At 66.9% G+C, this 57,671-nt stretch carries 44 protein-coding genes (2 of these 44 only partly in view); 20 read left to right on the forward strand and 24 right to left on the reverse strand.

Annotation, left to right across the window (positions count from 1 at the left end; all coding sequences use genetic code 11):
* Together VD997_01185 and VD997_01190 are read right to left on the reverse strand one after the other, a co-directional pair.
* Positions 1–388 carry the start of an FAD-dependent oxidoreductase gene (locus VD997_01185; GenBank protein ID HYE60583.1) on the reverse strand. It extends 749 nt beyond the left edge of the window, so only the first 388 of its 1,137 coding nucleotides appear in the window; the start codon lies at positions 386–388; its stop codon lies beyond the left edge, outside the window.
* Positions 389–509: 121 nt separating this feature from the next.
* Positions 510–1,220 carry a methyltransferase domain-containing protein gene (locus VD997_01190; protein ID HYE60584.1) on the reverse strand — a complete coding sequence of 237 codons (711 nt, stop codon included), beginning with the start codon at positions 1,218–1,220 and terminating at the stop codon, positions 510–512.
* A gap of 95 nt (positions 1,221–1,315) precedes the next feature.
* Between VD997_01190 and panB the strand changes: the two genes are divergently transcribed.
* Both panB and VD997_01200 read left to right on the forward strand, forming a co-directional pair.
* Positions 1,316–2,269, forward strand: coding sequence for a 3-methyl-2-oxobutanoate hydroxymethyltransferase (gene panB, locus VD997_01195; GenBank protein ID HYE60585.1), 954 nt, complete (start codon positions 1,316–1,318; stop codon positions 2,267–2,269).
* A 33-nt stretch (positions 2,270–2,302) separates the two neighbouring features.
* A complete protein-coding gene (locus VD997_01200; GenBank protein ID HYE60586.1) occupies positions 2,303–3,718 on the forward strand; it encodes a trypsin-like peptidase domain-containing protein in 1,416 nt (471 codons plus the stop codon).
* Here VD997_01200 and VD997_01205 read toward each other — a convergent pair.
* From VD997_01205 to priA, 3 genes are all read right to left on the reverse strand, one after another.
* The gene (locus VD997_01205) at positions 3,695–4,681 is read right to left on the reverse strand and encodes a YdjY domain-containing protein (GenBank protein ID HYE60587.1); all 987 of its coding nucleotides are present in this window, start codon (positions 4,679–4,681) and stop codon (positions 3,695–3,697) included. The genes VD997_01200 and VD997_01205 overlap by 24 nt on opposite strands.
* Positions 4,678–6,006, reverse strand: a complete 1,329-nt coding sequence (murD, locus tag VD997_01210; protein ID HYE60588.1) for a UDP-N-acetylmuramoyl-L-alanine--D-glutamate ligase — start codon at positions 6,004–6,006, stop codon at positions 4,678–4,680. Before murD ends, VD997_01205 begins: the two co-directional genes overlap by 4 nt.
* A 129-nt stretch (positions 6,007–6,135) precedes the next feature.
* Complete coding sequence (gene priA / locus VD997_01215; GenBank protein HYE60589.1) at positions 6,136–8,514, reverse strand: primosomal protein N'; 2,379 nt, start codon at positions 8,512–8,514, stop codon at positions 6,136–6,138.
* Between the two features lie 36 nt (positions 8,515–8,550).
* Here priA and carA point away from each other — a divergent pair, with 36 nt between their 5' ends.
* Together carA and VD997_01225 are read left to right on the forward strand one after the other, a co-directional pair.
* Positions 8,551–9,771, forward strand: a complete 1,221-nt coding sequence (carA, locus tag VD997_01220; GenBank protein ID HYE60590.1) for a glutamine-hydrolyzing carbamoyl-phosphate synthase small subunit — start codon at positions 8,551–8,553, stop codon at positions 9,769–9,771.
* Positions 9,772–10,067: 296 nt separating this feature from the next.
* Positions 10,068–12,041 carry a hypothetical protein gene (locus VD997_01225; GenBank protein ID HYE60591.1) on the forward strand — a complete coding sequence of 658 codons (1,974 nt, stop codon included), beginning with the start codon at positions 10,068–10,070 and terminating at the stop codon, positions 12,039–12,041.
* 151 nt (positions 12,042–12,192) lie between these two features.
* On the opposite strand, the gene VD997_01230 is transcribed toward VD997_01225, so the two are convergent.
* The gene (locus VD997_01230; protein HYE60592.1) at positions 12,193–12,660 is read right to left on the reverse strand and encodes a hypothetical protein; all 468 of its coding nucleotides are present in this window, start codon (positions 12,658–12,660) and stop codon (positions 12,193–12,195) included.
* A 67-nt stretch (positions 12,661–12,727) separates the two neighbouring features.
* Positions 12,728–13,495: a queuosine precursor transporter gene (locus VD997_01235; protein HYE60593.1), complete on the reverse strand. Its 768-nt coding sequence runs from the start codon at positions 13,493–13,495 to the stop codon at positions 12,728–12,730.
* 278 nt (positions 13,496–13,773) lie between these two features.
* On the opposite strand from VD997_01235, the gene VD997_01240 reads away from it, so the two are divergent.
* On the forward strand, positions 13,774–14,982 hold the full coding sequence (locus tag VD997_01240) for a cobalamin-dependent protein (GenBank protein HYE60594.1): 1,209 nt from the start codon (positions 13,774–13,776) through the stop codon (positions 14,980–14,982).
* Positions 14,983–15,472: 490 nt separating this feature from the next.
* Here the strand turns inward: VD997_01240 and VD997_01245 are convergent, their stop codons facing one another.
* The 7 genes from VD997_01245 to VD997_01275 all read right to left on the reverse strand — a co-directional run bounded on the left by VD997_01245 (position 15,473) and on the right by VD997_01275 (position 26,569).
* Entirely contained in the window at positions 15,473–15,679 is a 207-nt protein-coding gene (locus tag VD997_01245; protein ID HYE60595.1) for a hypothetical protein, read from the reverse strand.
* A gap of 85 nt (positions 15,680–15,764) precedes the next feature.
* Complete coding sequence (locus VD997_01250) at positions 15,765–16,043, reverse strand: hypothetical protein (GenBank protein HYE60596.1); 279 nt, start codon at positions 16,041–16,043, stop codon at positions 15,765–15,767.
* Complete coding sequence (locus VD997_01255) at positions 16,040–19,300, reverse strand: DEAD/DEAH box helicase family protein (protein ID HYE60597.1); 3,261 nt, start codon at positions 19,298–19,300, stop codon at positions 16,040–16,042. Before VD997_01255 ends, VD997_01250 begins: the two co-directional genes overlap by 4 nt.
* On the reverse strand, positions 19,300–21,201 hold the full coding sequence (locus VD997_01260; GenBank protein HYE60598.1) for a site-specific DNA-methyltransferase: 1,902 nt from the start codon (positions 21,199–21,201) through the stop codon (positions 19,300–19,302). Before VD997_01260 ends, VD997_01255 begins: the two co-directional genes overlap by 1 nt.
* Before the next feature lie 23 nt (positions 21,202–21,224).
* Positions 21,225–22,895, reverse strand: coding sequence for a DUF262 domain-containing HNH endonuclease family protein (locus tag VD997_01265; GenBank protein HYE60599.1), 1,671 nt, complete (start codon positions 22,893–22,895; stop codon positions 21,225–21,227).
* Between the two features lie 12 nt (positions 22,896–22,907).
* Entirely contained in the window at positions 22,908–23,675 is a 768-nt protein-coding gene (locus VD997_01270; GenBank protein ID HYE60600.1) for a DUF4391 domain-containing protein, read from the reverse strand.
* Positions 23,672–26,569, reverse strand: a complete 2,898-nt coding sequence (locus VD997_01275) for a DEAD/DEAH box helicase (protein HYE60601.1) — start codon at positions 26,567–26,569, stop codon at positions 23,672–23,674. Before VD997_01275 ends, VD997_01270 begins: the two co-directional genes overlap by 4 nt.
* 829 nt (positions 26,570–27,398) lie before the next feature.
* On the opposite strand from VD997_01275, the gene VD997_01280 reads away from it, so the two are divergent.
* The 8 genes from VD997_01280 to VD997_01315 all read left to right on the forward strand — a co-directional run bounded on the left by VD997_01280 (position 27,399) and on the right by VD997_01315 (position 35,198).
* The gene (locus VD997_01280; protein HYE60602.1) at positions 27,399–28,070 is read left to right on the forward strand and encodes a fibronectin type III domain-containing protein; all 672 of its coding nucleotides are present in this window, start codon (positions 27,399–27,401) and stop codon (positions 28,068–28,070) included.
* Between the two features lie 374 nt (positions 28,071–28,444).
* Positions 28,445–28,627 (forward strand): hypothetical protein, encoded by a 183-nt coding sequence (locus VD997_01285; protein ID HYE60603.1) that lies wholly within the window; start codon positions 28,445–28,447, stop codon positions 28,625–28,627.
* A 239-nt stretch (positions 28,628–28,866) separates the two neighbouring features.
* Positions 28,867–31,176 carry a DNA topoisomerase VI subunit B gene (locus tag VD997_01290; protein HYE60604.1) on the forward strand — a complete coding sequence of 770 codons (2,310 nt, stop codon included), beginning with the start codon at positions 28,867–28,869 and terminating at the stop codon, positions 31,174–31,176.
* A complete protein-coding gene (locus VD997_01295; protein HYE60605.1) occupies positions 31,176–31,478 on the forward strand; it encodes a nucleotidyltransferase domain-containing protein in 303 nt (100 codons plus the stop codon). Before VD997_01290 ends, VD997_01295 begins: the two co-directional genes overlap by 1 nt.
* 46 nt (positions 31,479–31,524) lie before the next feature.
* Positions 31,525–31,860 carry a HepT-like ribonuclease domain-containing protein gene (locus VD997_01300; protein ID HYE60606.1) on the forward strand — a complete coding sequence of 112 codons (336 nt, stop codon included), beginning with the start codon at positions 31,525–31,527 and terminating at the stop codon, positions 31,858–31,860.
* A complete protein-coding gene (locus VD997_01305) occupies positions 31,857–32,489 on the forward strand; it encodes a hypothetical protein (GenBank protein ID HYE60607.1) in 633 nt (210 codons plus the stop codon). Before VD997_01300 ends, VD997_01305 begins: the two co-directional genes overlap by 4 nt.
* 48 nt (positions 32,490–32,537) lie before the next feature.
* The gene (locus VD997_01310; protein ID HYE60608.1) at positions 32,538–33,683 is read left to right on the forward strand and encodes a DNA topoisomerase IV subunit A; all 1,146 of its coding nucleotides are present in this window, start codon (positions 32,538–32,540) and stop codon (positions 33,681–33,683) included.
* Between the two features lie 84 nt (positions 33,684–33,767).
* On the forward strand, positions 33,768–35,198 hold the full coding sequence (locus VD997_01315; protein ID HYE60609.1) for a PP2C family protein-serine/threonine phosphatase: 1,431 nt from the start codon (positions 33,768–33,770) through the stop codon (positions 35,196–35,198).
* Here VD997_01315 and VD997_01320 read toward each other — a convergent pair.
* From VD997_01320 to VD997_01330, 3 genes are read right to left on the reverse strand one after another with little or no spacing between them, the layout of a single operon-like run.
* A complete protein-coding gene (locus tag VD997_01320) occupies positions 35,195–36,400 on the reverse strand; it encodes a serine hydrolase domain-containing protein (GenBank protein HYE60610.1) in 1,206 nt (401 codons plus the stop codon). The genes VD997_01315 and VD997_01320 overlap by 4 nt on opposite strands.
* Positions 36,401–36,404: 4 nt before the next feature.
* Positions 36,405–36,965: a S41 family peptidase gene (locus VD997_01325; GenBank protein ID HYE60611.1), complete on the reverse strand. Its 561-nt coding sequence runs from the start codon at positions 36,963–36,965 to the stop codon at positions 36,405–36,407.
* Positions 36,911–37,768 (reverse strand): PDZ domain-containing protein, encoded by an 858-nt coding sequence (locus VD997_01330; protein ID HYE60612.1) that lies wholly within the window; start codon positions 37,766–37,768, stop codon positions 36,911–36,913. Before VD997_01330 ends, VD997_01325 begins: the two co-directional genes overlap by 55 nt.
* 17 nt (positions 37,769–37,785) lie before the next feature.
* Between VD997_01330 and VD997_01335 the strand changes: the two genes are divergently transcribed.
* On the forward strand, positions 37,786–38,898 hold the full coding sequence (locus VD997_01335) for a PCRF domain-containing protein (protein HYE60613.1): 1,113 nt from the start codon (positions 37,786–37,788) through the stop codon (positions 38,896–38,898).
* 48 nt (positions 38,899–38,946) lie between these two features.
* Positions 38,947–40,287, forward strand: coding sequence for an aminoacetone oxidase family FAD-binding enzyme (locus VD997_01340; protein HYE60614.1), 1,341 nt, complete (start codon positions 38,947–38,949; stop codon positions 40,285–40,287).
* Positions 40,288–40,411: 124 nt separating this feature from the next.
* Here the strand turns inward: VD997_01340 and VD997_01345 are convergent, their stop codons facing one another.
* Positions 40,412–41,068, reverse strand: a complete 657-nt coding sequence (locus VD997_01345; protein ID HYE60615.1) for a CoA transferase subunit B — start codon at positions 41,066–41,068, stop codon at positions 40,412–40,414.
* 263 nt (positions 41,069–41,331) lie between these two features.
* Here VD997_01345 and VD997_01350 point away from each other — a divergent pair, with 263 nt between their 5' ends.
* Entirely contained in the window at positions 41,332–41,757 is a 426-nt protein-coding gene (locus VD997_01350) for a hypothetical protein (GenBank protein HYE60616.1), read from the forward strand.
* Positions 41,758–41,946: 189 nt separating this feature from the next.
* Here the strand turns inward: VD997_01350 and VD997_01355 are convergent, their stop codons facing one another.
* Together VD997_01355 and VD997_01360 are read right to left on the reverse strand one after the other, a co-directional pair.
* Positions 41,947–50,028, reverse strand: a complete 8,082-nt coding sequence (locus tag VD997_01355; GenBank protein ID HYE60617.1) for a hypothetical protein — start codon at positions 50,026–50,028, stop codon at positions 41,947–41,949.
* A gap of 399 nt (positions 50,029–50,427) precedes the next feature.
* Entirely contained in the window at positions 50,428–51,120 is a 693-nt protein-coding gene (locus tag VD997_01360; protein HYE60618.1) for an amino acid racemase, read from the reverse strand.
* 141 nt (positions 51,121–51,261) lie between these two features.
* Here VD997_01360 and VD997_01365 point away from each other — a divergent pair, with 141 nt between their 5' ends.
* Positions 51,262–51,807: an iron-sulfur cluster co-chaperone HscB C-terminal domain-containing protein gene (locus VD997_01365; GenBank protein HYE60619.1), complete on the forward strand. Its 546-nt coding sequence runs from the start codon at positions 51,262–51,264 to the stop codon at positions 51,805–51,807.
* A gap of 28 nt (positions 51,808–51,835) precedes the next feature.
* Here VD997_01365 and VD997_01370 read toward each other — a convergent pair whose 3' ends face one another.
* Positions 51,836–52,198, reverse strand: a complete 363-nt coding sequence (locus tag VD997_01370; GenBank protein HYE60620.1) for a hypothetical protein — start codon at positions 52,196–52,198, stop codon at positions 51,836–51,838.
* A gap of 91 nt (positions 52,199–52,289) precedes the next feature.
* Between VD997_01370 and VD997_01375 the strand changes: the two genes are divergently transcribed.
* Together VD997_01375 and VD997_01380 are read left to right on the forward strand one after the other, a co-directional pair.
* The gene (locus tag VD997_01375) at positions 52,290–52,862 is read left to right on the forward strand and encodes a thioredoxin family protein (protein ID HYE60621.1); all 573 of its coding nucleotides are present in this window, start codon (positions 52,290–52,292) and stop codon (positions 52,860–52,862) included.
* Positions 52,863–53,109: 247 nt separating this feature from the next.
* Positions 53,110–53,763 (forward strand): hypothetical protein, encoded by a 654-nt coding sequence (locus VD997_01380; GenBank protein HYE60622.1) that lies wholly within the window; start codon positions 53,110–53,112, stop codon positions 53,761–53,763.
* A gap of 57 nt (positions 53,764–53,820) precedes the next feature.
* Here the strand turns inward: VD997_01380 and VD997_01385 are convergent, their stop codons facing one another.
* The 3 genes from VD997_01385 to VD997_01395 are packed head-to-tail and all read right to left on the reverse strand — an operon-like array spanning position 53,821 to position 57,207.
* Entirely contained in the window at positions 53,821–54,426 is a 606-nt protein-coding gene (locus VD997_01385; protein ID HYE60623.1) for a peptide chain release factor-like protein, read from the reverse strand.
* Positions 54,427–54,436: 10 nt separating this feature from the next.
* A complete protein-coding gene (gene tsaD, locus VD997_01390; GenBank protein ID HYE60624.1) occupies positions 54,437–55,501 on the reverse strand; it encodes a tRNA (adenosine(37)-N6)-threonylcarbamoyltransferase complex transferase subunit TsaD in 1,065 nt (354 codons plus the stop codon).
* A complete protein-coding gene (locus tag VD997_01395; GenBank protein HYE60625.1) occupies positions 55,501–57,207 on the reverse strand; it encodes a S41 family peptidase in 1,707 nt (568 codons plus the stop codon). Before VD997_01395 ends, tsaD begins: the two co-directional genes overlap by 1 nt.
* A gap of 155 nt (positions 57,208–57,362) precedes the next feature.
* Here VD997_01395 and VD997_01400 point away from each other — a divergent pair, with 155 nt between their 5' ends.
* On the forward strand, positions 57,363–57,671 hold the 5' end (the start) of the coding sequence (locus VD997_01400; protein ID HYE60626.1) for a DUF1015 domain-containing protein. Its footprint extends 1,032 nt past the window's final position; the window shows 309 of its 1,341 coding nt (coding positions 1–309); its start codon is at positions 57,363–57,365; its stop codon lies off the right edge, out of view.

Consider the following 57,671-nt stretch of genomic DNA (forward strand, 5'->3'; position numbering starts at 1 on the left):
CGTCGGCGAAGGTGACGCGCCGGGCGGTGGCGGGCTGGAGCACCTGTGCGCCCGCCTCGGTCGCTTTGCGGAGGAGCAGCGTGTCAAGGGCGGCGCGGCTGAGGGACCACGCGGGCGTGGGCTGCGTCCAGGTGCTGCGGTGGTCGCCGGCCTCGAGGACCATGCGGGTGATGCGGCGGGCGCCGGCGGCGGCGAGTTCGTGCGGGGGGATGAGGGACTCGAGGATGGAAGTGGCCGCGGGGCTGATGTACTCGCCGCAGACCTTCACGCGCGGGAAGGGACGGGACTCGAGGAGGGTGACACGGAGGCCGGCGCGGGCGAGGTGGGCAGCGGCGGTGGAGCCCGCGGGGCCGGCGCCGAGGACGGCGATGTGCGGGGCGGGGGGCATGGGTACCAAACACGCAGACAGGGGTACCAAACACTGAGACACGGAGGGGCACGGAGGGTCCGGGACAAGAAGGCGCGTGGAAGGGAGCCATCAAGGGTCGCCACGGCGACGCACCGAGGCATCAACGCTGGACGGGCTTCTCGCCGGCGATGGTGAAGCGGTGGGTGAGGGCGCGCCAGGTGTAGGTGGTGTAGGTGATGCCGGCGCGTTGTGCGAGTGACTCTGCTTCTTCGCGTGTGAAGCCCGCGGCAACAGAGACGCGGGCGTCGTGCTTGACGATGTGGGGCATGCCGAGGGTGAGCAGGCGGATCACGCGGGCGGAGGCGGTGGAGCGGACGAGGTCGTTCCAGATGAGGCCGCGACGGGCGATGGTGTTCATCTGTCGCAGGACGGTGATGATGTCCTCGTCGCTGAGGTGGTGGAGGAAGAGGCCGGCGTGAACGTAGTCGAAGGACGTGGGCTCGAAGGTGCGGTCGAGCGTGAGAGCGTCGGCGTGCCGGAGGTCGATTGCGGGGTGGTTCTGCGTGTGCTCACGCGCAAAGGCGAGCGTCTCGTGGTGCTTGTCGACGCCGGTGATGCGGAGGTCGTACCCGCGGCGCTCGGCCCAGCGGCGGGCGGCGAGGGGCAGGTCGGCGGAGCCGGTGGCGACGTCGAGCAGGGTGATGGGGCGGTCCTTGGGCCAGCGGCACGACCAGGCCTTGAGGTGGCGGAGGAGCGAGGACTCGCCGCCGAGGACGCGGTTGACGGCGCGGATGTAGCGGAGGGAGAGGGCGAGCTGGTCGCGCGGGACGTTGGGGTCGTCCATGAGCTCGGGGGTGAGCGTGCGGTGCATCGGGTGGATCGTACTTGCCGGTGTGCGGGATTGGTGCGGGATCAGGCGGAAACCAGCGATATGAGGACATCCCGACGGCACGGCTACGCTTGGGTGTGAAACAGCCCTCATCCGGCGAGGCGGTGACGATTCGGACCATCCGCAAGATGGCGCGGGACGGGCGGCCGTTCGCGTGCCTCACGTGTTACGACGCGACGACGGCGCGGTTTCTGGCCCGGGCCGGGGTGCACATCCTGCTGGTGGGCGACACGGCCGCGGAAGTCATCCTGGGGTACAGCCGGACGATCGATATGCCGCTGGAGGTGGCGATTGCCCTCACGGCGGCGGTGAAGCGGGGGGCGCCGGACCGGATGGTCATGGCGGACATGCCGTTCATGAGCTACCAGGCCGACGAGGGGGACGCGATCCGCAACGCGGGGCGGTTCCTGACGGAGGGGCTCGCGGACATCGTCAAGATCGAGGCGGACGCCAGCCATGCGCCGCTGCTGGAGCGGATGGCGCGCGCGGGCGTGCCGATCTGCGGGCATGTTGGGAGCCGGCCGCAGCTCGCGGGGCTTTCGGGGGGGTATACCGGGGCGGGGAGGACGCCGCGGGAGGCGGAGCAGATCGTGGCGGATGCGGTGGCGCTCGAGCGAGCGGGGTGCGTGATGCTGCTGATGGAGGCGGTGCCTGAGGACGTGGCACGCCGGGTGATCGAGGCGACGACGGTGCCGGTTATCGGTATCGGTGCGGGGGATGGGTGCCACGGGCAGGTGCTGGTGCTCCAGGACCTGCTGGGGATGACGGATTCGCCGCCGCGGTTTGCGGAGGCTGTGGCAGACTTGGGGCGGCAGATCGAAGCGGCGGGTGCGGAGTGGGTGCGGCGGGTGTCGGAGCGGCGGGTGACGCCCAAGGGCACTGGAACGCCCGGGAATCCGGCTGGTCCGCGGTCCAGCATCCGCGGGGCGGGCGGGGGCGAAAAGACCACGGAGCCTCATAGCGGCGGGGGCTCAGTGGAACCGGGTGCCTCAGAAGCGGGCCGGGTCACGCCGATACAAAGGAAGCAGTAGCCGCCGCGGCGGGCGGTTTGGAGGTTCACCAGCATGCGGCGATTCATGAGCTTCGGACCGGCCTTCGTGGTGCTGGTGACCTCGGCCGTGACGCTGGTGGTGGTGCCCGGGGCCATCCGCAACATCGGCGCGGCGGACACGCAGCGGACCGTGCGGCTGGCCCAGCAGGCGCTGGATCAGGATGACGTGCTGGAGCGGCTGAACCGCGCGACGCGGAACATCGCGGCGGCGGTGGAGCCCAGCGTGGTGCACCTGGACGTGACCGCCGGTCGCGGGCGGAGCGTGGTGCGGCGGGCGACGGGCTCGGGCTGGGTGTACGACAACCTCGGACATATCGTGACGAACGCTCACGTGGTGGGCTCGAGCGACACGGTGACGGTGCAGTTCTATGACGGACATGTGGCCAAGGGGCGTGTCGTCGGCACGGACACAATGAGCGACATCGCTGTGATCCGCGTTGAGGATGCGGAGAACCTGGTGCCGGCGCGGCGCGCGACGGGGCAGCGGGTGGAGCGCGGCGACCGCGTGTACGCCTTCGGTTCGCCGTTTGGGTTCAAGTTCTCGATGTCCGAGGGCATTGTGTCGGGGCTTGGTCGCTCGGCGCGGACGCTCATGGGGCAGTACGGGATCTCGAACTTCATCCAGACGGACGCGGCCGTGAATCCGGGCAACTCGGGCGGGCCGCTGGTGGACATCCGTGGGCAGGTCGTCGGCATGAACGTTGCGATCGCGACGGCCAGTGAGAACGGCGGCGGGTCGGCGGAGAGCAGCGGGCAGTCGGCGGGCATCAGCTTCGCGATCCCGCTCACGACGCTGGAGACGCGGGTGGAGCAACTGATCGCGGGCACGCCGATCGTGCCGGGGTACCTTGGGATCACGTACGCCGACCGGCCGCGGGTTGATGGGCAGGACCGGCGCGGGATTCCGGTGGAGAGTGTGGCTGAGGATGGCCCTGCGGCCAAGGCCGGCATGCAGGCGGGCGACGTCATCATCTCGTTCAACGGCCAGTCCACGGCCGAATGGGGTGTGCTGCGCTCGCTGATCACGACCAGCCGGCCGGGCGAGAAGGTGACCATCATCGTGCTGAGGGACGGGAAGGAAGTGTCGCTCGACGCGGTGCTGGGCGAGATGCCCGCGGCCGCGCGGCTGACGCAGTTGCGCCCGGCGCTGCTGGAGACCTTCGGCGTTGCTTTCACTGATCTTGACGAGGGCCCGACGGTGGCGTTCCTGATCGACGAGAGCCCGGCGAGCCGCGCGGGGCTGGCGCGCGGTCAGGTGGTGACCACCGTGGCGGGCGAGAAGGTCGAGGACGCAGACACGGTGGTGACGGCGCTGGAGAAGGCCGGGCTGTTCGCCGGCAAAAGCGTGAAGATCACCGTCATGGAGACGGGTGAGGACGGCACGTCGAGCACGCGGGAACTGACGCTACGGCTGAGCGGCGGGCGGTGAGGCCGTGGCCGCGGCGGGCTTGGGGTTGCCCGCGGGCCTGATGCGGACGGTGACTTTGGTGTTGTACGGCGGGAGCGTGGACGCGTTGGCGATCAAGCGCGGTTCTTCCACGCCGCTGTCGGGGTTGTACATACGGGGCCAGGCGAGGGTCTCGCCGCCAAAGGTGTGCAGGCCTATGAGCGTGCCGTCGGCGTCGGCGCGGTAGGTGCCTTGGGCCTGGCGGTCGATCATCTGCGAGCCCGCGAACAGCCAGGCGGCGCCGGGCTCGAGGTCGGCGAGCGTCTTCTGGGTGTTGACGTCGAGGACCCAGGCCGCGGGGTTGACGGTGGTGCGCCTGCCGTTGTGCTCGTAGGTCGCGGTGATTTTCACGGCCGGGCCGCTGGGCGGAATCGTCTCGAGCTTCTCGCCCTCCCAGTTCCAGCGGCCGGGAGCGCCGGGCTCGAGGCCGATCAGCAGCAGGGCCGCGTGCACGTGCGAGGGCTTGGCGCTCGTGAGCAGCAGCGCCTCGTGCTCCTTGGTGTCCGGCGGACAGGCGATGACCTCGAGGTACACGCGGGGCTTCTGCGGGTCGTGGGCGTTGATGGGGACGGTGGCGTCGAACTCGACTACCTTGGCGGAGGCGTCGACGCGGACGTGGGGGAAGACCTCGCGGAGGGACTGTTGGGTGGGAGATGCCTGCGCTAGGTTTGTGGGCGCAGGTGGTGTTGGCGGTGTGGGCGGCTGCGGGGGGGTGGGGGGCGTTGGCGGAGTTGGGGGCGCTGGAGGTGTGGGTTGCGCCGGCGGTGTTGGCGGGGTCTGGTGCTGCGGCGAGGCGACGTCGTGACGGCGGTGGGGCACGGCCTCGTGGGCGCGCTGGATGTCGCGGTTGGCGCAGGCGGGGAGGAGTGATCCCGCGGCGAGCAGGAGGAGTGAGGTGCGGGCTGAAAGCCCGCCTCCCCGGTTCGGTGTCGGGCAAGCGGTCATACGCGGGCTCCCATGGCGAGCTCGGCGAAGCGCTGGCCGCGTTGCTCGTAGTTCTCGAACTGGTCCCAGGAGGCGCAGCCGGGGCTGAGCAGGACGATTTCTCCGGGACGGGCACGGGCGTGGATGTGCTGCATGGCGACCTCCAGTGTGCCACAGGGGGTGGCGCGTGCGGCCGAAGCGGCCGCGATGGCGGGGCCGGTCACGCCGATGGTGTACAGCCCGGCGAGCTCGCGTGCCAGCTGGCCGATTGGGGAGAGGTCCGACTTCTTGTCGTAGCCGCCGGCGATCAGGTGGATGCGCTGCCGATGGTCGCCGAAGGCGTTCACCGCGAGCAGGCACGATTCGGGCGTGGTGCTCTTGCTGTCGTTGTAATAGCGGACGCCGTCAACCTCGCCCACGAGCTGAAGGCGGTGAGGCAGGCCCTGAAATGTGCGCACGGCCTCGATCGCCTGCTCGCGGGTGATTGTGAGGTCGAGCGTGGTGGCGGCCGCGATCGCCATCGTGGCATTGAGCTGGTTGTGGGGGCCGGGGATCGCGAGTGAGTGGGTGAGGGGGTGAGTGGGTGAGGGGGTGATCCGATTGACTCCGGTCGGCAGGGGCCAGGTGGCGACGCTCTCGCCGAGGATGGCGGTGTCGCCGGGCTGCATCTTGGAGACGAGTCGGCGCTTGCTGTTGGCGTAGTGCTCGAAGCTGCCGTGCCAGTCGATGTGGTTGGGGCTGACGTTGGTGACGACGCCCACGTGCGGTGAGAACCTGCAGTCGGGGCTGGCCTCGCCGAGCCAGTAGAGCATGGCATTGCTGAGTTCGAGGACCACGAAGGTATCTGGGGTGATGCGCGCGAGGTCAGATAGCAACGAGCCACCAATGTTGCCGCCCAGGACGGTGTCGCGCCCGGTGGTGGCGAGGATGTGATGGATCATCGCGGTGGTCGTGCTCTTGCCGGCGGAGCCGGTAATACCGACGACCTTCGCGCGGTTGGGAAGACGCTCGACCAGCAGGCGGATCTCGGTGGTGATCGGGATGCCCGCGGCCTGCGCCGCCCGCAGGAAGCGGTTGTCCCAGGGCTTGGGCACCGCCGGGTTGGCGATGACGAGGTCGCACGTGGTGAAGTCGCTGACGTTGTGCTCGCCGAGGCGCAGCTCGACCTGGCCAGCGTCGATGAGGTCCTGGATACCGGCGATGGAGGCCGCGAGCTTGTCGCCGGGCTCGATGTCGGTCAGAAGGACCTGAGCGCCCTGCGAGCAGAGCCAGCGGGTGACGCCCGCGCCGCCGCCGAAGCGGCCCAGGCCCATGACGGTGATCTTCCTTGAATCGAACTCTCCCATCTGGACTCCCTTCCCATCCATTCTTGGGTACCCCGCCGCTCCGCGGCGGTTCGGCGGGGCGCGAGTGATGCTGCTTTCTGTGTGAAACGAAGAGCCGCCGCGGAGCGGCGGGGTACCCTGGAACGACAATCACATCAAGGCTACTGGATCGACATCCACCGCGGTGTTGGCATCACTCTTCAGCAAGCCTTTGGCGCGGGCGGCGGCGAGGACCTGCTGGACGATCCCCGCCCGCGGGGCGAACACGTCAAGGGCGTAGCGGTACTGGTTGGCGATCCGCGAGACCGGGCAGGGGCCGGGACCACGCACCAGGGCCGAGTCGCCTGCGATTGAGCGCAGCACCTCGACCAGCTCGGCCGCGCGGTCGCGGGCCTTCTTGTCGTCCTCGTCGCGGCAGACGATGCGGGCCATGCGGGCCGCGGGAGGGAGACGTGAGCGCTGGCGGGTGGCGAGCTCCTCGCGCGCGAAGGTCACGTAGTCGTGCGCGGCCGCGAGGAGGATGGGCGGGGCGTCAGGGTTCATGGTCTGGATGATGACGCGCCCGGGCTTGTCGCCCCGGCCCGCGCGCCCCGCGACCTGGCTGACGAGCTGGAACGTGCGCTCGCTCGCGCGGAAGTCGGGGATGTTGAGCGAGGTGTCGGCATCGAGCACGCCGACGAGGCGGACGTTGGGGTAGTCCAGGCCCTTGGCGATCATCTGCGTGCCGATCAGCACGCGGGCCTCGCCCTTCGCGAACCTCGAGAGCGCGTCGTAGTAGTCGCGGGCGGAGCGCATGGAGTCGGAATCCAGCCGCAGCAGCGTCTCCCCGAGCTTGAGGCCCATGCTGGTGAACTTGCGGATGAGCTCATCCTCGGCACGCTGCGTGCCGCCGCCGAAGACGTTGAGCTTGGTGCCGCACTGGGGGCAGAGGCGGGGCACGAGCTGCTCGGCCAGGCAGTGGTGGCAGCGGACGAGCTCGCCCGCGGGCACGCCGGAGTGGCGGTGCAGCACGAGGTTGGCGTCGCAGTCGCTGCACGCGAGCGAGAAGCCGCAGGCGGCCTTGGGGCAGTTAATGTAGTGGGCGAAGCCGCGCCGGTTGAGCAGGAGGATGGCCTGGGCGCCGTCGGCGAGGGTGTGCTCGAGGGCCTGCTCGAGGGTGGGGCCGAGGAGGTGCAGGCGGCCGTCGTCACCCAGCGGCAGCTGGGCCCGGAGGCGTCGTTCTTCGCGCAGGTCGACGATCTCGACGTCGGGCAGGCGGGCGTTGCCGACGCGCTCGGTGAGTTCCCACAGCGACCACTTGGGGCTGCCGCTGGTGGCGTTGGCGTAGCTCTCAAGGGCAGGCGTGGCGGAGCCCAGCAGCACCGGGCACGGTTCGAGCTGCGCCCGCTTGATGGCGACGTCGCGGGCGTTGTAGCGTGGCAGGCGGTCCTGCTTGTAGCTGCTGTCGTGCTCCTCATCGACGACGATGAGCCCCAAGTTGGGCACGGGAGCGAACACCGCGGAGCGGGCGCCGACGACGACCTGGGCCTGGCCGGCGGCGGCGCGGGACCACTCACGGTTGCGCTGGGCGGCGGTGAGGCCCGAGTGCAGCACGGCGACGCGGGGCTTGCCGAAGCGGGCGGTGAAGCGGTCGGCGGTCTGGGGGGTGAGGGCGATCTCGGGGACGAGCACGATGGCGGATTGGCCGCGCTCCAGGACCTTGGCGATGAGGCGGAGGTACACCTCGGTCTTGCCAGAGCCGGTGACGCCGTGGAGGAGGTGGGCGTGGAACGCGCTGAGGGTGGGGGCGATGGCGTCGATGATCGCCTGCTGGGCGCGTGTGGGCGTGATGGCGGTGGTGGAGACGCCCAGGTCGCCCGAGAGGTTCTCGCGGGCGTGGACCTCTTCGGTGATGGAGGCGTGCAGGGCGCCGGCTGCGATCAAGGCCCGCAGCCGCTGCGGGGTCTTGAGGTTGAGCTTGGCGGCGAGGCTCGCGAGCGGCAGCGGGAACACGTCCGCGGGGAGGGCTCTCACCTGCTCCAGCAGCTTGCGCTGCGGCGGCTTGAGGTGCTCGAAGGCTCCGGGCAGGAGCGACACCTGTTCGACCTCGCGCCGGCCGATGCCCTGCTTCACGGCCGCGGGGATCATCGACGCTATGACCATCCCCAGCGGGCAGACGTAGTAGGTCGCCATCCACTCGGCGAGCTCGACCATGCGGGGCGGGAGCGCCGCCCCGGAACGGCGGGCCACGGGCTTGACCTTGGAGGGCGCGAGGCCGTCGAGCAGCTCGGGGCCGCCGACGGCGACGACGATGCCAGATGTCAGCTTTCCCACACCGGTGCCGCGCCCGAGCGGGACCTCGACGCGCTCGCCGATGGTGGGGGGCGTCGATGCGAGGGGGCCGTCGAGCCGGTAGGTGAGGCCTTCCGCGGTTTTCTCGGCGTTCCAGTCGATCTCGATGCCGCGCTCCACGGCCACGCGGACGTACACGGAGCCGGCCGCTGCGGCGGATTCCTGTACGGCAAAGAGACTTTCGCTGCCCGTGGCCACGCAAATCCCCGGTAGAGCGCGCTACACTCTGGCTCGATGCCCAACCACGACATCGACGCCGCTCACTCCTCCCACAACGTATCCAACCTTCCCCCGGGCCGGCTCGCCCTTGCCGACGGGTCGGTGTTCCACGGCCAGGCGTTCGGGGCGACCGGGCGGTCGCTGGCGGTTGCCGCGGAGGTGGTGTTCAACACCGCGATGTGCGGGTACCAGGAGTCGCTGACCGACCCCTCGTACACGGGGCAGATCCTCGTCCAGACGTTCCCCCTGATCGGGAACACAGGCGTGAACGATGAAGATGTCGAGTCGCGGAAGGTGCAGGTGTCGGGGTTCATCATCCGCGAACTGGCGCGCCGGCACAGCAACTTCCGGGCGACCGGCACGCTGAGCGAGTACCTGGCCAAGAACAACGTGCTGGGGCTGACGGGGATCGACACGCGGGCGCTGACCAAGAAACTGCGGACGGGCGGGTCGATGGCGGGCGTGCTGACGGACCGCACGGACCTGAGCGACGCGCAGCTGGTGGAGATGGCGCGGAACGCGCCGTCGATGGCGGGGCAGAACCTGGTGCCGCGGGTGGGGTGCAACAGCGGCAGCACGTGGAGCGAGACGCTGGGCGAGTGGGCGCCGCCGCATCACGATCCCTCGCGGAAGCTGCGGGTGCTGACGCTGGACTGCGGGGCGAAGGCGAACATTCTGCGGAACCTGGCGGAGCGCGGGTGCGAGGTGGTGGTGGTGCCGCATGACACCGGGGCGGAGGAGATCATCCGCCGCTATGAGCAGGGGGACATCGACGGGCTGTTTATCTCCAATGGCCCCGGCGACCCCGCGGCCGTGGAGCAGACCATCGCGACGCTCAAGGGCGTGCTGGGCAAGCCCGGCGAGCCGATTCCTACTTTCGGCATCTGCCTGGGGCACCAGCTGCTCGCCCTCGCGGCGGGGGCAAAGACTTTCAAGCTCAAGTTCGGTCACCGTGGCGCGAACCAGCCCGTGCTGAACGCGACCAACGGGCGCGTGGAGATCACAAGCCAGAACCACGGGTTCGCGGTTGATCCCAAAAGCCTGGAGGCGGTGGGCGGCACGGCCACGCACATCCACCTGAACGACGGCACGCTCGCGGGCTTTGCGATGAAGGACAAGCCGGTGTTCGCCGTGCAGTACCACCCCGAGGCGTCGCCTGGGCCGCACGACGCGAGCTACCTGTTCGATCAGTTCGTCGCGGCGATGGAGAAGCGCGCCCACGTGGGTGCGCGGTAGCCGCCAGTTTGCGCGCATATGCGCAGAACTATCCACAATCACTGACCTGCGTGAGGGAATCGCGTCCCCGCATCGAGGGGCGAGATGTGAGTTTTTGTTCACTTCACCCGGGCTCCGGGGTTGTGAACCGCGAATCGCCCGGTAGGTTGGCCCGCCCGCGTCGGCAGCGACGCGGCGGACGCGCCGGGACGAAGGGTGCACGCCGAGGAACGGATTCGCCGCCTACGTAGGCGACGCGGCGTGGAGAGGCCCTTCCGGCTCATGCGGCGGGACGGAGTCCCCCGAAGGCAGGCACCATGCACTACGGACGACTGATGGGCGCCGCGGCGCTCGTGGCGGCGATGACCACGATCCCGGCGGCGGCGCAGGATGTAACCCCCATCCCCAACGTTGACAAGAGCACGATCCCGCACATCTACGTGGACGCGTCGACCAAGCAGGTCCTGCCCTACGCACCACGGCTGGTGGTGCAGGACGTGTACGACTCGGACGCCAACGGCGAGTGCATCGGCACATTCGGGCACAACCACCTGATCGAGGACGTTCGGTTCAGCAACGGTCCGTGGAGCAGCTCGATCGACAAGCCGCTGATGGAGGTGCAGCTGCTGATCAGTAACAGCTTCGGGCAGATCAGCGACTACGACATCCTGGTGAAGGTGTGGCAGAACGCGAGCTTCACGAGCAACCCGATGGTGGCGGCGGGGGCGGTGCCGCTGACGACGCTGGGGCCGGTGGCGATCCGCAATGCTCCGGACCTGGCGTACCTGAACCTGATGAGCAACGGGCTTCCGCTGTGCTACATCAACGGTGATCACGCGTACGTGGAGGTGTTCGTGCTCGCGCCGGGAAGCAACCAGCTCGCCAGCGTCACGGGCGGGCTGGTCGTGACGCACCAGAACGACATGCCGGTAGGCTCGACGACCGACCCCTGGGGGCGAGACCGCAACGCCGACGGCGTGATGCAGGGCGGGCCGCTGGATGCGCCGATGCCCAACGAGCACGTGCGGAGCATCTTCGGTGGGGCGCCCTGCACCGGCAACGCGGTGATCGCGGACCTGGTGCTGCGGGGGATCGCGCCCGCAACCGAGCCGCCGGCGACGGAGATCACGCTGCAGGACAGCGGGCTGACCGTAACCGCCCCGCTCGGGCCGGGCGAGATCAAGTGGTACAAGTTCGAGGTGCCGGGCAACGTGACGGACGCGCGCCGGACGTTCCTGGACATCGACACCGAGGGCTCGCAGCTCGGGCCGGTGAACCAGCCGGTGCTGGCGCTGTTCGACGGCGTGGGGGTGCTGCTGGCCACCAACCGCGACAGCGGCAGCGACCTGCAGGCGCAGCTCAGCTTCGGCGTCGGGAACCGGCCGGCTTTCGGCAACGGCCTCGCGTTCGACGGCATGAACGGGGAGCTGACCTTCGCCTTCGGCCCGTACTACCTGGGCGTGGGCTCGTTCCCCGCCGCGCGGGTAGGAAACGGCTGGCTGCTGACCGGCGCGAGCGAGAACTCGGGCACGGTGCGGGTGAACTTCCGCACCAACGCGACGTTCGCGGGGCCGCTGGCGCCGTCGGCGGAGCCCAACTTCATCGAGATCAACAACGGGCAGACGGTCCTCGCGCCCGGGCTGACCGTGCCGCCGGTGAACCCTGGAGTGCCCGGGGCGCTGTGGTACAAGTTCACCACGTGCGGGGCGGACGGCTCCACGCCGGAGAGCTACCTCGACATTGACTTCACCGGCAGCGACTCGCCGCAGACCGCGGACCAGGTCGCGTTCGTCTTCAACAGCAGCGGCAACGTGGTGGCCTCGTCGAACGACGAGGGGCCCTGGGCGCTCCCGCAGTTCTCCTTCGGGGCGACGTGGGCCCGGCCGTCCCGCACCGGCAACCCCGCCGACCCGGTGTTCGCAGGGCAGAACGGCAGCCTGCCCGCGGGCACCTACTACCTTGCCAGCGGCTTCGCGCCGATGACGTCGCTATCAAACGCGGCGACTGACGGCCGCTGGCACGTACGCCCCCGCAGCGGCGATGACCTGAACATCCGCGTCGACTTCCTCACGGGGGTTGTGCAGTGCGGCCCCACCTGCGGCACGTCGGACTTCAACGGCGATGGCGATTCCGGCACCGACCAGGACATCGAGGCGTTCTTCACGTGCATCGGCGGGACGTGCTGCCCCACCTGCTACGCCGGCGGCTCGGACTTCAACGGCGACGGCGACGCGGGGACCGACCAGGACATCGAGGCGTTCTTCCGGGTGCTGGGCGGGCATCCTTGCTGAGCGGCTTCTGAAGCACAACTCCACGACGGTCCGAGCACGGTCGTGCCACCCGTCGGAAAAACAACAGAGCCCCGGGCCGTCTCGCGATCCCGGGGCTCCGTTGCTTTTTGGGGCTCGTAGCGCGGGGACCACCCCCCGTTTCTTCGGTAGCTCACAGGCGTGTGAGCTTGGCGTCGCGCACGACCAGCGTGCGCCCGGGGATCGGGCCGCCGTCGTTGAACTCTCTGATCTCGTCGATGCGCCCGCTGAGCATGACGAACTGGTTGACCTTGATGTCGGTGTCCTCGGGCACCACGGCCACGATCCACGCCGACCCGCGCAGGGTGCTCGGCTGGCTCACCTCGATCCGCAGGGCCTTGCCGCCGTCGGAGGACTTAGTGATCTCCTTGATCGCCACCTGCCAGCCGGGCTCCTTGATCCACTGCCCGACGTACATGTTGCCGCTCATGATCACGTCCAGCGGCGCCTTCTCCACGTCGACAAAGGTCGCCCCCGCGGGCGGGCCCGACGAAGCGGCCACCTTCGGGGCGCTCTGCTCCTGCTTCTTCTTCATCATGGTGATGCCCAGCATCACCGCGACCGCGACCAGGATCAGCGTGACAAGATGGATGGGCTTCATGCGTTGGCTTCCCCCTTGGACGGGGTGCAGCATAACCACGGGTGGGGGGGTGTTTGCAAGCCCACCGTCAGTCCTTGAGGGTGAAGGGTGTAAAGTTTGTGTGGGTATCGAAGTGGTCGACGCCCTCCTTGCGCTTGAGGAAACCCACGATGGCGTAGGTCAGGGGGGTCAGCACCACCTCCACCATCACCTTGAAGAGCCAGTTGAAGATCACGACCTGCACCAGCGTCTCGCTCTTCCAGATCCCGGCGAAGGCCACGGGGTAGAAGATCACGCTATCCAGCCCCTGGCCCACGATGGTGGACCCGATGGTCCGCGTCCACAGGAACCGGCCCCGGGTCAGCACCTTCATCTTTGCGAGCACATAGGAGTTGGCGAAGTCCCCAGCCCAGAAGGCGACGGCGGAGGCCGCGACGATCCGCCACGTCCCCCCGAACAGCGTCTCCAGGGCCGGCTGCATGCGCTCGTTGAAGGGCTCGCGCGGGTCCACCGGCAGGTGGATGACGACCTGGGCCATCAGGGTCGCAAACAGCATGGCCATGAACCCCGCCCAGATCACCCGCCGCGCCCGGGCATACCCGTACACCTCGGTCAGGATGTCCCCGAAGATGTAGGAGAAGGGGAAGAACAGGTTCCCCGCCCCGAACGCGAGCAGCGGGCCCCACAGCAGCGCCCCGTCCTTCCACTCGGGCACCACGTCGGCGTGCAGGTTGAAGAGGCAGGTCTTCCCCGGCCCGATCAGGTTTGAGCACAGCAGCACGGCGACGAAGCCGGCCATGACAAGATCGTAATAGCGGAAGCTCCTGCTTCCGGCGGGCGCGGGTTGGTCGCTCATGGCGGCAGTGTAATGAGGCGGGGTTCCAAACACGGAGGCACGGAGAGCACGGAGGGTTGGATTGGGAACGGGAAGGCCAAGGCACTACCGCGGAGTTTGCGGAGTGAGCGGAGTTGCGCGGACGGAAGGCATGGGTCAAGGCAGGAGACAATGCTCACCCCTCCCCCTGTTCCCGCCCCCGCGCACCTCCGCCCCCTCCGCGTTCCTCTTTCGGTAGCGCCTTTCTCCTTCCCCTCCGTGGCTCCGTGTTTGGTATTCCCGCCTTAGAATCCGCCCGAATGACCACCGCCCTCAACGTCCCCACTACCGAGTTCGAGAAGAAGGACCGCTGCGCCGACCTCCCGCACCGCCCTCGCGTGCTCCTGGGCAAGATGGGCCTGGACGGCCACGACCGCGGCGTCAAGGTCATCGCCCGCGCCCTCCGCGACTCGGGCGTGCACGTCATCTACTCCGGCCTCTGGCAGACGCCGCGCTCGCTCGCCATCTCCGCCCGCGACGAGGATTGCGACGTCATCTGCGCCTCCATGATGTCCAACTCGCACCTGGTACTGGGCCCGCGCCTGGTGGACGAGCTCAAGAAACTCGGCCGCCCCGACCTGCCCGTCTACATGGGCGGCATCCTCCCCCAGGAGGACCTCCCCAAGCTCATGGAGGCGGGCATCGGCAAGTGCTTCACCACCGGCGTGGGGCTGCTGGACATCGTCAACGCCGTGCACGGGGCGACGAAGGAGCGGATGCCGGATGTCGGAAGCCGGATGTCGGGCGGGAGTGGGGGCGGCAACGCCGTCACCGCCCAGCTCGCCCGTGACATCTCGCTGGTGCACGACGGCAAGCCCCTCCGCGCCGGGGCCAGACGCCGCCGCCCCCGCCGTGTCATCGGCGTGACCGGCTCCCCCGGCGCCGGCAAGTCCACCCTGGTCGCGTCCATGGCCGCGGAGTTCGTGCGGCGTGCCCAGGCCGGGGGCGCGGGCGAGCCCGGCTACTCCGGCCGCTGCGCCGTTATTGCCTTCGACCCCATGAGCCCCATCACCGGCGGCGCCCTGCTGGGCGACCGCCTGCGCGTGGACTTCAACACCCTGGACGACAAGGTCTACTACCGCTCGCTGGCCATCAGCGGCGAGGACTACGCCAGCCTGCCCGCGGTGATCGAGCTCATCGGCGGGGCCTTCGATGGGGACGCCGACGGCGGGCCCATCGACACCCTCTTTGTGGAGACCGTCGGCGCTGGACAGAACGAGACGAAGATCCGCAAGTTCGTGGACACCACCGCGGTGGTGCTCACGCCCGGCATGGGCGACGCCGTGCAGATGGACAAGGCCGGCATCCTCGAGATCGCCGACCTGTTCGTGTGCAACAAGGCCGACCACCCCGGCGAGAACGAGTTAGTAAGAGACCTCCGCGACGTCGCCGGCCGCCGCCCCATCCTCGAAACCGTCGCCACCCGCGGCCAGGGCATCACCGACCTGCTCGCCGCCCTCATCCGCTGACACCCGAAAACGCTCCCCGCCACGCCCAATAACCGATTGACCGCGTCGGACACCCCCGCCGCCACCCCCGCCGGCACGCCGCAAGCGTGGACCCGGTCTTTGATTCGGCAGCGCCAAGCCTTGAACCGGCAGCGCCAAGCCCCGAACCTGCCGCGCCAGGCCTTGAACCTGCCGCGCCAAGGCTTGAACCTGCCGCGCCAAGGCTTGGATCGGCAGCGCCAAGACCTGAACCACCACCATCACGTCCTGGTTCCCCACGGCCCAAGGCCAAAGCCTGAACGCGAAGCCCGCGAAGGGGAGCGCAGCCGCGAAGATGGAGATCCGAAAGCACCACCGCGGAGTCACGCGGAGTAGGCGGAGGTGCGCGGAGGGGGCAGGATGGGACGAGGAGTGGGGGGATGTGCGGATGCGCCGGACTGCTCCGTCACTTCGTCACTCCGCCACTCCGTCTCTCCGTCACTTTGCCACTTCGCCACTCTGCCACTTCCCCTCAGCAGCTGCCCCCGCCCAGCACGCGGAAGAACGCCTCGATGTCCGCGTCCGTGCCGATGTCGCCGTCGCCGTTGAAGTCGGCGCTCCCACACGGGGCCTCCACCAGCAGCGCCGTGGCCGGGCTCACCGTGTAGTCGCACGCGTTCGTCACCACCACCTCGTACACGCCCGTGTCCCCGCCCTGCACCGGATCGATCGTCAGCACCGGCCCGTTGCACCCGCTGATGCGCCCGCCGCACGCCAGGTTGATCCCGTTCCGCCGCCGCTGCTACGCGCCGCTGTCGTCGGTACTAGCAGACGGTGGGTCGTGGCAGCTTGTACCGGATGATGAGGTGTGCCGTATCCCTCTTGAGTTCGCCCGGCGAGACCTTCGTGTCCCCATGAGCAGCGTTCATGAGCTTCCGCATGACGCGGCAGCAGTTGGCCATACGGTGGCCTCGTCCCGGGTAGCCGCCGAGCTTTGTGTGCAGGTCGCAGCTTTCGACGTCGATTGAGGGCAGCCCGGCGGCTTCCGCAGCGGTGAAGAGGGCCCGCAACCCAGTCTCGAAGTCCTCCCCGCTCGGGATCATTGTGCACCCGCCGTGAGCGGCTCTTGGTGGTTCAGTACCTCATCGAGAGAGGTCGCACGAATGAACTTCGCAGAGTGGCCCGCCTCGCTGAGGGCCTTGAAGTGCTCCCGGCCGCAGGCGATCTTGCCCCCTTCCGTACCCCGGAGCACATCGTCGTACAGGGACGGCTTGGTTTCCACCACGAAGTACAGCCGCTCGCGGCCGTCCTCCTCGACGAGGACGGCCCAGTCCGGGTTGTAGTCGCCCAGGGGCGTGGGCACGCGGAACCAGCCGGGGAGCTTGGCGTACACCTTCACAGCCGTGTTGTTCTCGAGCTCGGTGGCGAACTTCTTCTCGATCGACTCTGAGTCGTACACCACCTGCTCGTACACGGCCTTGCGAGCGTCCATCATGCTCTTGAGGTACCCGGTCAGCTCCTCCTGCTCGAAGAGCTCCTGGGCGTAGACCTCGGTGTCGCCCAGCTTCTGGTACTTGATACCGTCCACGAGCACCATCCGCTTGCAGCGGTTGATAGCCTCGCCTGCGTGCTCGATGAACTGCTGGGGGTTTTTGCGGAAGTCGTCCAGCCGCCCGCTCTCGATGAGAACGCGGCAGATGGTGCGGCGGGTCAGGCGGGTGCGGTCCTGGAGCTCGGTCAGGATGTCGGGCAGCTCGATGTCGCTCTCGTCCAGCGTGATCGTGGGCGAGCTCTCGGTCTCGGTGGTGTCCACGCCGCCGCGGCCGATGGCCACGTCGGCCTTGCGCCACTGGAGCCGCGCCCGCGGGATGGGCGGGGCGTCCCTGAGCGCCTGGATGCACTTTTTGATCAGCTCCTCGTTGTCGAACTCGACGCGGTAGGTGGTCTTGTGCTTGATGCGGTCCCACAGGGCCTTGAAGTCATCGCCCGCGTAGACCTGCTTGTTGAGCTTGACGGGGCGGCGCTCGTCGGCGTTCTTGATCTCCAGGCGGCCCGACAGCTTCCGCAGCACCTCCGCCACCTGGTCCTTCTGAGCCTCAAACTCGGGCGGCAGGTCGAGGGTCTTCTCCTTGAGGGCGGTCTTGAGGGCGTCCTGCACCTTGCCCTGGGCGTTGACGTAGCCCTTGGCCCGGAGGTGCTCCCACAGCACCTTGGACTGCTCGTACCCCAGCGGCTTGCGCGTGCCCTGCCCGTCCACGGTGGCGATGCCCGCGAACTGGTGCTGCTCCACGATACCGAAGCGGATGCCGGTGTCCTGCTCGATCTCCTTCTGCAGCTTCTCGGCGAACTCCTCGTACCGCTCGGTCGCGATCACCGTCAGAGTGTTCACGTCGAAGCCGCGGACGCGCTCGCCCTTCTGGTTCACGCAGATGCGAAGTCCGCGCCCGATGGTCTGCCGCCGCTCCCGCTCGGTCTGGATGTCCCGCAGCGTGCAGATCTGGAACACGTTGGGGTTGTCCCAGCCCTCGCGCAGGGCCGAGTGGGAGAAGATGAACTTGAGCGGCGTGTCCAGGCTCAGCAGCTTCTCCTTCTCCTTCATGATCAGGTTGTACGCGCGCTCCGCGGCCTCGCGTCCGCCCTCGTTGCTCTCTGTGGTCTCGGTCCAGCGTTTGTTCTTGTCGATCGAGAAGTACCCGTTGTGGACCTCGGCGGCCTGCTTGCTGAGGTCCACCTCGTTGAACAGCGTCTTGTAGTCGGGGTGCCGGGCGAGGCGGGCGTACTCCTCCTCGAACACCCTGGCGTACTCGCCCTTCTCTGGATTGCCGTCCTTGTCGTACTTGCGGTACTTCTCCACCGAGTCGATGAAGAAGAGGCTGAGCACCTTGATCCCCAGCGGCCGCAGCCGCTTCTCCTTGTCCAGGTGCTCCTTGATGGTGCGGCGGATCATCTCACGCTGCACGCCCTCGGTGCTGACCCCGCCCCACACAGCACCCTTCTTGAGGAAGTGCTCGCCGTTGGGGACCTGGAGCTCGACGAACTCCTTGCCCTTGGCGACCCGGATCTCGCCGACGCGGATGTCCGCGTAGACGGCGCGGCGGGTCTCCTGCTCCAGCTTCTCGCCGCCGTAGACCACCCGCTCCTCGCGGCTGACGCCGTGGAGCCCCTGCACGTCGATCTCCAGCTTGGCGAACACCTGACCGCGCTTGTTCCCCATGTCCACGACGCGGACGTAGGGGCGGTTGTGGGCGTCCTCGATCGTGCCCGCCGCCACCTCGATCTGCTTGACAAGCTTTTCGGTGTAGGCGTCGACGGCGTCGAGTCTGTACACCATGTTGTGCTTGTCTGCGTGCGTCGCGGAGTAGCGCAGCGTGCAAAGCGGGTTCATGGCATCGAGCGCCGCCTTACCCCGCCCCTCGAGGCCACCGTCAACCGATTGCGGCTCGTCAACGATGATGATGGGGCGTGTGGCCTTGATCAGGTCCAGCGGCCGGTAGTCGTCGGTTTTCTCGCTCGGCTTGTAGAGGTTGTTGACGTCCTTCTTGTTGATCGCACCCACCGTGACCACCATCACCTGCAGGTGGTCACTCGTCGCAAACGTGCGTACGTCGCCCAAATCAGTCGAGTCGTACTGGAAGTAGTCGATCGGGACGCCTGCATACAGCGACCTGAAATGTTCCTCGGTGATCTGGAGGTTCTTGTAGACGCCCTCCTTGATGGCCACGGAAGGGACGACGATCACGAACTTGGTGAAGCCGTACCGCTTGTTCAGCTCGAAGATCGTGCGCAGGTAGACGTAGGTCTTGCCCGTGCCCGTTTCCATCTCGACAGTGAAGTCGCCAGATTCAAGGGTCCTTGAGGGCGCAAGTCCGTTTCGGAGCTGCACGTCGTTGAGGTTTTTCAGCAGCTCATCATCAAGGAGGGTGAGCTTGTTCCCGATTCCAAGCTCAGACTCGGCGAACCCGAGCCGCCCCTGCGTATTCCTGCTATTGGTCGTGACTGTGAACTCGGAGCGACAGACCTCCTGGCCGCGGAAGAGGTCGCACACGGCCTCGATAGCGGAGAGTTGGTAGGGCAGGTCGGGCTCGAAGTGCAGCTTCATCGCGGGGGTTCCGTCGGTCTCGTTGTGGGTGGGCGCGGCTACCGGTGCTTGCTTGGTCGGGACCGCCGTTGCAGGCTTGGCCGCGGTGCGGCGGGATGAGAGCGGCTTCGTGGTTTTCTTCCGGTGGGCATGCTTCGCCGCCGTCTTCTCCTTGGCCTTCGCCCGGGCCTTGGACCGTGCCGGGCTGCGGACAGCCTTGGACCGCTTCGCGGCCCGTTTGCCCGCCTTCCTGCTGGAGACCTTGCCACGGCGCTTCTGCATCACAGGCTCCGGATGTTCTTGAGGCCGTGCTGCTCGAGGATGGCGGTGACGTTGGTCTTGAGCACGTCGTCGGCGAAGGCGCTGTCACGGAAGATCACCACCGACTCGCCCGCGGGGTTCAGTTCCTTGTGCCACTTGACGATGCCGGTGGCGAGGTCCTCGCCGTCGCTGGCCTTGATCTTCTCGGCCAGGCAGGCGATGAGCGTGCCCGCGCCCACCGAGTGCACCTCCTTCCCTGCGATCTTCTTGGTCTCGATGGGGGTGCAGAGGTCGAGGCCGCGTTTGAGGAGGAGCTCGTAGAGGAGGTCTTGGGCGCTGCGATCCGCTCGCATGTGCTCGACATATTGCTCGATCGAGTCGGATAGCCGCACCGGATCAGGATCCCATCCAGTGACGTTGGAATGGTCCAACCGAAACACACGGAATCCGAGGTCGCCTTTGAATGCACGATTCTCGGTACGGAGCTTACGGCTGGCCCGCCTCAATCTCTCTTTCGTCAGTTCCGCGATGTTTGTAGGACGGTTGAGCTTCCGACAGAAGTCCGCCGCCGTCTTCTGATCGCGGTTGTCCGGGTCCAACGGCTCCGGGAGCTGCACGAGAATGAATCGCCTCGACAGCCCCTTTGCGGCATTTCTCGCCATGACAGCGTGACCAGTCGTCCCGGAGCCGGCAAAGAAATCTATCACAATGTCGTTTGGGCCTGCGCCTTGATCCAAGACGGCGGCAATCAACTCCACCGGCTTTGGGAAGCTGAAAACACGCGTTTCAAAGAGTGCGTCGATGTCGGCGGTGCCGTCGCGAGTGAAGAGCCCCTCACCGATGATCGACGAGACGCCTGTGAAATCAGAATCGAGCTCGCTCAGGAATGCCTTTCTGCGGGGGCGTCCTTCGCGCTCGGTGGGCCACAGAATGCGCCGTTCCGCGATTAGTTGGCTCATCGTGCTTCGCTCGTATCGCCACCCCATATCCGGACACCCGTAGTTGATTCGAGTTTCGGGGTCAACCAAATCGTAGTGGAGATTGGGTCGACGGTCGGCAGTTGCAATGCCAACCATGTTGGCGCTAGTCCACGGGCCTCGCTTGTCGTTGTCCGGGTTGGTGTATTGGGACAGATCCCGCTCGTCGCCCCGTACTCGATTCCCATAGCACAGCAGGTATTCGTGGTCGATCGAGGCACCGTTTACGCTGCGGTTGTCTTTGTTCTGACGGCTCTTCCATAAGAAGCAGGCAAGGAAGTTCTCCTCCCCAAACACTTCGTTTGCAGCGAGTCGAAGAGTCGACAGTTCGTTGTCGTCGATGCTAATGAAAAGGGCTCCGTCCTCTCGCAGCATGTCCCTCGCAGCCCGCAGTCGCGGGTAGATCATGTTGAGCCAGTTCGTATGAAATCTGCCGGAGGTTTCGAGGTTTGAGGTGAGCCTACGTCCATCCGAAGCGCGGTCCCCGACAAGCATCTGGTAATTCATGACCCCATTCGAAAAATCGTCCGGGTACACCAAGTCGCTGCCATGGTTGTACGGCGGGTCGATATAGATCAGCTTCACCTTCCCCGCGTAGCTCTTCTTGAGCAGCTTCAAAACCTCGAGGTTGTCGCCCTCGATCATGAGGTTCTTGGTGGTGTCCCAGTCCACGCTGTCCTCGGGGCAGGGGCGGAGGGTGCCGGTGCTGGGTTTCAAAGCGAGGGCGCGGGCCTGGCGCTTGCCGTGCCAGTTGAGGCCGAACTTCTCGTCGGCATCGGTGAGCGTGCGGTCACCCACGAGCTGCTTGAGGACATCGACGTTGATGGCCGCGCCGTCCTTGCCCTCGGTGACAATCTCGGGGAAGAGAGACTTGAGCTTGGCGATGTTCTCCGCGACCACGTCGGCGGACTGGACGAGGGGGTCGGAGGCTGTGATTTTCTGCATTGGACCGGTCTCGAGGGCTCGGCTCATGATGCCGCAACCAGGAGGTGCTTGAACTTCTCACGAATGAGGTCTTGACGAGCATCGACGAAGTCGTCGAAGCGATCGAGCTTCCAAAGTGCCTTGTCGGTAGGGATCAGGTGCAAGTCCAGATACGAAGCGGGCTTCCCGGCAAACCACGCTTCTGGCATGATGTTACTCTTGCCGCCGGCCCCGTTCTCCTCTTTGGTTAGAAGCATGCAGTTGGCGAGTTGATCCCGGACCGGCTTCTTGTACCTCATCAGGGTGCGTTTGCCGGTCTCAGGATTGATGTCCTTGATGTCCTGCAGAACGCTCTGAGGGAAGATGTGGTCAACTTGGGGGAGGTTGTTGTCGTACGCGGGTGTGTGGTTGAAGTCACGGTACCAAAGATTGAATAGGAGGTGGATGGTGTCGCTGCCGTAGCCCATTTGGAATAGGCGAGAATCCGTAAGTTCGAGCGAACGACCGTTCGAGCGGATCACCCCGAACGCCTCATTCAGATCGAACCGTTTGGAATGGCGAAACTCGCGTACGAGTGCGTCGATTATGGTATCGGGTTGACCACTGAACGCACCCGCTAAGAGACAGCGCAGCAAGTAGCTGTCCACGCCAGTAGCCTTGCGCCATTCGGCGGGAAAGTGGAAACGAAGGTACACCAGAGGGATGAGCACCAGGTACGAGGGGAGTGCTTTGTCGCATTGGATGTACGTTTTGCTTCGAACGAAATCGGCAACCTCCTGAATCGCCTCTGCCAGTTCGTCCCACTTGCTCTCAATCTCCTCGCGCACGCCGCTCTTCCGGAACTTCTCGACCTCGTACTTTGCACCTTGGTTGAGAACGACAAGGCAGGTCTTCAGGACGAAGTCCCGGTTGAAGGCAAACCCGTGCGAATTCACGGAAGCGAGCAGATCCTCCATCTTGTTGTCCGCGGTTTCCCAAGTCGCGTTCAGCAGCGAGAACAGAAGGTCGGACTTCCCGAGCCGGGTTCCGCCGGAGTTTGCCCGGATAAAGACCTCGACGACATCGTCCTCGGAGTAGAGCTCCGGATTGTCGATACTGTCGAGTTCTTGGTAGGTGACCGTCTCTTCGATCTTGAAGGTCTTGTCGATCAACTCGAGGTGGTCTTCCATCTTCTCGGTGTCTGCCTCACTCACGTCCTCACTGTTTTCGAACTCCGCGATCACCTCCCGCTTTCTCTTGTTGGTTTTTACGAGCTCTTTGAAGAGAACCCAAGGAAACTTCGCGGTCGACTTAGAGAGGAACGCGAACTTGTACTTGACGTCGTCAGGCGCGGCGACTTCGCCGCTGAGGATGTTGAAGTACAGCTCCTTCCCCTCATAGCTCCCCATCAGCCCGATGAAGAGGCTCTGGAGTCGCTGTTGCCCGTCGAGTACCAAGCACTTCTTCTTGTTGTCCTCGGGCACGTAGAAGTGGGATAGTTTGAGCGTTTCGCGCCAGTTGTCGATGAACTTGCGTCGCCGAATGCCGCTCGTCGTCTTCCAAACCAGCAGCGTGCTGATTGGGTACTGGCGGAGAATCGAGTCGAACAACCGGCAGATCTGGTCCTCACTCCAGACGAAGGGCCGCTGGATGTTGGGCAACCAGAAGCCTCCCTCGTTTTCGGGGTTGTTGAGGTAGTCGACAATCTTCCGGATCGTGAGTTTCTGGTTCTTCAAAGGTACTCCCAGTCACAGTTTCGCTATGGCTTCACGGTGCTGCGACTGGAGCAACTGCAACTCAAGGTTGAGTTCCACCAAGCGCGAGGTCTGCCGCTCCTTGGTGGCCAGGGAGCGCAGGGAGGCCATTCTACTTTCCAGCACGGAAACCGCCAGCAGCGCGGCGCGTCTTTCCGCGGCTTCTTCCGGGGTCGCGGGGACGCGGAAGTTGGTGGTGAGGCGGGCGGCGTCCACCGCCGTGAAGGCGTCCATCCAGCCGCGGTAGAGGGCGTAGAGGTGGGGCCGGGGGCGCGCGGTGAGGGCGAGGGCGGGGAGAAGCTGTTGGCAGAGGGCCGTGGGGAGCTCGCCAAGGCGCACCTCGTGCACGTCGCCATCAAGGACGGTCTTGCCGGATTCGCCTTGGGACCAGCGCTTGTCGACCAGGGAGAGGCGTGGGCCTGTCGGCATCCCCGAGGCGATGAGGAGCAGCGGGTATGGAATGGCACGGTGGACAAGCTCGGTGAGGCGCGCGGCCTTGGCGTCAGACGCCCCCGCGCGGAGGGTGAGCGTGAGCACGGCGACTTCGAGCACTTCGCGGGCGTCGTCGCGGTAGGCGGCAAGCCCGACGGTGGTGGGCTTGAGGGCGGCTGTCCAGTGGAGCTCGTCAACGAGGTCGTTGATGGACTTCTTGTCGGTGCCGGTCGCGGCCCCGTGCTCCACGAGCAGCTTCTTGGGGACGCGCTGCCCCACCAGGGCGCTGGAAGGGAGCCCGCAAGCCGCGATGACTTCGTCGGCCGTCACGCGATGCCGCTCGCCGGAGGCAGGATGACCAGGTACGCGAGTACTTCGAAGTCGTTGACACCCGCGAACTCGCCCTTGCGGGTGGTGGTGCCTCCGGGGGTGAAGAGGCTGGCGGCGGAACGCTCGTCGCTGCGGCTTTGGATGGCGGCGGTGGCGGCCGCGAGCAGCTTCTGGGCGTGCTGCATGTCGCGGCCGAAGTGGGTGGCCTTGTCGAAGCGGGCGCAGGCGGAGGCGTCGGGGAGGTCCTTGCCGATACAGAGGCGCTTGAGGCGGTCGAGGATCTGCTTGGCCTGGGTGTAGCCCAACAGCACGGCGCCGTCGTCGCCCACGTGCACGAGATAGTTGGGCGCGAGCGGGTACCCCGGTTCGGGCAGGACCTTCGGGGGCACGCCCTCTTCTTCCACGGCCTGCAGGCAGAAGATGATCCCGGGCGGGATGTCGTCGTCGGCGGAGGTGGTGACAGCGAAAGCGCCGAGCGGCAGGTTCTCGAGTTCCCCGGGGTGGGCGCGGGCGTACTCGGCGAGGTCGATGCGGAAGTCGGTGAGGGTGAGGTCGGCGATGGAGACGCCGGTGGAGAGGTCTTCGAGGTCGATCACGGCCTCCTGCAGCTTGAGCAGCTGAGCGCGGCGGTACTCCAGGTCGTTCATGGGGTCGCCCGACTGCGTCTCGATGATGTTCTCTTCGCCGGTGGCGGAGACGTCCAGCAGGACCATCTTGCCGCTGACGCGCTGCTCAAGGTTGATGTACTCCTCCAGCTCCATGTTGGGCCAGAAGTTGACAAGCTGCACGCGGGCGTTGGTGGAGCCGATGCGGTCAATGCGGCCGAACCGCTGGATGATGCGCACCGGGTTCCAATGGATGTCGTAGTTGACCAGCCAGTCGCAGTCCTGGAGGTTCTGGCCCTCGCTGATGCAGTCGGTGGCGATGAGCAGGTCGATCTCGCCCTCGGACGCGAGGTCCTCGGGCCGCTGCTTGGAGCGCGGGGAGAAGGCGCTGAGGATCGAGGCGTGGTCCTTGCGAAGGTTAGTGAGGGTGGTGTGGTTGCGGCCGTGACCCGTCATGACGGCGGACTCGACGCCAAGTGTTTTCTTCGCCCAGGGCGCGAGCTGCGAGTAGAGGTAGTCGGCGGTGTCCGCGAAGGCGGTGAACACGATCACCTTGCGGTTGCCGGGGTTGATGGGCTTCTCGCACTTCTTGAGGATTGCATCCTTGAGGAGCGCGAGCTTGTGGTCGCGGGCGGGTGTCACGAGCCGGGCGGCGGAGAGGAGGGTGCTGAGGCGGTTGCGGTCCTCGATCAGGTCCTGCCGCCAGCGGACCAGGTCCACGTCGCTCAGCAGCACCTTGACCTTGCGGCCGACAAGCAGCGGCTCGAACGCCGGGTCGTCGATATCTACGTCCTCGATGTTCACCTCTTCGAGCTCGGCCCCGCTGGAGTGGTCGTCGATGCGGGCGATCGTGGCCTCGACGTCCCGGAGCTGACGCTCCAGGGTGAGGGAGAACGAGTGGATGGAGCTCTCCATCCGCTTGAGCACGTTGACCCGGAGCAGGTGCACGAGGCTCTCTTCCCGGTCCACCTGCCGCCAGAAGCCCTTGCCACCCTTGACCTCGGTGCTGTACTTGCGGTCGTAGGCCTCCTGCTTGTGGCCGAGGATGTAGCGGAGCGGGGCGTAGGCGGCGAGGTTAAGGCGTCGGATCTCCTGGTTGATCTCGCGTATGGGACGGAACTCGCGTTCGATGTCCACGTCCGCCTTCACGTTGATTGGCTTGAGGCGGTCGGGGAACCTGCCTGTCTCCGCGGTGCCGTAATACTTCTCCACGTGCCGCCGTGAACGGGCGATAGTGAGGTGGTCGAGGAGCGCGAAGTAGTCGAAGCCGAGCATGTCCACGAGCTTCGTGGGGGTGCGTTCGTCCTCATCGAGCTCCAGCCAGCGGTTGAACTGCTTCTGGGCGAGCCGGGTGGTGCGGTCGATGCTCTCGATGCCGAACGGGGCAAGGGCCGTGTCGTCGCCCTCGGTTGCGAAGGCGATCTGGTTGCGCAGGTCCGCAAGACGGTTGTTGACCGGCGTCGCGGAGAGCATGAGCACGCGGGTCTTCACGCCCTCCTTGATGATCCGCCGCATGAGGCGGTCGTAGCGGGTTTCACCGTCCGCGCGCGGAGTCTTTTTGTTGCGGAAGTTGTGCGATTCGTCGATCACGACGAGGTCGTAGTTGCCCCAGTTGACGTGCGTGAGGTCGATGTCCCCCGACTGGCCGCCTTCGCGAGAGAGGTCGGTGTGGTTGAGCACGTCGTAGTTGAAGCGGTCGGCCGCGAGGATGTTGCGGCGGTCGTTCGAGGCGTACAGCGTCCAGTTGTCGCGGAGCCGTTTGGGGCAGAGGACGAGCACGCGGTCGTTGCGGAGCTCGTGGTACTTGATGACGGCGAGGGCCTCGAATGTCTTACCCAGGCCGACGCTATCGGCGATGATGCAGCCGCCGAAGCGGTTGAGCTTGTCGATCGCGCCAACGACACCATCGCGCTGGAACTTGTAGAGCTTTTTCCACACGACGGTCTCACGGATGCCGGTCGCCGCATTGACGACGCGGTCCTCGTCAAGGGCGTCGCCTCTGGAGCCGATCAGGTGGTGCAGGATCGCGGCATAAGCCGATCGTGGCCCGGAGTGCTCGATGAGCTTGGCCAGCGAGGCGATGAACGCATCACGGTGCTCGGGCGAAGAGGGGAGCGATGCCCATTGCGCGTCGAACCACTGCCCGAAAGTGGCGGCCTCCGATGGGCTTTCGGTCGCCTGCGTGATTGCGAGGGGGTTGCCCGGAAGCAGCCCAAGGCCCCCAGAATTCAAAGCGAAGCTGCCAACCGTCGCAAGGCGGGGCGACCGCTCCTGGTCGCGCAGGATCATGGTTCCTTGTGGCAGGTCCGATCGGGCCCGCCGAACTTCAACGGCCGCTCCCGCCCAGCCTTGCAGCTGCCGCGCGAGCCAACGGCTCCTCAGTTCATTACGTGCAGGCCTCTCCTGGGCGTCTCCTTGCAGGAGAATGTCGTGCTTCGGCCCGGGAAGGATCAGCCGTGTCGATTCAGCACTACAGAGAACCCTTTCGAGCCCCGCGAACCCAAACAGCGACATGCTCGGCGTAGCGATATCGAGCCGGAAGGGTGATGCGGCCGCCGCAGAGGCGAGAAGATCAGCGGCACGGTCTGTCCCGACGTTGGCAACAACTCGCATGAATCCTCCCGCCTGCAGCATACGGGCAAGCCGAGCGGTACTCAAAGAGGGGCCCGATAAGAGGAGCTTGAAGCGTGGGGGTCCGCAGCATCGTTGAGCCCGGGCGTGGTGTCCAGGGCGAACTTGAGGCGTCTGAGCCCCTTTGCACGCGCATCTCTCCTCTCAACGGACCCGATAAGACTGGACCGTAAGACTGCGGCAGGGGCGATCCGCACAAATCCGGCAGGACCTGGCCGCTGATGTTCGCATTTTGAAGACAAGTCACTGTTTTGTCCGGCTCCGATTCCCGATGAGGTTGTCACGCACCTGGCCGCGTGGGTTTGGGTGCGGTCGGCGGTTGGACCGGAAGCAACGATGGACAGGGTTCGCGGCGGGCCTTGATGAGCCCCAACCGCACAATGAAACCCCGTCCGGTGCGACCGCCGGCGATCGTGGGGTTTGTGTGTATCGCGGGGGGTGCCCGCGGCCCCGGTGTTCCAAGTGACTTTCAGAGAGGAGGCCAGCGATGGCAGTTCTCCCCAACGGCCGCAAGGCCAAGGTCCAGTTCTTCAAGGACCGCAAGAGCAAGCTGATCGCACAGGCGGCCAACGTGGGGCTCAGCCCCGCGGCGGTCACGGCCCTGTTTGCCAAGATCGACAAGGCGGAGACCGACGGCCAGGCCGCGGTGGACGCGCACAACACGGCCAAGAGCGCCACGCAGAAGTACTACGCCACCTCCGACGATGCCATCAGCGACGGGCGCGAGGTGATCCGCACGGTCAAGGCCTTCGCCGCGACGCAGGCGGACCCGGCGGCGGTGCTGGCCCTCGTCGACATCCCCGAGGACGCCCCGCCCAGCCCCGCGGTGGCCCCCTCGGTCCCCACGAACATCCGCGGCAGCATCAGCACCGACGGCATCCTCACCATCGCGTGGGACGCCAAGGAGAGCGGGCCCAGCGCCGGGATCGTGTTCATGATCCACCGCAAGCTGCAGGGCGAGGGCGAGTTCCGCCTGATCGGGGCCACCTTCACCAAGCAGTACATCGACACCGGCTTTGAGCCGAGCATGGGCGTCACCGCGTACAAGGTGCTGGCCCAGCGCGGCAGCCTCACCAGCCCCTGGAGCACCACCATGCAGGTGGACCTGGGCGTGGGCGGGAGCGGCTTCAGTATGCTGTCGTCCAAGATGGCGGCGTGAGGCATTCACCACAGAGGCACAGAGACACAGAGCCGGAAGGGCAGAGGCCTTGTGTGAGTGGTGAGGTGTGAGATCGATCAAGGCGCTCGGGCTCCAGGCCCGTGCGCCTTTTCTTTTTGCGCCCTTTCTGTTCTTCCCGTTTCTTGTTCTTGTTCTCTCCTGCCTTTTTTCACCCCCGCCTTTCTCTGTGTCTTTGTGGTTCAATCCTCCGGTCCTCCGGCCCCGGCGTTTCTCCGCGCAACTCCGCCCTTCCGCGCCACTCCGCGTACCGGCCTTCCTGTACCCGCCTTCCGCTTCGCGCCTTCGCTCCCCTTCGCGCCCTTCGCGTTCAACCCCTCCGGAGTTCGCCAGCGACAACGGGTAGACTGCCGGTCATGAAGTTCACCATCGCCGCGATTGTGCTGGTGGCCGCGGGGCTCGCGGTGGCGGTGGCACGCGAGGGGCACGCGTCGTGGGCGGACATCGCGATTTTGGGGGTGGCGGTCATTTCCGTGTGCGTCTTCGGGGCGCTGCCGGTGGTGGTGGGGCGGGTGAGGCCACCACGACGCCGGGATTGAGCCGCTCGGGGCGAAGTCGCGGATTGGCGGCCCCCCGGCGGGGGTATAAACCCCCGGCCAGCGGCGTCCCCGGGGCCGACCCGGGCGCAAGCGACAGGTGAACCGCAGCCGCGGCGTCTGCCGCTCACCCGATCGCGCGGGCTTTGCCGATACCGGCCTCCAGCGGCTACCCTGCCGCCGAAGTTGTTTCCAGAGAGAGGACACCCAAGCCAGGGAGGGCGTGGGCGATGACGGCACTGATGGCTTCCCCAGCACTGACCACGGACGACATGCCAAAGAGCACGACAGCGAACCGGACGGTGGAGCGGGCCGGCAAGGCCGCGGACTCCGCCAGAGAGCCCAAGCAGAAGGTGACGGCCGAGACCATGGCGGCCCGCCAGCGCGACATCAGCGTGAGCGAGTTCTTCGCCAAGAACCGCCACCTGCTGGGCTTTGACAACCCCCGCAAGGCCCTGCTGACCACGGTCAAGGAGGCCGTGGACAACTCGCTGGACGCCTGCGAGGAGGCGGGCATCCTGCCCGACATCACCGTGGTGATCGAGGACCTCCAGCCCGACCGCGGGCGCGAGGTGAAGAGCTCACGCTACCGCATCACCATCGTCGACAACGGCCCGGGCATCGTGCGGCACCAGGTCGAGCACATCTTCGGGCGGCTGCTCTACGGCTCCAAGTTCCACCGCCTCAAGATGAGCCGCGGGCAGCAGGGCATCGGCATTTCGGCCGCGGGCATGTACGGGCTGATCACCACCGGCAAGCCGATGCTGATCCAGACCCGCCCCAAGGCCAGCAAGCCGGCCCACCACATCGAGCTGGCGATCAACACCAAGACGAACCGTGCCGAGGTCACGCTCGACGAGGAGACGGAGGACTTCCCGCTGCAGCGGATCCGCGTGCTGACGCCCTCGACGCGCGAGCTCTCCGAGAAGAACGAGTTCCTCTCGCAGCGCGACTTCCCCACCGGCACCAGCGTCACCATCGAGCTGGAGGGCAAGTACCAGCGCGGGCGCGGCAGCGTGGACGAGTTCCTCGAGCTCACCGCCATCGCCAACCCCCACGCCAAGTTCACCTTCGTCCGCCCCACGCGCGAGAGCGCGGAGGAGGAAGAGCCGACGCTGCTGCGCGGCAAGAAGGCGGCGGAGGCGCTGAGAGCCGCAGCGGAGGCTGAGAAGAACGCCGCGGCCGCAGCGGCGACCAGTGCCGGAGGCAGCGAGCCCGCCAAGCCCAAGATCACCGAGGACTACGGCGACCTCGTCGTGTTCCCGCGGGCGGTGAACGAGCTGCCGCCGGAGACCAAGGAGATCCAGCCGCACCCCAAGGGCGTGGAGCTGGGCACGCTGCTGCAGATGCTCAAGGACTATGAGCAGGCCGAGAAGGGGGGCACGCTCTACAACTTCCTGCAGGAGAAGTTCTGCCGCGTCTCGCCCTCGACCGCCGGCGAGCTCTGCACCGCCGCGGGCAAGAAGGTGACTAGCCGCACCAAGGTGGCCGACATCGAGCCCGAGAACGCCGAGGCCCTGTACAAGGGCTTCCAGGAGGTGAAACTCCTGCCCCCGCCCACCGACTGCCTGGCCCCGATCGGCGTGCGGCAGCTGCTCGCGGGCATGCTCAAGGGCGTGCGGGCCGAGTTCTACGCGGCCTCCTCGCGCGAGGCCGCGATCTACCGCGGGCGGCCGTTCCTCATCGAGGCCGCGATCGCCTTCGGCGGCGAGCTGCCCGCGGACGACTCCGCCCGCGTCATCCGCTTCGCCAACCGCGTGCCGCTGCTGTTCCAGCAGTCCGCGTGCTCGTCGTTCAAGGCCGTGACCGAGACGAGCTGGAAGAACTACAACCTGCAGCAGCCCCGCGGCAGCCTGCCCGTGGGCCCGCTGGTGATCATGATCCACATGGCCAGCGTGTGGGTGCCCTTCACCAGCGAGAGCAAGGAAGCGATCGCGGACTACGACGAGATCCGCAAGGAGATGAAGCTGGCGCTGATGGAGTGCGGCCGCAAGCTGGGCACGTACCTCCGGAAGCGTCAGGCCATGCGCCGCCAGAGCGAGCGGCGCGACGTGTTCGAGCGGTACATCGGCGAGATCTCGCAGGCCGTGCAGGCGATCAACGGCACCGACGCCAAGAAGCTGTACGAGGCCCTGCTGGCGCAAGCCAAGAAGCACACCGCTATCGCCGACATGCAGCTGGACGAGGACGGCAGGGCAATCAAGGAAGACCCTGCTGACCAGGACGGCGTGATCATCGTCGAGGACGTCGCGGCGGGGGGCCCTGCGACTGCACGGGCCGACGAGCCGCCCACGGGCAAGCTGTCAAAGGCCGAGGCCGCGGCCCTCAAGGTCGCCTCGCTCGCCAAGGGTGATGATGAGGACCAGCCGAAACTGATGGACGTCGCCGAGCCCAAGCGGCTGGACCGCAAGGGCAAGGCTCCCGAGAAACCAGCCCGTAAGACGAAGCACGAGGGGAAGGGCGCGCCCAAGCAGCCGGAAGGTAAGGCCGCAAAGCCTAAAATGCGGCTGGTGAACGGGAAGCTGATACCTGCGGACGAACGGCTCTTCTGATGCAGTTGCACGGGATCAACTTCGACAATGACGCAATCGCCGCCTTCTGTCGGCGGCATGACGTACTGCGCTTCAGCTTGTTCGGGTCCATTGTTACTGACAAGTTCGGTTCAGGGAGCGACATCGATGTGCTAGTCGAGTTCCCGCCTCGCGGCGGCCCCGGGCTCTTGGGGTTCGCCGCGATGGAGATCGAGCTCTCCACGCTTTTCGGCCGGGAAGTTCACCTTCACACACCGGCGATGCTCGGGCCTCTTTATCGGCTCGAAGTGGAACCGAAAGCGATGGTTCAGTATGCCGCGTAAGGACCGTGCCCCAACCGGTCCGACCGATCGCGCGAGGATGCAGCACATGCTGCAGTCCACGATTGATATCGCCGAGTACTTGAACGGCCGTACGCGGGACGATCTCGAATCCGATTCGATGTTCCGGCGCGCGGTGATAAACGCGTTGCACGAGATCGGCGAGGCCGCCGTCCGGATGTCGGATGAGGGACGACAGCAACTTCCCGGAATCCCGTGGGAGCTGGTCTTTAGAATGAGGAACGTGCTGGTGCACGTGTACTGGGGTATCGACTTCGACCGCGTCTGGAAAGCCGCGATTGAGGATGCGCCGGTGCTCAGGGCCGCCATCGAGAGCTTCATTAGAAGCACCGGAGAGGATCAGATACCAGGGGGATCTCAATGACCACCGCCACCACACCGTCCACCGGCCGCAAACTCGCCTTCAACATCCAGCCCGGCGAGTCCTACACCATCCGCCGCAAGGTCTTCAAGATCTTCGGCGCCGCCTTCCACATCTACGACCCCAGTGGCAACCTCGCGGGGTACTGCAAGCAGAAGGCCTTCAAGATCAAGGAGGACATCCGGATCTACACCGACGAGTCCATGCAGCAGGAGCTCGTCTCGATCCGCGCCCGCCACGTGCTGGACTTCAGCACCACCTACGACGTCACGCTGCCCGACGGCTTCGCGATGGGCTCGCTGCGGCGCAAGGGGCTGTCGTCGACGTTCCTCCGCGACGAGTGGCTGATGTTCGACGACAAGAACCGCCAGGTCGCGGTGGTGAAGGAGGACAACGCCTTCGCCGCGTTCTGCCGCCGCTACCTCGACTTCGTCGCGTTCTTCTTCCCGCAGAAGTTCACGCTCACCAAGACCGACGGCACCCCGATCGCCAAGTTCCGCCAGCACTTCAACCCGCTGGTGTTCCGCATGAGCGTGGCCGTGCTGGCGGATGACCCCGAGATCAACGACCTGGTGATCCTCGCCACCGGCTGCCTGCTCACCGCGATCGAGGGCCGGCAATCCGGCGGCTGATCCACAACGAACCCAACAGACCACACGATTACGGCGACGGAGTGCCCGATGGCGAAGAAGAGTTCAGGGAAGCCCGAGACCAGCGCGAACAAGCGGCTCAAGGAGCGCGACGCGCGCACCCAGCAGAAGATCGTCGGCCTCGCCGACGAACTGGCCAAGCGCACCTTCTCGGGCAAGGAGCCCAAGATCGAGATCCCGCTGCGCACCAAGTCCAACACCATCTGGAACAAGAAGAAGGGCATCCTCCAGATGGGCGACGCCGCGGCCGAGCGCGAGCTGTTCAGCCTCAACCAGGCCAAGCAGTTCATGCAGACGATGCTGCACGCCAGCACCATCAAGGACCTGATCGCCGCGGGCAAGACCTCCAGCCTCCGTGGTGTGTTCTACAAGGCCAAGCACACCGTCGCGGGCACGAAGGAGAACACCTTTGACACCCAGGACGAGAGCGACCCCATCCTCGAGGACCTGGAGGTCTCGTTGGGCGCGCTCCGCGAAGAGCTCCACATCTTCGCCGACAACCGCGGCAGCATGGTGGGCAACATCACCATCATCGACAAGGGCGACGCGATCGACTGCCGCCGCATGGGCAGCGGCGGCTACGCCATCCCGAGCATCGTCGAGCCCGACGTCATCGAGTTCGGCAAGTGCGAGGCCAAGTTCGTCCTCCACGTCGAGAAGGGCACGGTCTGGAACCGATTCAACGAGGACCGCTTCTGGGAGGAGCACAACTGCATCCTCACCCACGGCGGCGGACAGCCGCCGCGCGGCTGCCGGCGGCTCCTCCAGCGCTTCAACCAGGAGCTCAAGCTCCCCATCATCTGCCTGCTCGACTGCGACCCCTGGGGGCACTACATCTACTCGGTGATCAAGCAGGGCTCGATTTCGCTCGCCTTCGAATCATCGCGCCTGGCGATCCCCGAGGCCAAGTTCCTGGGCATCCGCGCCAAGGACTACGTGCAGTGCGACCTCACCGAGGCGGTCAAGATCGACCTCAGCGACAACGACATCAAGCGGGCGAAGGAGATCGCCGCGTACCCGTGGTTCGCCGAGAACAAGCAGTGGCAGAAGGAAATCCAGAAGATGCTCGACAACGGCTTCAAGATGGAAGTCGAGTCGCTCATCAACAAGGACATCAGCTACGTCACCGAGACGTACGTTCCCGAGCGGCTGAAGGCCAAAGACTGGCTGGATTGATCGCATGTGCCACGACCGCTCTGACGGTCGTGCTCTTGCATCATGGTGGCGCCCGAGACCGCGACGTTCTGATACCCTCGCCCCGTGCCCCTCACGCCCCTGCTGAACGAGGTCGAGGTCCCGCAGGACTTCCGCTCCGAGTACGAGTCGGAGAGCCTGTCCCACTTCCGCAGCCGCTACATGATCCTCGCCGGGGTCGTCGCGGCAATGCTCTTCGCCATCGGCGTGCTCCAGCTGCACTTCAGCGCGGAGCTTGCAAGCCTGAGCCGCCCCGGGAGGCTGGGCGGACTCGCCGCTGCATTCGCCGGCTGCGGGGGCGTGCTGGTGCGCCTGCTCCAGGTTGCGTGGGCAAAGCGCCCGTTCACCCGAGAGCAGCTGCTCAACCGGGTTCGGCGCCTGATCATCGCCTTCACACTGCTGCAGATCCCCGCCGCCTTCGCCTTGTCCGCACTCATCAACCGGGCCATCGAGGAGAACGGCGGCACCTTCCATCTGGGTTTCGGGATCCCGCCGCTCCTCGCGAGCCTGCTGGTCCACTTCGTCGCGGCCCTTTTGATCCCGTGGACGGTGCGCGAGGCGATCCGCCCCATCCTGCCCTTTGTGCTCGTGTTCACGTTTATTTCCGTGCTGGCGCTTGTCACCGGCGATTCGGATCTTGCCGCCTTCCTCCTGCACATGCTCGTGACGGTGACCGTGGTGGTGCCCGGCCTCGTCATCTCCTGGTGGCGCAACAGCCGCTTCACCGAGGGCTTCATGAACCGGGCCGTCCGTGCCCGGTATGCCGAGCTCTCGGCCGAACTGTCCACCGCTCGCCGCATCCACGATCGTCTTTTCCCGCTGCCCATCCGCGACGGCAGTGTGCGCGTCGAGTTCGCCTACGAGCCCATGCGCCAGATCGGCGGCGACATCCTGTACGCACGGCGCAGCGACCGCGGCGTCATCGACCTCGTCGTCATTGACGTCACCGGCCACGGCATTGCCGCGGCCCTCGCCGTCAACCGCCTGCACGCCGAGCTCAGCCGCGTCTACGGCGTCAACCCCGCGGCCGCGCCCGAGCAGGTGATCGCCGCCCTCAACTCGTACGTTGGCCTCACCATGGCCTCGGACCGCATCTTCGCGACCGCGCTCTGCGTCCGCGTGGACCCCGTTTGCGGCACGGTGACGTACTCCAACGCCGGCCACCCGCCGGGCATGCTGTTCTCACGCCGCAGCGGCGCGGGCTGGCGCACGCTCGACGCAACCGCGACCATGCTCGGCGTGCTCGACGAGCCAGACTTCACGTCCGGCACGCAGTGCCTCCCGCTGCACGCGGGCGACGTGCTCTACTGCTACTCCGACGGCGCCATCGAGAGCCGCACGCCCGACGACCGCATGCTCGGTCTTGACGGCTTCCGCAGAATGCTGGAGAAAGTCCCGCCGCCCGAGAGCGTTGTCAGCGACGTGCGCACCTTCCGCGGCGGCCCACCCCAGGACGACACGCTGGTGGTCCGCGTCGAGCGCATCGACCAGGCTTAGCGCTCGCCCTTTGCCTCTGGTTGCGACGGCTCCGCTTCCGCCGGTTTCATGAACCGCTTGATCATCGCCCCCGCCGCCTGGTCGCAAGCTTTCGACGCGCTATCCCCCGCGACGTTCGTCGCCACCAGCACCGCCATATCGAGCTCCGGAGCCGCCCACACCACGCAGAACCACATCGTGTTGCTGCCCGCGTGCGTGAGCACCGTGCCGTCGCCGCCGGGGCCCTTGCCCCACGGCCGCCTCACGATCCCCCACCCAAATCCATAGTCGTTGCCAGGCCCCTCGTACGCCCGGTGGATGCGGGCGAACGTCTCAGGCTTGAGCAGCCACGTGCCCGCGGGCCGGTCCGCGCGGTGACCCCCCGTGTGCTGGGCGATGTACCTACCCCAGTCCGCCAGTGACGCGTGCACGGTGCCCGCGGGACCCATGGCCGCGGGGTTGTCGGTGCGCGTCGGTGAGCCGTCGCGGCGGTGCCCCCAGGGCTGGTCCACCTCGCGCTTCCTGCCCGGCGGCCCGAACCCCGCGGTACGCACGCCAAGCGGCTCGAATACCCGCTCGCGCATGAGGTCCTCCCAAGCCTCGTCGCACACCTTCTCCGCCATGGCGCCCGCGAGCACGTAACCGGCATTGGAGTAAAGGTACTTGGTCCCCGGCTCGTGCAGCGGCTCCTTCGCGAGCACCTCGCGTACCGCGGTCTGACGCTGCGCCCGCACGCCCTCCGCCGCGAGCCACTCGCCCGGGCGCGGCAGGTTCGCGACCACGCCCGCCCGGTGCGCCAGCAGTTGCTCCAGCGTCACACTCTTCCACCGCTCGTGCTTCTCAACGTCGGGAAAGACCTCGCCAAGGGTGGAATCCCACCGCAGCTTCCCTTCCTCCACCAGCACAGCGCACAGCGTCGCCGTCATCGACTTCGTGCACGACCCCAGGTGCCACCGGTCGTCCATCGTCGCCTTCGTCTCGTCACCGGCCTTTCGCACGCCCGTCACGCCCTGCGCGAGCACCTCCCGCCCGCGGGTGACGACCACCGCCAGCGCCGGCAGCTCGCCCGTTTCCCGCAACGGTTCGAGCACCTCCGACACATCGACGGGCGCCTCCAGGGCAACTTGCGCGGCCTTTCCGTCGGCCGCCGGAGCCCGCACCTGCGCATACCCCGGCACGCCCGCCGCAAGCACCGCCGCCACCCCCACAACACATACCCGCATGCCGCTACTCCTTCTGCTTTGTTGTCAGGTGCTCCAGCGCCGCGCGTATCTGCGGGTCCTTCCCGGTCGCGTACGGAAGGTCCCGCGCCACCGCAATATCCGGCTCCACGCCCACGCCCTCGAGCCGGTCGCCGTCCACGTGCACATCGGCTACCGCCACGTACAGCACGCTCCCATCGGCCAGCGGCCGCAGCGTCCCCGCCAGCACAGCCCCCGCGGTCCGCTCGCCAACCAGCGTACCCACCTTCGACTTCTTGAACCCGTACGCCAGGATCTCCTTGCCGCTCCGCGAGCCGCCGTCGATCAGCATCACCACCGGGTTCGTTCGGGGATTCCACGCCTGCCGCTGCTCGTGCGACTCGCCCTCGCGGCTGGTCATCACCATCCGCGGCACGGTGCTGTTGAATACCTCCAGGTACCGCGGCATCGCCCCGCCCCACCCCGCGCGCAGGTCCAGGATCAGCGGCAACCCATGGTGCTCGGTCCGCGCCAGGGCGAAGTGCGTTTCCATCACATCCCGCAGCGCATCCTGGTACGCCGGGCTCGCGTACGACCGGATCCGCACGTACGCCACCTTCCGCCGTTGTGCTCGATCAGCGACGCGCTGTCGCGGATGGACTCCGTGAACATCGCCTTCGGGCGGATCCTTTTCGGCGTGACAGTTACCTCGCGCGGCTCCTCGCCCTCGCGCCGGCGGATCGTGACCGTCACCTCCTCGCCCTCGCGTTCGCGGAAGGGCTCGATGTCCCCCCACGCCCCGCCGTCCACACCCAGCAGCTCGTCGCCCGCGAGGATTCCCGCCTTCTCGGCCGGCCCGCCGTCGTACACATCGAACGCGAACACCTTCCCACCGATGGTCTTCGTAGCCAGCCCGATGCCCACGTACTCCACCCGCCCCGGCTTGATCTTCGACCCCGGCCGACGCGGCACGCCATCGGGGAAGAACACATCGAGAATCTCGTAGTACTCACGCTGCCCCGGGTGGTAGTGGGCCGTGTGCGAGGCCTTCAGCCGCGCCAGTGCGTCGTTAATCACCACTGACAACTCGGCCGCGCTCTCGGCCCGCCGGGCCCGTGGCAGCAGCTCATCCTTCACCCCCTCCCAGTCCACGCCGTGCATCTTGGGGTCGTAGAACGCCGTGCGCGTCACCCGCCACGCCTCCAGGAACACCGCCTCGGTCGTCGCCTCCTCGGGCGCAGGCTCGGCATCGATGGGCCGCGGCGGCTCATCCGGAACATCCGATCCCTGGGCAAAGACCGGGGCGGTGAATGCCGGGGCCGTCCCCACCAGCAGCGCCAACAGCCAGACGAGCCTCCGCATGCGGTGCTTCCCTTCCACCCCAACGCCCCACTCGAAGCCAGTGTACATCGACCTACCCTCCCCTGATGTCCCAGGTCGCCTCGAAGCTTGCCCCGCACGTGCCCGCCCGCGTCTTCGAGAAGCTCCACGCCCTCTCCAAAAACGAGCAGGAGCTCGCGGCCATGCTCGAGGACCCCCAGGTCCTCACCGACCACAAACGCGTCCGCGACGCCTCCATCAAGCGGGCCGCGCTCACGCCGGTCGTCAGCGGCTACCGCGAGTTCGCCGCACTGGAGAAAGAGATCGCCGACCTCGAGCAGGCCGTCACCGAAAACAAGGACCCTGAATTCGTTGCCCTCGCCAAAGCGGAGCTCCCGGCCCTCAAGGGCCGGGCGGCCACGCTCATCCAGGAGGTCCTCTCGCGCCTGGTCACCACCGACGACCGGCGCGTGGGCTCGGTGATGCTCGAGGTCCGCGCCGGCACCGGCGGAGACGAGGCCTCGCTGTGGGCACGCGACCTCATCGACATGTACCAGCGCTACGCGAGCAAGCGCGGCTGGTCGTTCGAGCCCCTGGAGGTCACGCCCGAGGAGGGAGTGGGGGGAATTCGCTCGGCCGTGATCAACGTCAAGGGCGACGGCGTGTGGAGCGAGCTCGCGTTCGAGGCGGGCGTGCACAGCGTTAAGCGCGTGCCCGCCACCGAAGCCCAGGGCCGCATCCACACCAGCACGGCAACCGTCGCCACGCTGCCCGAGCCCGAGGAGGTCGACCTCAAGATCGACTGGGCCAACGACGTCGAGGAGTTCGCCACGCGCGCCCAGGGCCCCGGCGGGCAGAACGTCAACAAGGTCGAGACCGCCTGGCAGATCCACCACAAGCCCACCGGCATCATCATTAAGATGATGGAGGCCAAGAGCCAGCAGCAGAACCGCGAGCGTGCCCGCCGCCTCCTCATGGCCAAGCTCTACGAGGCCGAGCAGCGCCGCCAGCACGCCGAGCGCTCCGCGGCCCGCAAGGGCCAGATCGGCACCGGCGACCGCAGCGAGAAAATCCGCACCTACCGCTGGAAGGAGGGCATTGTCGCCGACGAACGCCTCCCCGGTCAGTACTCCCTCCGCGACCTGATGGCCGGCGACATGGACGACCTGTTCCGCGACCTGCTGACGCAGGAAACCCAGAAGCGGCTGGCGGAGCTCTGATGTGCCACGATCATGTCCTCATGATCGTGTTTGGCTGAGCATCGGCGCATGACCGGTCCCTGCGACATCGCCATCATCGGCGCCGGCGCCGCCGGCCTCTTCGCCGCCATCTGGGCCGGTCGCAAGGCCGCGCCCGGTACCCGCATCATCGCCCTCGACGGCGCTAAGAAACTCGGAGCCAAGATCCTCGTCGCCGGCGGCGGCCGCTGCAACGTCACGCACTACCAGGTTGACGAGCAGCAGTACGCCGGCTCCTCACCCAACGCGATCCGCAAGGTCCTCCGCAGCTTCGACGTGCCACAGACCGTCGCCTTCTTCGAAGAACTCGGCGTCACGCTCAAACGCGAAGAGACAGGCAAGCTCTTCCCCACCACGGACGACGCGAACACCATTCTGAACGCCCTTCACCGCGCCGCCAGCAACGCCCGCGTCGAGCTCATCAACCCCTGGCGGGTCGCGTCGATCAACCGCACGCAAGACGGCTTCGTCATCGAGCGCGATCAACACACTCAGCCTTCAACTCCGCGTACCTCCGCCCCCTACGCACACTCCGCGGTGGATGCATTCACCTGCATCACAGCCAGGCGCATCATCCTCGCCACCGGCGGCCGCGCCCTCCCCCTCACCGGCTCCGACGGCAAGGGCTACGAGTTCGCCCGCTCCCTCGGCCACACCACCACCGACCGCATCTTCCCCGCCCTCGTGCCGCTGACCATCCCTAAAGACCACCCGCTTACCACCCTCTCCGGCCTCACCCGCAACTGCACGCTCGAGCTGCGTGCCTCCACAGGCAAGAAGCTCAAGAGCTTTACAAACTCCACCCTGCTCACCCACTTTGGCCTCAGCGGCCCCAGCGTCCTGGACATCAGCCGCTATCACACGGCCGCGAAGATCGACGACCCCGGCGCCCAACTGGTGATCTCCTTCCTGCCCGGCGCGACTCACGATCAGCTCGACGCCGCCCTCGTCGCCGCCCGCACCAGCAGGCTCAGCCTCGCCCGCTGGCTCACCGAGCTGCCACTACTTGGCGACGAGCCACTCCCCGAGCGACTCGCCCGCGTGCTGTGCACGCTCGCAGGCGTCGACGCGGCGCAGCCCGTCTCGCAGCTGTCCAAGGACCACCGCCGCGCCCTCGTCACCGCGTGCGCGGCGCTCCCGCTGCCCATCACCGGCGACCGCGGCTACACCTACTGCGAGGTCACCGCCGGCGGCGTCCCGCTCTCCGAGGTCAACCTCGCCACCATGGAAAGCCGCGTCTGCCCGGGCCTGCACTTGTGCGGCGAGATCCTCGACGTCGACGGCCGCATCGGCGGCTTCAACTTCCAGTGGGCCTGGGCCAGCGGCTACCTCGCCGGACGCGGTACATCGGCTGCGCTGCAGGAAGCCTGACCGTCAGGGAGGGCATGGCCGCGTCCTCGCGGCCATACGGTGCACCTTGTGATTGCGTATTGCGGACGCGCCACGTATCGCCGCCAAGCGCGGAGATGCCCGCGCTCACGCTTGGGCTTCCTGCTCATACCTCGATCGTCTTGGGCTCCCGCACGATCAGCTCCGCCTCAGTCTTGCTCTTCACCTCATCCACGCTCACGCCGGGCGCGAGCTCCTTCAGGACAAAGCGGCGGGCGGCGGGGTCCATCTCCAGCACGCACAGCTCGGTGATCACCATGTCCACGCACCGGCGTCCCGTCAGCGGCAGCGAGCACTGCTTGACGAGCTTGGCCGCGCCCTTGGCGGTGTGCTCCATGGTGACGACGACGCGCTTGACGCCCGCAACCAGGTCCATCGCGCCGCCCATGCCCTTGACCATCTTGCCCGGCACCATCCAGTTCGCGAGATCGCCCTCTTGCGAGACCTGCATGGCCCCGAGGATGCACAGGTCGATGTGCCCGCCGCGGATCATGCCGAAGGACTCGGCCGACGAGAAGAACGACGCGCCCGTGCGGGCTGTCACCGTCTGCTTGCCGGCGTTGATGAGGTCCGCGTCGACCTCGGCCTCGGACGGGAACGGCCCGATGCCCAGCAGCCCGTTCTCCGATTGCAGCCACACGTCCATCCCCGCGGGCACGTAGTTCGCCACGAGCGTCGGCATCCCGATGCCCAGGTTAACGATGTAACCGTCCCTCAGCTCCTTCGCCGCACGCATGGTGATCTGATCACGGGTCAATGGCATGGGCGAAGGGTAGCTTGCGGGGGCATGGAACGCGAAGAGCGCGAAGGGAAGACCGAAGGCCCGAAGCTCGGAATCAGCGAGTCTTCTGCCCTCCTCTGCCCTCCTCTGCGATCCTCCCACCCATACGCAAACGACCTCCGGGGAGGCACTTGCGACACCGTGGTCGCCGCAGCCTGCACACCCCTGAAACGCAACCCATCCTCTGCCGTATCACTCTGTACGCTGTTAGCGATCACCAACCCAGCACCACTCCAGGAGAGCCCATGAACCCCACCGTCAAGTCCGTCCTGTCCCGCTCGATTGTGCTCGCGGTCGTTGCCTCCGCCGCGCTGCTTCCCGGCTGCATCATCGTCAGCCGGCACGAGGAGCCCGCCACCGTCGTCCTGCCCGAGGGCAAGTACACCGGCGCCATCCGCGCGGCCCAGGCCATCAGTTTCTCTGACGAGCGCACCGCGGCCCTCACCACCATCGCCCGCAAAGACGACCTTGAGGAGATCGACCAGCATCGCATCGTCTACCTGCTCCGTCGCGACGGCGGCTACAGCACCGACAAGACCAACGTCGCCATCGCCCTTGTGGAGAACCCCAACTGCACGGCGGCCACGAAGAACATGATCGGCTCTTACGCGAAGGACATCGCGTCGTTCTCCAGCGACCGCACCCGCCTCGCCGCGGCCCTGTCAAAGTAACCGGACCCGTGCCATGACCGTCCTCTGACGGTCGTGCTTCCGCTCACACGCATAGAGCGATCAACCGCCCCATCGAGCCCTCGCCCAGCTGCGAGGGCTTTTCATTGGTGCTGCCGCAACGCCGCACCAAATGAAACAGGCCCGGGCGGTGAGGCCCGGGCCTGAGGTGATGCTAGCTGTCGCCGCTGATCAGCTGATCTTGTTCAGCGGGGTGAGGATGCCGAAAGGCACGCCGATGGTCGACCAGCCGCCGTTGAGGTCCAGGTCGTAGTGCGTCATGCTGGCGACGAACGGCGAGTTGCTGGAGGCGTCGACGCCGAAGAACAGACGCTTGTTCTTCCCGATGATCTCCTCGAGCTCCTCGAGGCGGACCTCCAGGAAGCCGTTGGCGTTGACCGTCCGCGTGAGCGTCTCGACCGTGCCGTCGACGAACGCGATGCGGATGGTGATGTCGTTGTCGATGTTGCCGGGGTTGTAGAAGAAGAGCGACTCCTGCTGGCGGCCGGGGAAGCGGGCGTCGATGAAGGCGTCACCGAAGAAGATCTGGTTGGCCGCGACGGTGCTGGCGTTGGTGGAGTTCGCGTCGCCGTGCTGGTTCTCGACGCTCGAGGCAACGATCGGCACGTTGGAGGTGTAGGTGAGGCCCACGGGCTGGTCCGGCGTGAGGCCGAGCGTGTCGCCGGTCAGGCGGACGGTCGAACGGGCCGGGATCAGGATCGTGCGGTTGAAGGTGGGCAGGCCGGGGTTGCGGACATAGGTACCCGTCAGCGTCAGGGTCGCCGGCGAGTTGCCGGGGTTGTAGAAGTTGACCTCCGACTTCACGGCGTCGCCGTGCGAGATGTTGGTGATCACGCCAGCGGTCGAACCCGCCCCCGCTTCGCCCAGCAGGCCGATGGCGCTGGTCTCCACCAGGTTGTAGTGGCTGAGCGACGCGACGACGCCGATGAACGCCGCGTTGTTGGCGGGGTTCACGGGGGTGACCGTGAGGGTCGCCCCATAGACGCCCACCGGGAAGTCGGCGAGGCTGTTGATGGAGAAGCCGCCGCGACGGTTCGCCCCGAACTGGATCGTGACCGACTTGGACACGCCGTCCACGTTCGCGGTGAGCGTCGCGTTGACCGCGAAGTTGTTGGGGTTGTAGAAGACGATGAAGTCGCGGACGCCCGGGTCCTTCTCGACGCGGGCGAAGTTGAAGGTGGACGCGGTGGTCTCGGTGAAGCTGTCGCCCAGGCCGTTGCCGAAGTCGTAGTGCGCCAGCGTCGCGCCCAGTGGCTTGCTGGAGTTGATCACGATGGCGTACGGCACGTTGAAGCGCAGGCCGGGGACGACGTTGTTGGGGTCGATGATCGTGAGGCCGTCACGCGAGTTGGCGCGGATGGTGCGGGTCGCGACCACCGTCTCCAGCTCGCCGTACTCGTACCGCAGGACAATCGTGTAGGTCACATCCTCGTCGTTGGGGTTGACGATCGATACGAACTCACGGATGTTCTCGTTGGCGAAGCCCTCGGGGTACACGAGCTGGTTGACCAGCGGCTGTGTGTTCACCTTGACGGTGTACGAGCCCACGCTGTCGCCCAGGCCGTCGACCACGATGTAGTAGGTGCTGGTCGCCGCGCCTTCGAAGGTGAGGTACGCGATCGAGCCGGGTGCGCCGTCGGAGTCGAAGGCGACCTCGGACGAGACCTCCTCGTTAGCCGCGTTCAGCACGCGGATGGAGGCCCGCAGCAGCGAGCCGGTGTTGGCCTGCAGCTGCACGAACACCTTGCCCGCCGCGGTAGTTGTGAAGCGGAACAGGTCACGGTCGTTGATCACATCGATCACGTCCGAAGCCTGCCCGTCGCCCGTGCGCGGGTTGAGGTTGATCACGGTGGGGGCGTTGAAGTCGATGGCGTCGGGGGTGTTCCCGTTGCCGCCCGTGCTGGCCGGGCCCGAGACGCTGAGGCTGTACTCGCCGGTCTCGGTGGTCAGCGGCACGCCCGTGAGCGCGTCCGTCAGGATGTAGTACCTCGTCCCTGCGACGGCGCCGGGGATCGTCAGGGTGATCGTCTCCAGACGCCCGGCCGGGGCCGAGGTCAGGATCAGATTGCCCTGGGCATCAAAGACCTTCATCGACGGCGCGATGCGGCCCGCGGCCGTATCAAAGGGCGTCATCGTGATGGTCACGGTGCCGTTGCGGATGGTGGTGAAGGTGAAGAGGTCGGAGTCCCCGGCGTACTCGAACCGCGGGTTGAGCGGGTCGCCGCCGGCGGTGCCGCCGATCTGGCCCTTGCCGGTGCTGAAGCTCAGCGGGATGTTGGACGCAGCGTTCGCCAGGCTGAACTCGCCCTCGTTGGGGAAGTCGTCCACCGGCGGCGCGATCACGCTGACCGTGTAGTCGCCCGTGGTGGTCGTGTTCACGTTGGGGTTCAGCGGGTCCTCGAAGCCCTCGACCACTACGAAGTACGTGACGCCGCGGACCGCCGTGAACGTCGCGATGGCGGTGCCGGCGATGAGATCATCCGCGGCCAGCCCGCTGGTGATCACGTTCGCGTTGGCATCAAGGATGGTGACGCGGGTGCGGATGGTGGAGCCGTTCGGGCGAGACACGACGATCGAAGCCGAGCCGCCTGCCGGCGCGGTGAATACGAAGAGGTCGCTGTCGGTCGCCACTTCGATGCTGCCGGTCGCATTGCCCTGGCCCGTGCCGGAATCCAGCGCGATGCGGGTCGCAACATTGAACTCGCCGTTGTCAAACGTGCCGTCGAGGTCCGTATCGCCATCCGGGTGGTCGTCGGTGGGCGTGAAGGTGATGCCCAGCGTGTAACGGCCGAACCCGCCGACCGGGTCGGTGCCGCGCACCACGACGTAGTAGAAGGGGTACTCGCGGAGCACGTCGCCGTTCTGGTCCAGGATGCGGCGGTCGGGCGTGACCGGGAAGCGGACCGAGCCGCCGTCGCCGGTAGCCACACCGATGCGCATCAGCACCGGGTTGCCCGAGCCGTCCTCGCCGACCTCGTAGATGGTCACCTCGGGGTTCAATGTCGGGTCGAGCGAATCCACCGCAAGGGTGAAGGGCTCGAACCCGCTGACGCGGAACTTGAACGCGTCGCTGTCGCCAGGCGACTCGATGCGGCCGGAGGCGTTGCCCAGTCCCTGGAAGTCAAACAACTCGATCTCGGTGGCCTCGCCGAACTTGATGGCATCGGCGTGGTCATCGATCGCGGGCACGCCCGACACGTCCACGCGGTACGCGCCCTGGCTGCCGCCCTGGCCGAACACGCGGATGAGGAACTTCTCGCCCGCCGCGGCGTTGAGCGTGAAGGTCACGCCGCCGCCCGCACGCGGGGCGCCAACGCCCGCGGCCGCGTTGTCGATCCACCCGAAGCTGTTGTAGCGGAACACAGCGAACTGCGGGAGCAGCCCGTTGCCGGCGCCGGTGGGCACCACGTCGATCTTCATCGCGCCCGGGCCGGGAGCGATGACCATGAACTGGTCGATGTCGTTGGGGTTGAGCGGGGTGTTGCGAATCACGCCGGTGATCGACCCGCGCCCATTGGTGAGCGAGTCGGCCTGGTTGTCGCCCAGCAGGATCGGGGTGGCGAGCTGGTCGCTCCCCGTGCCGCCCGCGTTGGCGTGATCGTCAAGGACCTGCTGGCCGTTGACGATCTCCGCGTTCTGGTTGGGCATCTGGTTGATGATCAGGCGGTACGCGCCATGGTCCACCCGAGCCTCGCGCTCGCGGTCGATGACCTCGACGCGGGCGTCGGGGTCGTCCTCGCGCCCGTTCCGCCACTTCTGCCCGCTCTCCACCTGCACGAAGTAGAAGTTGCCGGCCACCACGGGGATGACCACGCGCGGGTCGCGCTGCGTGAACAGCGCGTACAAGCGGTCGGGGTCCGCCGGATCGCGGGTGTCGTTGGGCTCCTGGTCGTTGTTGGGCAGCACGCCGCCGATCGTCCCAACCGTCGTCCCGCCGCTGATGATCTTGTCCCCGTCAGCATTCAGGACAAAGTCGCCCGGGGCGTACATGTTGTCGTCGTTGTAGCCGACCTGCACGAAGTCGTTGCGGAAGACCCGCAGCGCCGCGTCCAGGTAGCTGGTGATGATCTTCTGCAGACCCTCGAAGTCCTGCGGGTGCGTGCCCTGGAGGCTGAACCCGAACTCATCCAGCAGGAACGCCGTGTCGATCCGGATCTCGACGAAACCGGTGAACTCGGCGCGGAAGCTGTAGATGTCCACGTCATCGCGGTCGTGGATGTTGCCGATGTCGTAACCCTCGGTCATCACGTCGTTGAGCGACGGGGTGACGTGGAAGGTCCGGTTCGCATTGCCGTTGGGGGGCGTGCCGGGCGGCACCGCGGCCGAGTTGCGGTAGTTCGTCCCGTCGCCGTTGATCAGGGTCGTGTTGATCGAGAAGTTGAACGCGTTGGAGAACTCGCCCTCGTCGGGCTCCTCGGCGTACTGCGAGTTGACGTCGTCCTGGACGCCGTCGCCATCGATGTCCGGCGCCGAAGCCGCGGAGGTCACGCTGAAGGAGTAGCGGCCGGTGCCCGTGCCGCTCACCTCGATGTAGTACGTCTCACCCGCCCAGACCTCGATGCCCTCCAGCTGGACGTTGAAGCCGCCGCCGGGCGCATCGGGCGGAGCCTGCAGCGCGCCGTTGATCATGCCCGACGGATCGGGGAACGGCGGCGCGATGGTCTCGCTGCCCGGGCGCGTGAAGTCGTAGACCAGGTTGAAGTTCGAGTCGAACACGCGCACCCGCGTGTTCAGGAACGAGGCGCCCTCGGGCTGCAGCACCAGCTGCAGCTTGGTGGAGCGGCGGTCGTGCCGGTCGTACTCGAAGGGGTTGCCGTCGTCGAACGACGCCAGCGCGAACACCGTCGGTGCCGGCGCGTTCTGGTCCAGGTTCCAGACGCCGGAGTTGACGCCCGGCAGACCGAATCGGGCCGTGATGTTCGGCTCGCCCGTGTTGAGCGGGGTGACCCACTCGAAGAAGTCGCCCTGGCCCAGGTTGTGGCCGGAGAACTGCGCAACGTGGAAGGCGTCCCACTCGTTGCCGTCGCCGTCGAACACGCTTTCGAAGTCGCCGCCGACGTACAGCACTTGCTGCGGCGTCTCGGCGATGGCCACGGAGATGTCCGGCGCCTGCTCGTCGGTCATGGCCACCACGGCGCGGACCACGCCCGAGGTGCCGCCGGACAGTGTCACCACCGGCACGTCAATGCCGTTGGTGATACCGAAGTTCCCGATGCTCTGCAGGTCGCCGCCGACCACGAGCAGCGGATCGATTTCGTTCCCGTTCAGGTTCGGCGGGTCCCACACCGTCATCGACAGAACGCTCTCGCCCGCCGCGCCCGCGAACAGCCCGAAGTTGCCGTGGATCAGGCGGGGGTTGTAGATGTCGGCCTGCGGGTCGATCGGCTCATCCGGGTCCGCCAGATCGAACGGCGCCACATAGCCGAACGCAACGAGGTTCGGGCCGATCGCCTGACCGTTCACCTGCGTGAACCGTCCGCCGATGTACAGCACGCCCTCCTGCACGGCCTCGAAGTCGGGCTCGCCCTCCGGCTGATCACCGTCCGGATCGCCCGAGTCGAACACCGCGAGCGAGAACACCGGCCCATTCAGATTGAACACAGGGGCCGTGCCGCCGAAGGGCGGCACGTTCGGAACGCCGTCGTCGTCCGGGTCGGGGTCGCCGGGGATCGCGCCAACGCGACCGGTGCCCAGGTTCTCCCAGTTCACGCCGTTCCACGCGGCGATGTTGCCCGCGGCCACGCCATCAGCATTGGAGAACTCGCCGCCCACAATCAGCGACAGAGGACGGTCCGGAGTATCCGCGACGAAGCGGATGTCCGGCGTCGGAGGCTCATTGTCCTGGAAGGCGCGCTCCGCGTTGGGATCGGCGAAGTCGTACGTGGTCAGCGCGTGCACGGTGCCGTTCACGCCGTTGCCCATCGGGTTCCAGCCGAAGTTCAGGTCGAAGAACGCGATGTTGTTCGCCGCGGTTCCGCCGCCGACCGACGTGAACGATCCGCCGATGAACAGCTGCGGCGCACCCTCGTCGTCGCCGGGAATCGCGTTGGGATCATCTTCCTCGCCGCCCGGCAGCGAGCCGTTGGAGTCGAACTCGCCGGGGTTGTACGAAGTGATCGCGCGGACCGGACCGTCGGTGTCGCCCAGGGTGAGCCAGCCGAAGTTGCCGGTGTTGGGGTCCTGGATCCAGATCGCAAGGTTCTTCACCGTGACGATCTGTCCCGTGGGATCGACGAACTTCAGGTCGAAGTCGCCGCCGACGACCAGCACATGGTCCGTCAGACCGTCCGCAGGCTCGCTCTCGGGGTCCAGGTCCCAGTCATACAGGGCGTAGATCTCAGCCCGGGCCGTGCCGGGTGTATCGGGGTTGTCCTGGAAGCCCAGAAGATCGGTGGGCGTCGCCTGCCGCTGATCGCCCACGGCGAACCAGTCGGCCGCATCCCAGATCGCGAGGTTGCGGCTGAAGGTCGGCCACGGGTTGGGAGCCTGCGCGAAGTCGAACGCGCCGCCGACGAACAGGGAGGTGCCCGCATCGTCGTTGTCGCCGTCGTAGTTGCCCAGCATGCTGACCTGCGGCACGAACTGGAAGATGTCCGTGTCGCCGGCGCCCTCGATGCGGCCCTGCCCGGTGGCCGTGGTGAGCAGCCCGTGATCGCGGACCACGTTGCCGAACTGGTCGAACACCGGCGTGGCGTCGCCCCAGATGAGCGCCGTCGCGAGCTGGAACGCGCGCCGTGTCGCGTTGTAGTTGGTGCCGTCACCCGTCGGCGGGGTATTCGGGTGATCATCCAACGGGATGTTGGTGTCGATCGTGTGGTTGCTCTCGACCGTCAGGTTGTAGGTGGTCCCGCTGTTGAGCTCGAACCCATCGACGATGAGGAAGTACCGCTTGCCGCCCTCGAGCACCGCGCTGATCTGCGGGTTCAGACCCGAGAAGTTGTTGTTGAAGGCGACGAGGTTGCCGGCGTTGTCATAGAGGCGCAGTGCGCCGTCGGTCAGCCGGCTCAGGCCGGCCGGTGTCAGGCTGATGATGGTCCGGCCGCTGCCGAGCGACGTGAACTCCCACGAGTGTGTCTGGAAACGCGGGTTGGGGATCTGCGGATTCGGGGCGGTGGACGGGTCGCCGAACCCGAGCATGGACCCGGTGAGATTGCCCACGCGCGTCACGCGGTCGATCGGAATCTCGTCCGTCAGCGCATCCACCACCAGGAAGAATGGCCCGGTAGCGAGATTGATGTTCGGGTTGCGGATCTCGTCGCTGCGGACGCGGATGTAGTACGTCTCGCCGGGGCGGGCCCGCAGCGTCGTGAACGCATCGTTGATGCGGCCCGCATCGTTGTCGCTGGCGACCAGCACGCCCTGCGAGTTGTAGACCTCGACGCGCGTATCGAGGCGGCGAGCCAGGTTCGGGTCGGTCGACTGCACGTTGACCGTGACGAAGTCGTTGTACTGCGAGCCGCTGGGGATGACCAGCTTGTAGACGATGCTGTCCTGCCGCAGACGCGACTCGACGGGCAGACCGGCGCCGCCCAGCTGCCCGAGGATGGGCGTGATCGGAATCGGCGGGACCACGCTGTCATCCGGCACCGGGCTGCCGAACTCACGGGCGACACCCTTCTCCGTGGCCAGCTCGGCGCCGATGTCCGTGGGGGTCGTCCGCGCGTCAATGCGGAGGGTGTACGTATTGTTCGCCGTCAGGTTGGGCTTGGGATTCGGGTAGTCGCTGCTGACCTTCACGCGGTATGACTGGCCCGCCGTGGCGATGAAGCTGGCAAAGCCGTCGCTGGCCGGTCCCGAGGTCACCGGCGCGGCGGTCGGCCCGTTGTTCGTCGTGCCGCTGGCTACCAGCAGCCCCGCCTCGTTGTAGACCTCCACCCGCGTGTTCAGGCTGCTCGATGGCGTCTCATTCGACGTGTCCGCCAGGATCGTCACGAAGTCGGTCGCCGGCGCAAGGAAGCTGTACCAGTCGTCGTCCGTCGACGAAACCGCGGGGTTGATCACGCCCGACCCGTTCGGGTTCTGGATCGAGTTCCCTCGCCCCTCGGCGTCAAAGGTGATGAACGCGAGCGGGCTGTTGATACTGCCTTCGAGGAGCTGCCGCTGCTCGAGGTTCTCAAATGCGGTCCGCGAGGCCTGCAGGTTCAGGCCCATCGCCCGCCCGACGCTCGACAGCAGTCGAGAGGTCGCGGACGCCTGCCGCGTGCTCGTACCCGTGAACTTCGAGAGGAGAGAACGGAAGTCCTTCCGATCCATACCGGGCTCCATAAGGATGACCCTGCGGACTGCCGTTCCAGCGGCAGTGGGGTGCAGGGCGCCGTGGGCGTGTCGCGTGGCTCGGAGCGTCGTTGCCCCGGGCTCCTGTGCGCGGCTGCCCTTTGGGGGGCAACTGCTGAGAACCGCGCCAGACAGTTGCCTGTCCGTCACGGTTCCTCATCGCGCCAGCTTCGCCAGTCTAACTGGAACGTCGTGGTTGTGTCCAGTCACAGGTTTGGGGAACGTTGGCGATCCGTCCTCCCACCTTCCGGCGGCTGCCAATGCCTACCCACAATGGGCGCGCAGAGACCGCCGTCGGCCAGTGAAGTTCGACCCCGATTTGACCACGGTTCCCGTGGGCCGTTAGCGGGCGCGCGATTTGTTGACGCCGGCGCGCCCTTACCGCCGGATCGACCGCCGAACGCTTGCCTCCGCCAGGATCTCGGCGGAGTCGTACACAGGCAGGGGGGAGTTCTCGGCCGTGACCAGAAGGGACGCCTCGCTGCTCGCCAGGATCACCCCTTCGCACCCCCTGCGGGCCAGGTCGCCGATGGACGACAGCACCGCAAGTCTGGATTCGGGACGGGTTTGGCCGTACACGAGCTCCTCGAAGATGATTCGGTCGATCCTGTCCGCCGTGTCCTCTTCAGGGGCCAGCACCTGCACCCCCCGCAAGCCAAGGTGAGTCTGGTAGGTGCTGCTGTACATCACCATCTTCGTCCCGATCAGCCCCACGGCCCGGCGGCTGTCCGCGGAGATCGCCTCCGCTACCAGTTCGGTCATTGTCAGCCAGGGGATCGGCGAGCCGACCTCCGCCAGTTGCACGCCGTGCTGCACCGCGTTGTCGGGGGTCAGGCAGAACTCCGCCCCACACCGTGCCAGCAGCTCCGCCGACCGCCGCAGCAGTTTCCCTACCAGATGCCAGTCGTCCTTGCGGATGGCCGCGATGTACGTCTCCAGCGGCTCATTGTGCAGCGACACCCTCGGCTGTTCCTCCGGTGGGAGAGCCTTGGCGGCGCGGCGCATGATCTGGCGGTAGAACAACGCCGCCCCCTCGGGGCTCACGCCGACGATGCCGATGTGGCTGCTCACTGGCTCACGCGTCCTTCCTGGGGTGGGGGCCCGGGCCGCTTCCCTCCTGTTTGGCTCCGGGTGGAGGATACATGAAGGAGCGGTCAATGTGTTGCAGGGGCGACTTACCCGATCGGCACACGCGCGGGGGTAGCATCAGGCGTGACAAGCCAGACGAGCGACCCCTTCACCCTCCTCGGCGTTCCCGCGCGCTACGACCTCGACCACGCCGCCGTTGAACGCGCGTACTTGTCCCGCGCCGCGCTGCTGCACCCGGATGTGGTGGGGGACGGATCAATTGCTGAGAGTGAAGCCGCTGTTCAACTCGCGCAGCTCAACCGTGCGAAGGCCACACTGCTCAACGACGAGCGCCGCGCCAACGCGCTCCTCGCGGCCCTCGGCGGCCCCTCCAAGGAGCAGGACAAGAGCCTGCCCGACGGCTTTCTCTTCAAGATCATGGAAACGCGCCAGGAGATCGAGGCCGCGATCGCCAGCGGCGACCAGCAGCAGCGGGGCCGCTGGCAGCAGTGGGCCCAGGCGCAGCGCGCCGAATACCGCGAGCGCGTCGCCAAACTCTTCACGGCCAGTGGCGAGGCCCGGGCGCTCCAGGCCGTCCGCACCGAGCTCAACGCCTGGCGCTACATCGAGCGGCTGATCGAGCAGCTCGACCCGCGGTACGACCCCGCATCCCGGGACTTCGCCGACTGATAACGCTCACAGAGGGCCAATCAGCCAATCACTCCCCGGGCTCTGCCGCCCCCGGCATCGTGCTGGACTCACGCCGCGCCCGCTTCTTCTGCCCATAGCTCCAGAACGCGTACGCACCGAAGGCCACCAGCGCCCCGATCAGCGCCGGCACTGCGAGAATCGACGCCACGAAGAACAGCGACGTCACCGTCAACGCCACCACCAACGCCCCCACCAGCAGGAAGGTGCTGCCCACCGCCGCCACCGGGTGCTCCGGCCGCTCCTTGCGGTCGCTCTCTTCGTCCTCCGCACACTGCCGGCGGATCGCGTCCTGCTCGTTGCGGTCACGGCCGTACCGCCGCTGCATGTCGTCATCAATGGCACGCCCGGTGTCCGAGAGCCGTCTCGTCACGATGCACCTCCTTGCATGCCCAAGTGTCCGGGTGGGATGGTGCAACTCCGCTAAGTTCCACCTGAACCGTGCCCCGCGGCTAGGGTTCTGCATGCTCACCCCCGCGTTTTTCAGGGCGAAGTTCGAGCAGGGTCTGCCCTATGAGAAGTATGTCGCGGGCGCCCGCCCCGACCAGCGGATGAACTGGGAGCGGCACCACGCCGCGGTCCGGTTGACCGACGCCCAGCGGGCGCTCCTGGACGGGTTCACCCGCCGCATGAACGTGCTCGTGACCTCGGGCCTCTGGTGCGGCGATTGTGCCGTGCAGGTTCCGATGCTCGCTCACATCGCGGGCGCGAACCCCGTTATTCAGCTCCGCATGCTCGATCGTGACGAGCACGCCGACCTGTCCGATCAGATCCGCATTTGCGGCGGCCTCCGCGTCCCCACCGCCGTGTTCCTCAATGAGGACTTCGAGTTCATGTCCATCCTGGGCGACAAGACCCTCACCCGCCTTCGGTCCCAGGGGGCCAGGCTGGGGATGGGGGCGTTCTGCGAGCTTCCGGGGGCCAGCGCCCCCACGGACATGGTGGGGGGCACGGTGGCCGATTGGCTCCAGGAGTTCGAGCGGGTGCAGCTGATGCTGAGGCTGAGCCCCAAGCTGCGGGATCGGCACGGCGATTAGCAGACCCGAACGGGTGCATAAAACACGGTTGTGCCAGCAAAGTGTCCGGAATCTCTTGACAAACTTTGCGCTTTCTGGGATATTCTCCCCAACCGAGTAAGGCGGGAGAGAGACAAGACACCTCCTCCTTGCTCAACGAGACAGGCAGGCCCGGGGCCCAGGATGGCCTCCGGGCTTTGTTCCTGTCGCCGCGCCCTCTGCTGGGGGAGCGGTTGACGAGGTGTGTTTTTTGAGGGAGGAGACGCAGATGAAGAATGTGCTGATGGTGCTGGCCCTCATGGGCGCAGCGGGTTCCGCGATGGCCTACGACGTCCCGGCGTCCCAGGTCCGCGGTGTTTCGTTGGATCAGCTCGTGGGCGGCGGCAGCTACGACGCCCGCGTCGCCCCGGTCTATTCCGGCATCCCGGGTCCCTACTCGGCCTTCGCGGCCGCCACCGGCGCTGCTGGTTTCGACGACTACACCTCCACCGTGACCGGCGGGGCCTTCACCATCGCCAGCCTGCGGTTCGTCGGTGGCGTGGCGCAGGCCAACGGCACGATGCGCATCAACTTCTACAACCCCGACGCGACGCTGGCGACCTTCGCCAACATCACGCTGCCCAGCGCCGGTGACTTCATCTGGACGATCACCTTTGGCACCCTGCCCGACGGCAGCGACTCCGCCTTCGTGGTCCCCTCCGCTGGCTTTATGGAGATGGTCGTCGGCGCCGGCTTTACCGGTCGCTGGTTCTTCACCACCACGGCCCCCACGGTCGGCTCCAACAACATCGCGGTCGGCACCGGCAGCACCCTCAACCCGCAGCGCCGCAGCGCGTTCGAGCTGAACGCGGTGCCCTCGCCCGCTTCGCTGGCCCTGCTTGGCGTTGGTGGCCTGATGGTCACCCGCCGCCGCCGCGCCTGATTCGATCGATCCAACTGAACCTTCGAGGAGCCGCGCCGAAAGGCGCGGCTCTTCCTTTTAGTGCAGCCTGTGCAGCCCCGCGGCGGCGCGGGCCTGGTTCAGCAGCACGAACGCCGGTGGGTGGTCCTTGACCAGCTTGAGCAGCTGGCTCTGCGTGGCGCACAGCCGCAGCGCCGCCTTGCCCACGTCCAGGCCGCTCGCCCAGATGACGTCCATCGCCTCGCCCAGGATCGCCGGGTAGTCCTTGTGCTCGGGGTTGCACGAAATCCTCCCCTTCCCGCTCTCCGGGCAACGCGAGCGCCACAACTCCGACCTCACCTCCCCGCTCGGCACCGGCGTCCGCACGCCCACCGCGAGCGCCAGCCGCAGCCGGAAGATCGCGACCCGCCGGTTTTCCACCGCGCTGCGGCGCTCCCCGGCGTGCGCCTCGATGTTCGTCGGCGTGTGCAGCACGGTCACACGGGACTCGACCTTGTTGCGGTTCTGCCCGCCCGGTCCGCCCGCGCGGTCCTTGCTGAAGTCGCACTGTGTGACGAGGTCCTCCTCCGCGAGCGTGGCCGGGTGAGGCGCGGCGAGCAGGATCGGCTCGGGGGGCGGCGGCCCCTTCGGCGCCGCGTTCTTTGCGGGCGTGGCGGGCTGGTTCTTGTAGCGGAACGGGTTCACGCTTCGCTCCCTAGCACGCGGTGGTCGGCGTCGCCTGAAGGTCCAGCCCCGAAACCTGCCCGGCCCTGATGAACTCGTGCGCGAGCCCCGCGATCATCGCCGCGTTGTCAACGGTGAACGCGCGGGCCGGAAGCCGGAGATCCACGCGATGCTTCGTGCTCCAGCGCTGCAGATCGGCGCGGAGGCGGCTGTTCGCGGTCACACCGCCGCCGGTCAGCAGCGCGACCGGCTCGGCCGAGCGCGGCAGGCGGTCGAGCGCGCGCGTGAGCTTCAGCAGGACCGCGTCGGCCGCGGCCTTCTGGAAGCTGGCCGCGAGGTCGGCGCGCCGGCGGTCATCCAGCGGCGGCACGGCCGTCTGCTCGGAGTGCCGGCCGGGCACGCCGCGGGCGGCGTACAGCACGGCGGTCTTGAGCCCCGAGAACGAGAAGTCCAGCGAGTCGGGGCTGATGCGGCTGATGGGCAGCTCGAAGGCGTCGGGGTTCGCGCCCGGCGTGCTCGCGAGCCGGTCGAGGTTGGGCCCGCCTGGGTACGGCAAACCCAGGATCGTCGCGGCCTTGTCGTACGCCTCGCCGATCGCGTCGTCGATCGTCGCGCCCAGTCGAGTCACGCCCGTCCACGAATCCAGCCTGTAGATCGACGTGTGGCCGCCGCTGACGACCAGCCCGAGCGCGGGGAAGCGCACCGGCGCGGGCGCCGAATCGTCGCCGGTGTGCAGCATGCCGGAATACAGGTGCGCGTGGACGTGATCGATGCCGACGAGCGGCTTGCCGAGGGACCACGCGAGCGCGCGGGCCGCGGCGACGCCGACCAGCAGCGAGCCGATCAGGCCGGGGCGGTTGCCCACGGCGATGGCGTCGATCATGCCGAGGCCGACGCCGGCGTGCTCGAGCGATTCGCGGATGACAGGGAGAATGCGCTCGACGTGGGCGCGGCTGGCGAGCTCGGGGACGACGCCGGCGTAATGCTCGTGGAGGTCGTGCTGGCTGGAGACGATACTGGAGAGCACGCGGGTTCCGTCCTGCACCACGCTGGCCGCGGTTTCGTCGCAGGAGGATTCGATGCCCAGTATCAGCATTACTTCTTGAATTCGGGTGCGTCGGGCTTCTTGACGTCGGCATCGAGCAGCCAGCGCTCGAGGTCGTTGCCGGTGATCTGGAGGGTGGCGACGACCTTGCCGTCCTTGTCCTTGATCTCCATCTGGCCGCCCTTGAGGTCGATGGTGTCGGCCCAGAGGTCGGGGCGCGGGGCGTTCTTCGCGGCGGGCACGGCGTCCTCGATAGCGATCATGCGCTTCTCGGTGCGGAGGAGCTCGCGCTCGAGGCGCTCGTGGTAGAGGCGGAGCTGGGTGAGCTCGGCGGAGGCGATCGCGCCGGTCTGCATGCCGCTCTGGCCGGTGGGCGACCAGTTGCCGGTCTCGAGTTTGCCCTGCACGGCCTTCACCGCGGCGGTGAGCTGCGGGTCCTTGAGCGTTGCGAGGATGGACTCTGGGTTGCTCCAGTCGGTCGGCGCGGTCTCCTCCTTTGGCGCAGACTTGGGAGTCGGCATGGACTTGTTCTTGCCGAGCACGTCCTTGTTGACGAGGGCTTCCTCGCGCCGGCGGACCTCGAACATGGCTTCGAGCTCGTCGTCGGTCACAGGGACATAGAAGCCTTCGGTGGGGTCCACGCCCCATGTCGCGGCGTCGTCCTTGCGGGTGATGCTGCGGCCGCTGGGGAGGAAGTAGCCCTGCTCGGTGAGCTTGAGCTCGCTGCCGTTGCCGCTGGGCAGCTCGAGGACGACCTGCACGCTGCCCTTGCCGTAGGTGCGGGAACCGACGGTGATGGCGCGGTGGTTCTCGACGAGCGCGCCGGCGAGGACCTCGCTGGCGGAGGCGCTCTGGCCGTTGATCAGCAGGGCGAGCGGGAAGTTGGCGAGGGTGCCGTCCTTTTTGGCGCGGGTGACCTTCTCCTGGAAGGCGCGCCCGCGGGTGGAGACGATGATGCCGTCCTCGAGGAAGAGGTCGGCGATGGACTCGGCCTCGCTGAGCAGGCCGCCGCCGTTGCCGCGCAGGTCGAGGACGAGGCCCTGGAGTCGGCCCTCGTGGGCGCCAAGGCTCTCGAGGGCGGTGAGGAGCTCCTCGCTGCACTTAGGGGTGAACTGCGTGAGGCGGATGTAGGCGATGCCGCGGGTGGGGTCGATCAGGTACTGCCAGGTGTTGGGGGCGTCGGGGTTGCGGTGGAAGCCCTTCACGCTCTTGGTCTTGATCTGGTCGCGGGTGACCTCGAGCGGGAAGCGCTCGCCCTCGCGCTCGACGGTGAGCTTGATGATGGTGCCGGGGTTGCCCATCAGCAGGTCGACGCACTTGTCAACCGAGAGGTTCTCGGTGGACTTGCCGTCGATCTCGATGATGCGATCGTTGGGCATCAGCCCGGCCTTGAAGGCGGGGGAGTCTTCGAGGGGCGAGACGATGGTGAGCCAGCCGGTGGCGGTATTGACGGTCGCGCCGATGCCGACGTACTCGCCGGTGAGGTCCTTGTTGAAGCTGGTCTTCTCGGCGGCGGGGACGTAGACGGTGTAGGGGTCGTTGAGGGCGTCGACCATGCCCTTGATGGCGCCCTCCTTGAGGGCCTTCTCGTCGGGGGTCTCGACGTAGCGGCTGGAGATAATGGACTTGATCTCGATCAGCTCGTCGAAGAAGCGGTAGTCGTTGTTGCGCTGGCTGATGGCGAGGGTGGAGCCGAGCACGGCCCCGCCGAGCACGAGGATGAGGGCTGACTCGAAGATGATCCGACTCTTGGCCACGCCAGGCTCCTTGCGCACCCCTGCGACAGTCTTCATTATAGGTTCGCGGGGTGGGGGCGCTCGGGTCTCGGGAAGTGGAGGAGAGGAGGAGAAGGGGGTGGAGGAGAGGGGGAGCGGGGTGACGGCTGGCGGATCGACCCTACGCTTTCGGCCCTATGCCGAACGTCTACCCCTTCCGTGCTGTGCAGTTTGCTCCGCGTCCTGACCTTTCGAGCTTCGTGGCCCCGCCGTACGACGTGCTGGACAAGAGCGCGAAGGAGCGGATGCTGGGGAAGAACGCGAAGAACATTGTGGCGATCGACCTGCCGCACACGCCGGCGAAGGAGCTGGGGCCGCCAGAGGCGTATGGGAAGGCCGCCGAGATGTACCAGGCGTGGCTCGCTGATGGCACGCTCAAACGCGGCGAGAAGCCTGCAATGTTCGCGTACCGGCAGACGACACGGACGCCGGACGGGAAGGTGAGC

This window comes from Phycisphaerales bacterium, assembly GCA_035627955.1.
Classification (GTDB): Bacteria; Planctomycetota; Phycisphaerae; order Phycisphaerales; family UBA1924; genus JAEYTB01.

Excerpts from the sequence above, each read along its gene's own strand:
- VD997_01190 (HYE60584.1), bottom strand. The coding sequence starts at position 1,220 with ATGCACCGCACGCTCACCCCCGAGCTCATGGACGACCCCAACGTCCCG.
- VD997_01200 (HYE60586.1), top strand. The coding sequence starts at position 2,303 with ATGCGGCGATTCATGAGCTTCGGACCGGCCTTCGTGGTGCTGGTGACC.
- VD997_01205 (HYE60587.1), bottom strand. The coding sequence starts at position 4,681 with ATGACCGCTTGCCCGACACCGAACCGGGGAGGCGGGCTTTCAGCCCGC.
- murD (HYE60588.1), bottom strand. The coding sequence starts at position 6,006 with ATGGGAGAGTTCGATTCAAGGAAGATCACCGTCATGGGCCTGGGCCGC.
- carA (HYE60590.1), top strand. The coding sequence starts at position 8,551 with ATGCCCAACCACGACATCGACGCCGCTCACTCCTCCCACAACGTATCC.
- VD997_01225 (HYE60591.1), top strand. The coding sequence starts at position 10,068 with ATGCACTACGGACGACTGATGGGCGCCGCGGCGCTCGTGGCGGCGATG.
- VD997_01230 (HYE60592.1), bottom strand. The coding sequence starts at position 12,660 with ATGAAGCCCATCCATCTTGTCACGCTGATCCTGGTCGCGGTCGCGGTG.
- VD997_01235 (HYE60593.1), bottom strand. The coding sequence starts at position 13,495 with ATGAGCGACCAACCCGCGCCCGCCGGAAGCAGGAGCTTCCGCTATTAC.
- VD997_01240 (HYE60594.1), top strand. The coding sequence starts at position 13,774 with ATGACCACCGCCCTCAACGTCCCCACTACCGAGTTCGAGAAGAAGGAC.
- VD997_01250 (HYE60596.1), bottom strand. The coding sequence starts at position 16,043 with ATGATCCCGAGCGGGGAGGACTTCGAGACTGGGTTGCGGGCCCTCTTC.
- VD997_01255 (HYE60597.1), bottom strand. The coding sequence starts at position 19,300 with ATGCAGAAGCGCCGTGGCAAGGTCTCCAGCAGGAAGGCGGGCAAACGG.
- VD997_01260 (HYE60598.1), bottom strand. The coding sequence starts at position 21,201 with ATGCAGAAAATCACAGCCTCCGACCCCCTCGTCCAGTCCGCCGACGTG.
- VD997_01275 (HYE60601.1), bottom strand. The coding sequence starts at position 26,569 with ATGATCCTGCGCGACCAGGAGCGGTCGCCCCGCCTTGCGACGGTTGGC.
- VD997_01280 (HYE60602.1), top strand. The coding sequence starts at position 27,399 with ATGGCAGTTCTCCCCAACGGCCGCAAGGCCAAGGTCCAGTTCTTCAAG.
- VD997_01285 (HYE60603.1), top strand. The coding sequence starts at position 28,445 with ATGAAGTTCACCATCGCCGCGATTGTGCTGGTGGCCGCGGGGCTCGCG.
- VD997_01290 (HYE60604.1), top strand. The coding sequence starts at position 28,867 with ATGGCTTCCCCAGCACTGACCACGGACGACATGCCAAAGAGCACGACA.
- VD997_01295 (HYE60605.1), top strand. The coding sequence starts at position 31,176 with ATGCAGTTGCACGGGATCAACTTCGACAATGACGCAATCGCCGCCTTC.
- VD997_01300 (HYE60606.1), top strand. The coding sequence starts at position 31,525 with ATGCTGCAGTCCACGATTGATATCGCCGAGTACTTGAACGGCCGTACG.
- VD997_01305 (HYE60607.1), top strand. The coding sequence starts at position 31,857 with ATGACCACCGCCACCACACCGTCCACCGGCCGCAAACTCGCCTTCAAC.
- VD997_01310 (HYE60608.1), top strand. The coding sequence starts at position 32,538 with ATGGCGAAGAAGAGTTCAGGGAAGCCCGAGACCAGCGCGAACAAGCGG.
- VD997_01320 (HYE60610.1), bottom strand. The coding sequence starts at position 36,400 with ATGCGGGTATGTGTTGTGGGGGTGGCGGCGGTGCTTGCGGCGGGCGTG.
- VD997_01330 (HYE60612.1), bottom strand. The coding sequence starts at position 37,768 with ATGTACACTGGCTTCGAGTGGGGCGTTGGGGTGGAAGGGAAGCACCGC.
- VD997_01335 (HYE60613.1), top strand. The coding sequence starts at position 37,786 with ATGTCCCAGGTCGCCTCGAAGCTTGCCCCGCACGTGCCCGCCCGCGTC.
- VD997_01340 (HYE60614.1), top strand. The coding sequence starts at position 38,947 with ATGACCGGTCCCTGCGACATCGCCATCATCGGCGCCGGCGCCGCCGGC.
- VD997_01345 (HYE60615.1), bottom strand. The coding sequence starts at position 41,068 with ATGCCATTGACCCGTGATCAGATCACCATGCGTGCGGCGAAGGAGCTG.
- VD997_01350 (HYE60616.1), top strand. The coding sequence starts at position 41,332 with ATGAACCCCACCGTCAAGTCCGTCCTGTCCCGCTCGATTGTGCTCGCG.
- VD997_01355 (HYE60617.1), bottom strand. The coding sequence starts at position 50,028 with ATGGATCGGAAGGACTTCCGTTCTCTCCTCTCGAAGTTCACGGGTACG.
- VD997_01375 (HYE60621.1), top strand. The coding sequence starts at position 52,290 with ATGCTCACCCCCGCGTTTTTCAGGGCGAAGTTCGAGCAGGGTCTGCCC.
- VD997_01380 (HYE60622.1), top strand. The coding sequence starts at position 53,110 with ATGAAGAATGTGCTGATGGTGCTGGCCCTCATGGGCGCAGCGGGTTCC.
- tsaD (HYE60624.1), bottom strand. The coding sequence starts at position 55,501 with ATGCTGATACTGGGCATCGAATCCTCCTGCGACGAAACCGCGGCCAGC.